Raw genomic sequence first — 57243 nt, forward strand, 5'->3', positions numbered from 1 at the left:
AAGTCGTAACAAGGTAACTGTACCGGAAGGTGCGGTTGGATCACCTCCTTTCTAAGGATCGTCCTCTAGAGCTTCTTCTTCTCGTTAACCATACAGATTCATCCCCTGGAGGCAACTCCGGGGGATTTTTCTTTGTGTTGTGCTTTGTGTTGTGCTTTGTATTTGTTGTTTGGAAGACAAGCAAAAGGAGCCCCTGTGTTAAAGCGGGCTCCTTTTTTGTTGCTTTTTTTGGACCAGATCAAGCTTGCAAAGCTTTCAGCACGTCCTGCATCAGCTGGTCTTCGGTGATGTCCAGAGGCAAACCTGCCGTGCTGGGCAGTTTTTCCCGGTAGCGTTGTTCGGTGCCAGGGTGTTCTTGCAAATACACGGTGACGCTGTCCCTGAGCGTGCTGTTGAGGAGGGACAGGCTGCTGAACAGGCCCTGGGTGACCAGCAAGGAAGCCCTGAGCTGGTGGGCCAGGGTCAGGCAGCACTGCAGATGGTATTTGGCCACCTCCTGCTCCTGCAATTCCAGGTGGCGGTTGCCCAGGTTGAGGTGGGCCAGGGTTTCGCCCCAGGTGTAGTGGCTGATCTGGCTGGTTTGCAGGGCTTTTTGCAGGGTCTGGGTGGCCTCCAGGGGCGTTTGCAGTTCGCTGAGGGCAATCAGGGTGCGGGCAATGCCTGATTGGTCCCCCACCTGTTGAAAAGTGGACAGACCGGCCTGCAAAGCTTCCTGGGCGGCCTGCAGTTGCCCCTGCAACTGGTAGACCCTGCCCAGGTTGAGCAAAGAGCCTGCTCTGGCAAAAAGATCCCCCAGGTTTTCGGCCTGTTCCAGGGCTTCTTGCAAGCGTTTCTGGGCACTGACGTAATGTCCGAGGTGCAGGCTGATCTGGCCCAGACCAGACAGCGAGAGGCTCATGCCCCGGGTGTCCTGCAGGCTCTGGTACAGCTCCAGGGCTTTCTGGTAATCTTCTCCGGCCTGGGGGTAATTGCCCAGGACCTGGTGGGTCAGGCCGGTGTTGTAATGGGTGTTGGCTTCATGCCAGGTTTGCTGGTGCTGCGCGGCCTGTTCTCGGCTGAGCATGAACTGGGAGAGGGCACCGTAAAGGTCTCCCAGGGCCAGAGAAACCAGCCCCAGGTTGTTCAGAATGAAGGTGGTCTCTCTGGGGGAGTGTTCTTCATTGAGGCTTTGCTGCAAACAGGTGCGGGCCTCCTGAAAACGCCCCAGGCGGTAATGGAAGCGGCCTGTGCGGGTGAGCATGGCACTGTGCAGCGGTCCAGATGTGGTGGCTGCGGCCTGCTCAAAAACCTGCACCCCCTCCAGAAACCAGCCCTTGATTTCGTGCAGCAGGAACATGCCCTGCATCATTTGCTCCAGCACTTCATGGTGCTGGGTTTTGACGGCCCAGTCCCAGGCGGTGTGAAAGTTGCTCTTGTGGGGGGTCAGCAGTTGCAGGGCTTCCTGTTGTTTGCCTCCACGCAAATTGCTGGTGTGTTCGGCCAGCAACCTGGCGTAGTATTCGGCGTGGTGCTGGTAGGCTGCCTGAGGCACTTCCGGGCGCAGATGCTGCCGGAGCACTTCCAGCATGCGGAATTCACCCATGCGGGGTTGTTGCAGCAGGCTGTGGTCGGCCAGCAAAGCCAGGGTGCCTGCACCGGTTCTGGAGATGTGCAGTGCGGCTTTGAAGTCAAACCCGCCCCAGCAGGGCACCAGGGCCACCAGGGCATTGCGGGCCTCTGCAGGGATGGTGACCAGGGTGGAATCCAGAATGCTGCGCAAACTGCGCTGGCGTTCAGGCCGGTCTGTGAGTGGCACATCCAGAAAGTCCAGGCTTTCTTTCAGATGGGAGAGGATGTCCCGGCATCCCATGAAACGGATCCAGGTGGCAGCAATTTCAATGGCCAGCGGGAAACCCGAGAGCAGTTTGCAGATTTCGGCAATCTCTTCCCTTTCCTGAATGGAAGGCAGGAACTGGGGCCGGATCCGCTGGGCAGCATAGAGGAAAAGCCTGGTGGAAGCGGCATCCCAGCCGATTTCGGGGAGCAGCAGACCGCTGAGTTCGTAAATCCATTCGCTGCGCAGCTTCAGGCGTTCGCGGGAGGTGAGCAGCAGACGCACCGGGGTGTGCTCCAGCAACCAGCCCACTTCGCGGTGGCTGGAGAGCAGTTCGGCTTCATCCAGCACCAGCAGGGGGCGGGTGTCGGTCAGGTGGTAGCGAATGGCTTCTGCCAGGTCCCCACGGCCCAGGGCGGGAATGCTCAGGCTGTCTGCCACAGCCGAAAAGAGGGTGCTGGTGGTGACCTGCACCCAGTGCACCTTCAGGCCCTGGTTTTGCAGGTGGTGGGCGGCTTCCAGGGCCAGTCGGGTTTTGCCAATGCCTCCGGTGCCGATGATGTTGAGCAGCCTGCAGTCCGGGCGGTTCAGCAAGGCCAGCACTTCTTTGAATTCGGTGTCGCGTCCCAAAAAAATGCCCAGTTTCTGGGGCAGGGGAGAGCGTTCCGGTTTTTGCAGGGAAGCATAAACCTGCTGGGCTTGCTGGCTGGGTTCTTCTCCCAGCTCGTGGTGCAACACCTGGACCAGTGCCTGATAGATTCTGTGGATGGCAGCGTCTTCCCCTTGCTGGCGGTGCAGCTCCATGCTGCGCAGGTAGGCATCTTCCTGGATGGGGTTGTGTTGCATGGCTTCCTGCAAGACCTCCAGGGCTTCTTTGATCTGCTGGTTCTGGGCCAGCTGGCTGGCATGTTCCAGCAGCACCTCGCTGTACTGGTGGTGCAGTTGTTCCTGCAGGGTGTATTGCCAGTCTTCAAAACTGCTGCTGTCCCTCAGGTAAAAACCATGCAGAAATCGCCCATGGTAGGCGGCTCTGGCTGCACTCCAGTCTTTGTTTTGCAGGGCCTGCTGAAAAGCCCAGACATCCACCTGAAAGGCATTTCTTTGCAGGGAAATCCACTGCCCATCCAGCTGCAGCACCTCTCCCAGGGTCTGGGAGAGCCGGGAAAGTTCCTGCCTGAGGCTGCCCCTGGCTTTTTCCTCGGGTTGTTCGGGCCACAGCAATTCGGCCAATTCCAGACGGCCCACCCGCTCTGGGCTGAGGGCCAGAATGACCAGAATGGCCAGGGCTTTGCGGGTGCCCAGACGCACGGGTTGCCCTTGCTGTTCCAGCAGGGTGTGACCCAGCAACCGGAGTTGGTAGATGGTGCTCACGCGTACAATTGTACCCTGTTTCATTCAACAGGTTCTGGCTGCACTGCTTGATTTCTGGGGGGTGCTGGGATCAGAAACGAAAGCGGGACGGTGAATTCTCTCCAGCCTGCTTGCTTTTGGCATGCCTGCGCAGGACATTCACTGCACCTTCCAGCTGCGAGAAATTGATTTTGCCATTGCGGTCTCTGGACCCGGCTCCAAACTGGATGCCCTGCACTCCACTGCGTTCCAGAAAGGGTTTCAGGTTGTCTGAAGTCAGGCCTGTGCTGTCTGCCACCACAGGAAGGCTGGGTTTGTCCAGCTGCACCAGCTGTTGAATCTGACTTTCTCCGGCCACTGCAGTTTCGGCCTGGCCCCGGGTGACCACCTGCCGCACCATGGGGTACAGGGCCAGTTGCAGGTAATTTTTGACCAGATCCTGGGTCTGGTCAAAGGCCTGGTTGATGTTGACGCTGAACCCATGGGTGATGGCATCTTCCAGCAAATCCCAGTCCATTACGGTGTTGTGCAGGGCCCCAAAGGTGATGTTGCGGATGCCGTGGTTCCAGTACAGCTCCAGAATTTTCAGGGTCCTGCGCCTGCGCCCTTCTTCATAAAAGTAATTGTCGATGTCCGGGCGAACCAGAATGGACATGGGAATCCGGGCAGCGTCTGTGCACAGGCCAATGGTTTTCAGGTCCGGGCTGATGCCCCCCTCTTTGAGGTTGCGCACCAGCAACAGTGAGGTGATGCCGGCATGCTGGGTCTCCCTCACCTCCATGGCATTTTCAACGACGACCTCGGCAATCATGCCTTCAGCATATCAGGTGTGGGCGGCAGACGATGGAATTTTGATGGGAGGGTTGTTGAGGGTTTTGCCATCAAACAGCTTTTCTGTTGCAAGAAGCAACAATAGCTGACCCCTGAAACAGCTCTGAAAGGTACGTAAGCAGAGTGTAAAAAATTCAGCAACTGCTCAGCAAGGCCGTCACAGACGCTTTGCAAAAAACAACAGTTGACACTTTTTCTGAAACTCAGCTAAGCTCGAAAGAGAAGTGGCATCAAGCCCACTCATGAGACCTGGAAGCACATTCCGTATGCGGGCACCTGGAATGTGTGGAGTCAATGGTGCGACCGGCATGAGGAGAAATTCTGTGATCCCCTCGGACAACATGCTGGCATGCCCCTGCAGGAAGGACGCTGCCATGACCGTTTCTTATCCCACACAACAGCAGGTGGCTTTTTCTGCAACAGAAGATTCAGGTCTGGAGATCAGCTGTTCAGGCGTGCATTTCATCCAGAGGTCTGAACCCAGCCAGAACATCCAGGAGCCAACCCTGTCTTCTGGGGCTTCAGAATTGTTGGAGGCGGCTTTCTGGTTGAATCCCCTCCCCATGTGGGTGTACGAACAGCACACCCTGCGGTTTCTGGAGGTCAACCAGGCAGCCCTGAACCAATACGGTTACACCCGTGAAGAATTCCTGCGCCTGACCCTGCTGGACATCCGCCCTGCAACAGAAAAACCTGTGCTGGTCCAGTATTTCAGGACCCTGCAGGCAGCAGAGACGGAGGAAGATCAGGTCTGGCTGCACCAGAAAAAGAACGGCCAGTGCATGGAGGTGCAGGTGCAGGGACAGGACCTGCACTTTCAGGGCAAGCAGGCCAGACTGGTGGTGGTCTCGGATGTCACCGAGAAAAACCGCATGCGGCAGGCCCTGCAGGAAAACCAGGCCCAGTTCCAGCTGATTGCAGAGAACACCGTCAACCTGATTTTGCGGTTTGACCAGAACTTTCATGCCACCTACGTTTCACCGTCCATCACGGCCATTCTGGGGTACAGCACCGAGGCGTTTCTCAGCATTCCAGATTATGGGTACATCCACCCGGAGGATCTGGAAAGGGTCAAGCAGTCGGTCCATGAAGCGGTGGAGGGTCACTTAGACCAGCACATTCTGGAATACCGCATTCAGCACAAAGAAGGCCACCATCTGTGGTGCGAAACCGCTTTCCGGCTGATCTGGGAAGGGGACAGCTTTCAGGGGTTCATCTCCTCCAGCCTGGACATCACAGAACGGGTGGTGGCCCGCCAGCAACTGCTGGCTTCGCTGGACACTTCCGCACAACTGGTGATGCTGGCCGAAGAACTGGAAGAGGCCAGCGACCCTGCCGATGTGATCCGTCTGGCCCTCAAGCACTGCACCCGGGTGATTCCTTTCGATTACGGCATGTTTGTGACGGTGCGGGACCACCAGTATCAGGTGGGATCCTGCCTGAACCTGCTCCCAGAGGAAGGAGAGCATTTGTTGCAGCAGTACCTCAGGGTTTCGGGACCCCGTTTGCTGCATGCGTTCCTCAGTGAAACCCCGGCGTTCTTTGGGGCTGGGGAAGCCATCTGTGAGCCTGCCGAAGCGTTGCCCCGCGCTGGTGCCCACCAACTGGCCGTGCTTCCTGTGACTGCCGATGGTCGGATTCAGGGGTTTCTGGCGCTGGGCACCCGCAAAGACCAGGTGCATTTCAGCGAAGATGCCCGGCGAATCCTGCGTGCCGTGCGGGACCGCATTTCCCACGCTTTTGAACGCAACACCTACATCGAGAAACTCTCTTCCAGCCGCGAAGAAACCCTGAAGGCCATCGGGATGGTGCTGGAATACCGCGATTACGAAACCAAGGGCCACACCGACAGGGTGGTTCAGCTTTCGGATTTGCTGGGCCGGGCCATGGGCCTCAGTGGAGATGCCCTTGATGCCCTCAGGTGGGGGGCCTACCTGCACGACACCGGAAAAATTGCCATTTCAGACCACATCCTGCTCAAGCCGGGTCGCCTGACTCCAGAGGAGTTTGAAGCGGTGAAAAAACACAGCGAAATTGGTTTTGAGATGCTGAAACACATCCCCAGTCTGCCAACCTCCACTTTAGAGGTGATCCTGCACCACCACGAAAAATGGGATGGAGGAGGGTATCCCAGAGGTTTGCGTGGGCATTCCATTCCGCTGGCTGCAAGGATTTTCACGGTGGTGGATGTGTATGATGCCCTGATCTCCAGACGGCCCTACAAGGAACCCTTCAGCCATGAAGCTGCCATGCAGGAAATCCAGCGCTGTGCAGGCAGCATGTTTGATCCGCAGGTGGTGCAGGTGTTCAGCGAAATGATGGAGCAGCACGCAGCACCAGAACAACCAGAAGCAGACCTTCAAGAAGCAGACCTTCAACAAAGCGAGCAGCTTCCCCGGGAAGCCTGCTGAAGCCAGCAAACACCGGAGAAGCTGCCAGAAACCCTGTTCAGGGCAAGAAGGCCAGACCCACCGGAGAGGGGCAGGGGAACAGGTCGCCTGCCTGCAGGATGCCAGTCTCTTCATTCCGTTTGAAGACCAGAATGCTGTTGCTGTTCTGGTTGGCAGCCAGCAAAAAGTGGGCATCTGGAGAGAGCACCAGGCCACGGGGAACCTCTCCCTGGGTGGACACGTTTTCCAGCAGGGTCAATTCTGCCGTGTCCGGGTGGACGCTGAACACAGCAATGCTGTCATGGCCCCGGTTGCCCACATAAATGAATTTTCCATCCGGGCTGACCAGCACCTCAGAGGGGGTGTTTTTCTGGTCCTGGGCCTCTGCAGGCAGGGTGGAGGCGATGTTCAGCAGCGTCATGGTGCCTGTGGCAGGTTCCACCATCAGACTGGCCACCTGGGAAGAAAGTTCCAGCGCAACGAAAGCACGGGTGCCCGAGGCATCAAACTGGATGTGTCTGGGACCGGAGCAGGATGGGAAAGCCACAATCTGGGTGCGGCTCAGGGGACCGTCAGGCCCTTGCAGGTCATAGACGTACACCTCGTCTGTGCCGAGGTTGGTGGCGGCCATGTACCTGCCGCCGGGATGGGGGCGGATGCAGTGGGCATGGGGGTCTTCGTGGGGTTCTCTGACCACATGGTGCTCGTGGCAGTCTACAGCCACATGGGGCAGCAAAGCACCATCTGCGTTGATGGGGTAGGCCAGCACAGAGGTTTTGCCAATGTAGTTGGCTGCAAATGCAAATTGACCCGACAGATCTGTGCTGACAAAAGCCGTGGCCCATTCCAGCGCAGACTGGGCGCTGCGGATGCGCAGACCCCAGTCGTGGATTTCATAACTGAAGATGGCTCCATGTTCGGTTTCACTGACGGCCAGCAGGGTTTTGCCGTCTGGACGCACTGCCACAAAGGTGGGATTGGGCAACTCTGCCACCAGTTTCGCCCCGGAAAGCTGTCCGCTCTCGGGGTCGAGTTCCATCTGGTAAATGCCTTTTCCAGAGGCGCTGGGAACATGGGGAAGGTTCTGGGTGTAGGTGGCAACATAAAAACGTTGTGTGGTCATGGGACTCCTGATGGGCACCAAAAAGGTGCGAGAGGTCAAATCAAGGCTGCAGATGGGAGCAATCCAGCAAGCTGTGGACGCGCATCTTCAATGCTATACGATGCTACGCTGCTGCCCGGCCAGAGAAAGTGAAGTTTCAGGGAATGCTTTCTGAAAAGCCCGTGGGAATTGTCATGGTGTTTGCTGGCAAGAAGCGCATGCTGGAGAAAACATTTCTTGCAAAGAAGGTGAACCATGAACAAAACCACCAGCAAATCCGTGGCCAGAAAAGCCTCCAGCCTGATGCGCAACAAGAGCACCAGCAAGAAGGTCAAAAGTGTGGCAGCCAGTGCACTGTCTCAGGTGGAAAAGAAGAAAACCAAAGGCTCATGAAAGCACCCACAGCCAGACAAAAGATCCCCGGAAAACCGGGGATCTGGTTTTGATGAAGTGGGCGGTTCAGTCGGTGGGGTTGTTGAAGGCGGAAGAAGCGGTGGAAGGTCCGGTGGTGTTGCTGGGTTTTTCCAGCTGCTGGCGCCAGCGTTCGGTGATCTTGCCTGCAGTGTCTCTGGAGCCCAGTCCGAAAGCCAGGGCGAAAGCCACTGCAATGGCTCCCAGGGTCAGTCCGAAAGCCAGGTTGACGATCTCGTTGGCGATGCCCATCTGGCGCAGGGCCATGGCTCCAAAGAGGGCGATGGTGGCCCAGCGTGCAACCCCTGAGAGCAGGCGTCCGTTGGCTCCGCTGGCCCGACTTGCCACGCCTGCCAGCAGGTTGGCCACCAGCAGACCCACGGTGAAGATCACCATGCCCAGAGCGATCTGTCCGATCAACTGGATGAAGTTGCGGGTCAGGTTGGCCAGGGACTCTGCGTGCAGCAGTTCAAAAGCCGAGACCAGGGCAAACAGCACGATGGCAGCGTGCACCACATGGCCCACAATGGCACTGGGGGTGGCATTGCCCGTGGCGGTGGCAGGGCTGCCTGTCTGCTGGAAACCGATCATCTGGGGCAGGCGGTCAAAATCCAGGCTGGTGAGCAGGCCGCGCACCAGATCACTCACAAAGCGCCCGACAAAGAAGGCCAGGGCCACCACGGCCACTGCAGCGAAGATGTTGGGGAGGGCCGCCAGAATGCGGTTCAGCATGTCGCTGATGGGCTGGGTGATCGAGGTCAGGTTCAGGGCATCCAGAGCGGCGGTGAGGAAAGGAATGATCACCAGTCCGTACACCACGATGCCCAGCAGGTTGGAAACCTGTGTTCCGGCAGGCATGCCAGCGCGCATGGTCAGGCGATCCACTCCAGCGGTGGCGGCCACATTGGTGACCAGGGAGCGCAGCAGTTTGGCCACAAAAGCCCCGATCACCATGATCACCACGGCTCCAAAAATTCTGGGAATGAAAGTCAGGAAGTTGTTGAGGAAACTGGTGGCCGGAGCCAGCAGGCTGTTGAGGCCCAGGGCCCCCAGAATGCCGGGCAGAAAGAACAGCAGCACCAGACCGTAGACAATGTCTCCGATGGTCTTGCTGATCTTGACGGGTTGCCCCTGTTGTTGCCGGGCCAGACGTTCATCCACACGGGTGGCCTGCAGGCCCTTGGTGGTGAGTGTGCGGGCCACAGTGGCCACCACAAAAGCCACCACGGCCAGCAAAATGGCCGTCAGCAAATGCGGCAGATAATCCAGAAACTGTTGGGTGTACACCTGCATGGTATCCATGGTTCCTCCCCGAAACCCTGCTGTGCAGGGTTCCTGTCCTTCAATAAGAAGCCTCAAATGGTCTGTCAACACGGTCGTGTTTGAGTCAATGATAGGGAGCACCCTTGCTGAAAATGAGATCATTTCTTACAGAAAATGAGACAATGTGGGAAAAATAAAAGATTGATAAAATCCTTTGCTGCTGCAAAAAAAACCCTTATTGAAAAACCAAATTTTTCTGAACTGTGAATCTTCTTGAGGAAAAACTTATTTTTGAGGATGTACCATGAAAGCACCCAGCAGCCCAGCGAGGAGACCCATGACGGACGCACAGGTCATCGCGGTGAAAAGCGTGGTGCTCCGGCACCTCTCCAGCCGCACAGCCAAACGGCCCCTCACCCTGTTTTCCGAAGTGTCCAGAGAACTCAGGGAGGAAAAGCGCATCCCACTGCACGAAGACGACGTGCGGGCGGTGGTGTGGATGCTGGTTTCTGAAGGTGCTCTCAGGGTCCTGCCGGACCGCACCCTTCAGAAGAAACGCGGGGCATGTGTTAAGTTGGAGTGAATGCTGGAAGCCAGACGCCAGGAGCGCAAATTTCTAGACACCCCGGACCAGCGCAACGCTTATGCCAGGGACCGCGACCGGGTGTTTTACACCGATGAATTCCGCAGGCTTGCCGAGATCACCCAGGTGATCACCCCCACCGGGTATGCCTTTCACAACCGCCTGACCCACACGCTGGAAGTGTCGCAGATCTCCAGACGCATTGCCGAAAAGCTGCTCAAAGACCGCAAAACGCACCGGCAAAAATTCCATTCGGAGCTGGATCCAGATGTGGTGGAGACGGCTGCCCTGATCCATGACCTGGGGCACCCACCGTTTGGTCACATCGGGGAGGCGGTGCTGGATGAACTGGTCAGCGTGTACGACTCAGATGGCTTTGAAGGGAACGCCCAGTCTTTCAGGATTGTGACCCGTCTGGCCGTGCAATCCCAGAGCTATGTGGGCCTCAACCTCACCCGCGCATCCTTGCTGGCCGCCATGAAATACCCTTACCTGCGTGGTCCTGTCCCGCTGGACCCCAGCGACGAAGCGCAACTCAAACGGCACCGCAAGTATGGGGCCTACCGGGATGACCTGGAGTACTTCCAGTTTGTGCGGCAAGGCCAGGACACCGAGGAGCCCACCATCGAGGCGCAGATCATGGATTACGCCGATGACATCGCCTACTCCATTCACGACCTGGTGGATTTCTACCGGGCGGGCATTCTTCCGGCAGAGAACATGAAGCAGGACAGTTTCTTCCAGAGGTTTTTTGAACGGGAAAAACACCTGGTGCTCAAGGACATCGAGATGTCTGAAAAAGAAGCCAGGGACTGCATCCGCAATGCCATTGATTTGATGGTGGGGGATTTTTACTCGGGCCGCCGCATTGAACACGCTTCTTTGAAATCTGCAGCTTCCAACTTCATTGCCAACTACGTTAGCAACATCCGGCTGGATGTCGCAGGCCAGACCCTCCTGATCGATCCCACCTACAAGGTGGAACTGGCGTTTTTCAGGCGCATGATCTGGGCTTATGTGATCCACCGGCCACAACTCAGCACCCAGCAGCGGGGATACCGCAACATCATTGAAAACCTGTTCCGCATTTACTGGAGCAGCATCGAAGACGATTACCAGCGCAACATTGTGCCCCCCCGTTTTCTGGAGGAGATCGAAGCCCTGCTGGAAGCCGATCCTGCCCGGTATCAGGTCAAGAAAGCCCGTCTGGTGGCAGACATCATTTCTTCTTTCTCAGACCGGCAGGCCATCATGATGTACCGCAGGCTCAATGGCATTGATCCTGGACAGGTGACGGATTACATCTGAAACATTTTCAGAAAAACTTTAATTTGCCCACTTTGTTACAAATTAAAGACCTGTTTAGTCGAGTTTGACCTTTTTTAAAATTTTTTTTGCCACAATGGATTCAAAGGCAAACATCAAGACTTTGAATCCACTCCTGAAGGTGTTTGCCAGAGGAGGTACAGAATGCAATTGCTATTGATTTTGTTGATTGTTTTGGTGTTGTGGGGGGTATCCGCTTTGATTTCCAGCATGGAAACCCAGGAACTCGAGCAGGATCCCGACATGCCCCACCATGCCCATTGAGGTTTTTGACAGCTCTTGCTCTTTTTTCTCCCGGCCAGTCCGGGATTTTTTGTTTTTTCAGTAAGATTGTTGTCTTTCTGACTGAATTCCAGCTTAGGAAAAAATCAAGTGTCGCAGCACACAAAGTTCAGGCTGAGCTAAGCCCGCTCTTGCCTGCGCTTCAACCACATCCACCACAATGAACTCACCCTTTCAGAGCTGGCTTTCAAACAGAGCGGCCAGGGCAGGGCATGCCCCAGAAATGCGGCACATTGGTGGAAACGTTGGGTGAAGTCGCGTTGCAGCAGTCTGGAGACTGCCATTTGAGAAGTCAGGAGGACCGCACATGGAAGCCCTCGTCATGCTTGGATTTTTTGGTTGCCTCACCCTCGTGTCGTTCGTCCTGAGTGCACGGGAAGACTCTGATCCCGATGCAGAAACCCCGGTTTTGACCGCAAACGCCCAGTAAGCCCCAGCACACCTCTGTTTTCCTTTCCCTTCCCAGTCGGCCCAGGCCGGCTTTCTTTTTGGGCGTTTTGAAGTGCTGCAGGTTGCTTCACGCAAGTTCACAGTCCAAAAACCTTTTCCAAAGGTCATCAAGCCTGTCTGCACAAGACCCACCTCTTTTGTGCAACTGCATTAAGTCAGGTGGCCGATGAATCACACGGTGCAGGGCTGCTACCCTGAAACCAGAGCCTCAACTGCTGCTGTGAGGCGTGGCTTTCCTTTCCGGCCCCAATGACCTCGGACCCCTTTGCTGTGCAGAAAACAGCAGGGTGCGGGCTGTCATGCCCACAGCACACCAAGAGGCAACATGTTTTCCAGAATTGATCCTTACCGTTTGACATTTTCGAGCCCTCTTTTTTCTGACATCACCCTGTTTGCCAGTGCACAGGTTCCTTTTGATGCTGCAGCCACCCGGGAACTGCGGCAGATGCTGGAACTGCAGAACACCCTGCAACGCTGGCAGCAAGTTTTGCCGGACAGCACCCGCGAACAGATGGCCCTGCTGAAAGTGGTGCTGACCCCGGATTTCCACAAAGCCAGGGGCATCCCCGTGGGCACGGTGCTGCAGACCCGAGATGTGCTGCTGCCCCAGGCCATTGGCAACGACATCGGGTGTGGCATGCGCCTGCACACCACCTCCCTGACAGCAGAACAGGTGCTGGGCCAGCAAAAAGAACTCGTGCCCATCTTCAGACGCATGTTTTTCGAGGCGGGCCGCAACATCCCCATGAACCGCCTGCAACGGGAAGCCCTGCTCAGGGAGGGTTTGCTGGGTTTGCTGGAAGCCACCCCCTCCAGCCTGCAAGCAGGACTCTGGCAGGAAGTTCAGGACCAGAACCTCCTGCAGGACATCGAACACACCGAAAGGCTGGGCAGCCTGCCTGCCAGCAGCACCCCGGGACTCGAGGACTTTCTGGGTTCTGACACCCTGACCCGCGATGGTCAGGTGGGCAGCCTGGGAGGAGGCAATCACTTTGTGGAAATCCAGCGGGTGGCCCGCATCCTGGACCCACAGCGGGCGCACCAGTGGAACCTCAGGGAAAATCAGGTGGTGGTGATGGTGCACTCAGGTTCGGTGTCGGTGGGGCATTCCAGTGCCAGCGTGATCCGGGAGGAGGTGTCCAGCCTTTATCCGGCCTGTCTGGGCAAGCCTGCCAATGGCATTTTCCCGGTGCCTTTTTCTGAAGCGCATGTGCAGCAAACGGCACAGATCTGGGACGCGCTGCACAATGCAGCCAACTTTGCCACCGCCAACCGCATGATGCTGGCCCTGATGGTGCAGAAAGTGTTTCGCCAGCAGGGTCTAGAGACCGATTTTCCCCTGCTCTATGATGCGCCCCACAACATGATCTGGCAGGAAGATCAAACCATCCTGCACCGCAAGGGGGCCACCCCTGCAAGGGGATGGATGGACCTGCAGCACACGCCTTTTGCAGGCACCGGGGAACCTGTGCTGGTGCCCGGGTCCATGGGGTCCAGCAGTTTCGTGCTGGCAGGTCTGGGCCTGCAGGATGCCCTGAACAGTGCCAGCCATGGTGCAGGACGGGTGCTTTCCCGGGGGCAGGCCATGCAGCAACCCGAAGGAAGACTTTCTGAATTGCTGGACCAGCAGCGCATTGTCACCCCGCTGGATCTGGTGCGGGCCAGACCGGACATTGCCCGTGAGAAGCGCCGTGAGCTGTTGCAGGAAGCCCCCCAGGCCTACAAGAACATCCAGGCCATCATGGACACCTTGCAGGGCGCACAGATGGCTTTGGTGGTGGCTGAACTGGAACCCCTGATCACCATCAAGGGCTGAAGCGGCAAACCCCAGGAAGCAAACCCTTTTCAGGACTGTGAGCTGGGTCTCAGCGTGGCCCGGTTTGCAGTCCTATTTTGGAGAGCAACACGGGAGGAGCAACCATGTCTGATTTGCAGATCACCATCAAGAACAACACAGAAGTGCAGCATTACGAGGCCCTGGTCAATGGAGAAGTGGTCGGTTTTGCCGAATACCGCCCGCTGGAACATGCGGTGATGTTCACGCACACCGAGGTGAATTCCAGCATGGAAGGCAAGGGTGTGGGAAGCACCCTGGTCCGTCAGGCCCTGGAAGAGACCCGCGCATCTGGCAAATGGGTGATTCCCATGTGTCCTTTCGTGGTGGCTTTCATTCGCAGGCACCCGGAGTACCTGGATGCGGTCAAGCCACAGGACCGTGGGATTTTTGGGATCTGATCTGCGGCACTGCTGATCCGGCACACCTCTGGCAAAAACTCCCGCTACAATGGTTGCATGCAATTTGTCCGTTTGCTGGTGGGCTGGGTGGTGATTGCCTTTTCTGCCCTGATGATGGTGGCTGCTTTCGGAGACCTTTTCGGAGGTCAACCTGCAGGGCGGGAAACCTCGGTGGGGGTGCTCTGGGGCATGGTGGTGTTCTTTGCCCTCACCCTGTATGGGGGCATCTGGCTGATCCGCTCCGGGAAACCCAACCTTGAGGTGCTGTCCCGCAAGGTGCTGGCTTTTGTGGAACAGGAAAAAGGCCGGGTCACCATTGCAGAGGTGGTGCTGCACTGCAACCTCAGTGTGGAGGTGGCCAAACGCATCATGGACCAGTTCATCCGGGAAGGCATGGCCCGTCTGGAGGTCTCTGACCTGCTGCAGGAGGTCTACGTGTTCGAAGGCCTCTTGCCTGAGCCCGTGAAACTTTAACCTGTAAACCCTCAGATGTGTTGCTTCAGGGCCTGGGCCAGACTCCATTCAAACCCTGCCAGGTCACTGAGGCCCTGCGGAGGATACCCCACTTTTTCGGCAATGTGGTCTCCGTACATGCAGGTGAACAGGGTGGGGAAGTGGGTGCTTTGCAGGTGGGGACGCAGCACCTCTGAGGTGTATTCCAGTTCTTCTGCAGAGAAGGTCAGGGGGATTTCGGCAAAACGCTGGGCCTGTCCTTCCTGATCCAGCATCTGTTGCAGGGTTTCTGGAGCGCCATGCTGCAGCATGTAAAAATGCCGGAAAGCATTTGAAAAGGCAGAACGCCGCAGGTTTTCCTGTTTGATATCTTCGCTGACCCACAGCATCACCGGAATCCAGTCCAGGTGGTATTTGGCCTGATTGAACCTTGCGGAAGCATCGTTGAGGTAACGGTGGGTCCAGCCGCCTTTCACATCGTCCACCATCACCCAGCAGATCTTGCGGTCTGGGCGGTCTGGCAGCCGCGCATTCAGTTCTGCTGCGAAGTCCTGCAACCACCCATCTGCTCCAGCGGCAATCAGTTCATCCAGGCGTTCTGCCACATGCTCACGGGCCATGGGGTTGAGGGCCTGCAGGGGCAGGGTGGGCAGGCGCTCCGGGTGTCCGTCTATCATCAAATCCAGGTAGGCCTGGAAACGCTCCATCCCTCTGGGCACCTCGTAGAGGGCACGCTGTTTTTTCAGAAGGGGCACGGCTTCAATCATGTTCCCAGTGTGACGGGAGAAACCCTGGTTTTGCATGGGCCGGGTGGCGGATGCTGGATGTGGTTTTGCATATTGTTCTGCATATTCTTGACATGGGCTGCATAACGTGCTATATTAATCAACATAAGCGGCGAAAAGACCGCGATTTTTTTTGCCCCAAAAACCCCGGAACCCTTATGGCCGACACCCCTGCAAACCCCGACACCACCTACCTGGCTTTGGATGCCAGTCCAAAACGCATTGGTTTTGCGGTCAGCTATGGACGGCTGGCTTTTGGCCGGGGCTACCTGCACCGCCAGAAACTGCAAAACGATGTGGCTGCCGTTCAGGCCAAAATGCAGCAGGAGGAGGCCACCGAAGTGGTGATGGGGTTGCCCCTGCGCACCGATGGTCTGCCCAGCAAGCAGGCCCAGAGGGTTCGCGCGCTGGGACACGCCCTGCGTCAGGCTGGCGTGACGGTGCACTACCAGGACGAGCGCTTCACCACCATCAGCGCAGACGAGGACCTGAAAGGCCGTTTCCGGGCCAAGGGTGAACTTGATGAGGCCAGTGCTGTGCGCATCCTGCAACTCTTTCTGGAAGATTGACACCCACCATTTGCAGCCCTGAGCATCCAGCAGGTTAGAATACCTGACACATGCTTAGACAGGACTTCATTTACCCCACCGGAATCTATCTGGACGGCAATTCTCTGGGCCTCGCCTCCCATGCCAGCCTGAAGGCCATTGAGCGCCGTTTGCAGGAGTGGCAACAGCAGGCGGTGAACGGCTGGGAATCCTGGTTTGGTCTGGCCGAAACCCTCAGTCCCACCCTGGCGAACCTGATGGGGGCTTTGCCAGAAGAGGTGATTGCCACGGGCAGCATCACCATGAATTTGCATGCTTTGCTGGCCACTTTTTACAAACCCACAGGGCAGCGCAGGCATCTGATGGCCACCAGCCTGGATTTTCCCAGTGACCTTTACGCCTTGCAATCCTGGGCAGAGCGGGAAGGGGCAGAACTGCGCCTGATTCCCTCCAGGGATGGCTACACCCTGGAAGAGGAAGACATCAGAGCTGCTTTTCAGGACGATGTGGCGCTGGTGCTGCTCCCCACGGTGCTGTACGCCAGTGGTCAGTTGCTGGACATCGGGCAGTACGCCAGCCTTGCCCGGGAGAAAGGCATTGTGCTGGGGGTGGATGCTGCGCACTCTGCAGGATCTGTGCCCCACCAGTTGCACGACTGGGGTGTGGATTTTGCGGTGTGGTGCAGCTACAAGTACCTGAATGCAGGTCCGGGGGCTCCTGGCGGTCTTTTTGTGCACCAGAAGCACTTTGCAAAGCTGCCCGGACTGCGGGGGTGGTGGGGACACCAGAAATCCAGCACCTTCGAGATGCACCAGCATTTTACCCCGGAGCATGGAGCAGGGGCGTACCAGATCAGCACCCCCAGCATTCTGGCGCTGGCTGGCCTGGAAGGGGCACTTGAGGCGTTCCAGAAAGTGGGCATGCAGGACATCCGGGCACGTTCGCTGGAGCTCACCGAACATTTCATGGCCCTGCTGGACCAGCACACCCCCGAATTGAAAGTGGTGACCCCCAGAAAAGCAGAGCACCGGGGGGGGCATGTCAGCGTGCAGCACCCTGATGCCAGGCTGCTCAGTCTGGCGCTCAGAAGCAGGGGAATTGTGCCGGATTTCAGGACCCCGGATTTGTTGCGCATGGCTCCGGTGGCTTTTTACAACACCGAGGAGGAGCTGGAAAAGACCGTACTGGTGCTGAGGGAACTGCTGGACAGTGGCTCTTACCAGCAGTTCAGGCAGCAGGAAACCCGGGTGGTGTGAGCGATTTTCTGAAGCCAAACTGAGCATGTTTGAGCAAGCTGTACAGAAAATCTAAAGGGTCAGGAATTTCCCGTATTGGAGGGCATTTTTGGTATTCGGGAAAAAGCGTTTTTGACGTGTGGATTGACGTTAAAGGGCTTTTTTTGTCATACTTAGGGCAGATCAGCACAGAGCCAAACCCTCTGCCTGATAGAGACGTTGAAACCTTTCCTGTATGCGGGCACCTGGGAAGGGTGGAGTCAGTGGTGCGACCGGCTATTGGCCGCCGCAGTGATGTTTGAAAACATCACCGTGGCTTGCATGCATCTGCTTTGCGGATGCCCTCTCTCGAATCTCGGGAGCCTAGGAGGGACGTGACCATGTCACACACTTCTGTTCTGAAACGCCTGACCCTTTTCACCACCTTGCTGCTGACCCTGGCCTCTTGCAGTCAGACCCCTGCTCCTGTGGCTGCCCCTGAAACCCACACTGAAATTCAGAGCCCTGACATCAGCAAACTCGGGGCTGCCGACGTGTTTGATGTCACCCTGGCCGACAAAAGCACCTATCAAACCAATGGAGTGACCTGGTGGAACCAGGGCGTGGTCTGGTGGAACCAGGGTCTGGGCTGGTGGATCAGTGCCGTCAAATGGTGGATTGGAGGCATCGGCTGGTGGATCGAAGGGGTTTTCCAGCCTGCTCCTGAGAATTCCAATGCTTTCAAAATGATCAAACTGGACAAAGCCCAGGCGCTGGCCCCCAATCTGGGTCTGAATGTGAATGTGGCCCTGATTGACACAGGTGTGGACTTCAACCACCCCATGCTGCAAGGTGGAGTGAAATCTGCCTGGGATTACCTGGACTGGGACAACAACGCCAGTGAAGAAGGCTCTGACAGTGATGTTGCCTACGGCCACGGCACTGCAGTGGCAGGTCTGATCCGGCAAATTGCCCCCAGAGCCAACATCCAGGTGTACCGCGTGATCAATGAAGACGGCTCGGGCCGCTCCAGAGATGTGGCCAAAGCCATCTATGATGCCACCAACAACGGGGCGCAGGTCATCAACCTGAGTGTTGGCACCGATCAGCTCACCTCCAGTGTGTACACCGCCATGCTCTACGCTGCCAGCAAGAAAGTACTGATGGTGGCCTCTGGAGGCAACGATGGCGCCAGCAAACCCCTGGCTCCAGCCCTGCAATTTGGCAGCGATCCGCTGCTGGACCTCTCCGGCCTCAGCGTGGGCAGTGTGAACCAGGATGGCAGCAGTGTCAGCTGGAACAACCAGGGCAATGAAATCCTGGCCCCCGGTGTCAACATGTTCAGCGCCTATCCTGGAGGGCGTGTGGTGCTTGCCACGGGCAGCAGCTTCAGTGCTCCGGTGGTCACAGGTGCCCTGGCCCTGGCCCTCGGCGAAAAAGCCAACAGCTGGAAACTCACCACCCTGATGGAATCCACCAGCACCAATCGCCTGCTGAACATGGAAGCTTTCCTGAAGCAGGCCCTCAGGTAAAACCCACCTTTCCCACGGGGAGCAGAGGTCTTCCCGTGGGAAATCCATTTCAGCATTCCGTTCAGCATTCCGTTTGCAGGTCAGACCACAGCATCCACCCCCAGCACAGGGAAGCCCTCCCCCAAAAGTGGTTAAATAGAACAAAGCCAACACAAAAGGGTGCCCATGCCTGACCTCAACCCCTCCAATGTCAGAACCCCCAAACGCCTGCTGGAAGAAGCCCGGCTTTTTGCAGATGAGGACGACGAAAAGGCTGCAGCCCTGTTTGAACAGGCCGCTGTGCGGGCCAGGCTGTACCGCGATCAGGAGACCCTGGCAGATGCCCTCAATGGCATGGCCAAACTGGAACACAAACGCGGAGACAGCCATTCTGCGCTTTTTCATTTGCAGGAGGCCCGCGAAATCCGTCACATGCTGGGAGATTTGCGTGGAGAGGCTGGACTGCTCTGCAACATTGGCTCCCTGTACACCGACCTGGGAAACTTCAACACAGCCCTGGATTACCTGTTGCAAGCAGAAACCATTGCAGGAGGAAATGGAGATGTGCTTTCGGCCAGCATCTCCACCAACCTGGCCCGGGTTTACGATGACCTGAATGACCTGACCAGTGCAGAGCAGAATTACCAGAAGGCCCTGCAGATTGTGCGCAGCATCGGACACCCCATGGGAGAGGCCATCCTCAGCACCAACTATGGAGAGTTTCAGCTCAGGCGGGGCAGGCTTGATCAGGCCGAACAGCTGCTGTGTGCCGCACTGGACCTCACGGCCAGAAAGAGCTTCATTGCTGCCGAAGCCCTGAGGCACCTGGGGGTGCTGTACCGCCAGCGTGGAGCCGTGCAGGAGGCCCTGGTGGCTTTTCATGATGCCATCAATCTGGCCCGCACCAGCGAGGACCTGGACATCCTGGTGGAGGTGCTGATCAATGAAGCCGAAACCCACCTGCAGGAACAGCACCTCACCCTGGCCGCCGATGTGCTCTTTGAAGCCGAAGAACTGGCACGGGGCAGCAGCAGAAAGCGGGCCCTCGCCAGGATTCTGGCCCTGTCCTCACAGGTGCAGGAGCAAGAAGGGCGCATTGCCCAGGCCCTGCAAACGGCCCGGGAATCCCACCAGCTGGAATCCCAGGTCCTGAAAGCCGAAGCAGAGCAGCGCACCCGTCAGCTTGCCACCCAGCATGAACTGGAACGGGCCAGAACCGAACTGGACCAGCAGCGCAGCCGTTACGAAACCGAACGCCTCGCCAAGGAAAAGATGGAACGGGAATCTTCAGAGCGCCTGAAGGAACTGGAACGCAAAGCGCTTTACGATGCCCTGACCGGACTGCCCAACCGCCTGCTGCTGGCCGACCGTTTCCGGGTGGCCCTGGAACACGCCTCCCGCACCGGAACGCGTCTGGCCCTGGGGGTGCTGGACCTCAACAAATTCAAGACCATCAACGACACCCTGGGGCACCATGTCGGGGATGAACTGCTGATCGAGGTGGCGAGGCGTCTGGAACCCATCTTGCGGGCAGAAGACACCGTGGCCCGCACCGGGGGAGACGAATTTGTCTTCCTGATCCGTTCCATCACCGACACCGAAGCCGTGCTGGCGGTGGCCCGGCGCATCATGCAGGCCTTTGAGCCGATGTTCCACCTGTACCAGCACCACCTGCATGTGGGACCCAGCATTGGGTTTGCGGAGTTTCCAGAAGACGCCCTGACCTACCAGGACCTCTTTGAAAAAGCCGACAAAGCCATGTACGAGGCCAAGGCCAAGGGCAGCGGGTTTGAATTGCACGGCATGCAATCCTCGGACCGCATGGCCCCCATCACCCTGGAAGCGGCCCTGCACCAGGCCCTCAGAAACGCAGAAATGGACGTGGTGTACCAGCCTTACTGCACTGCAGAAGGCCAGCCCAGAGGCGCAGAAGCGCTGCTCAGGTGGCACCATCCGGTGTTCGGGAATGTCTCCCCGCTGGAATTCCTGCCCATTGCGGAAAGCACAGGCCTGAGTGTGCCCATCGGAACCTGGGTGCTGCACAAAGCCTGCCAGGAAGCCGCCCATTGGCCTGGACGCACCCTCAGTGTGAATGTCTCCTCCCGGCAGTTCTCGCACCCGGAACTGTCTGTGGTGGTGCAGCAGGCCCTGGAAGCCAGTGGCCTCTCGCCGTCCCTCCTGCAACTGGAAATCAAGGAAGAACTGCTGGCCCGCCAGCTGGAACGCTCCCAGAGCCGCCTGACCGTGCTGGAAGACCTGGGGGTGCGCCTGTTCATCGATGACTTTGGGGAAGGGTTCACCAGCTTTACGGCCCTCAAAAACCATCCCATTCATGGGGTCAAGCTCCACCGTGCCCTGATTCAGAACCTGAACCCGGAGCGCAAGGGCAGCAAAGACGAAGCCTTGCTGGCCTCCGTGGTCCAGATGGCGCAGGCCCTGGAGCTGGAAGTGATCGCCAAGGGTGTGGAAACCCAGTACCAGTGGGAATTCCTGACCCGACTTGGGGTCACTGCACTGCAGGGTTTTCTGTTCTCCAGACCTCTGGGGGCAGCAGAGATGGCGGGGCAGTTTTAAAGGCAGTTTTAAAGTCAGTGACCTGCAAGAGAAAGGGAACGGCTTTTCAACCCCGTTCCCCTTTTCATTCCTGAACTTTACGGCTGCAGGGTCAGCCCCTGCCCGCCCTCAAAAGACTTCATGGGCAGGTATTCCCCGCTGCGCCACAACGGTGAGAGGTCGGCGTAATGGGCACTGAAGACGTTGCCGCTCTGGCCCAGCGAGAACACAAAGAGGCTGTTGTCCATGTTGGAGAGGTCCACAATCTGGCGGTAACTGGCCCCGTGGTCCTGCAGGTAGGTCTTCTGGTTGTAGCTGCCCACATTGACGGTATAAAGCCCACCAGGGGTGGAGGTTTCCCGGTTGAAGATCCAGCCCACCTGTTTGTTGTCCTTAAACACGTGGGCACTGAGGGCCTTGTGCAGTTTGCCCCACTGCCAGTTGTTCTGGTTGTCTCCCAGGCGTTCTGAGATGTCCTTCAGGGCGTTTTCCAGACTGACACTGAGGTATTCGGCGCAGTTCTGGCTCTGGGGGCCTTTGCAGTACATGCCCTCGTTTTGCAGCTGGCCCAGAATGAAGTAAGGGTGCCTGCGTTCGGTCACGAAAGGCAGTTCGTCTGTGACCATGTAGGAGAGCTGCTTGTACCATGCAGCAAAGATGGTGGAGGCGGTGCTGTCCTGGGTCTGGAAACCATCCCAGTTCTTGAGGGTCTCCAGGGCTTGTTTTGCAGCTTCACTGCGGGTCTGGGTTTGCAGCAGGAGAGGCTTGAGGTCCTGAAACACCAGGCTGTAGGTGTCGTTCTGGATCTGCTTGAAGGACTCCACGGTGTGTCTGGGGGTTTCCTGCAGCAGTTGCTCAATGCGGGCTTTGCGGTAACGGGTGGCAAACATCTCATCTGAGCCCAGAGGATAAAGGTAGCCATCTGGAACAGGTCTCTCGTTGGCTGTGGCGATGTAGCCCTTCTCGGGGTTGTACACGTGGGGAAGCTGCTCGAAGGGGATGTAGCCCGTCCAGTCTTTGTCCCCAGAAACGGGTTCACTGCCATCCCAGCCGTCCCGGAGGGGAATTTTTCCGGGGGCGTAGTATCCGATGTTGCCGTCCACATCGGCATACAGGAAGTTCTGGGTGGGCGTGACGTACAGCTTCAAAGCCCCGGTGAAGTCCTGCCAGTTCTGGGCGTAATTCAGCCCGATGAAAGCATCCATTGTGGTGTCTGCGGGTTGCAGGGCAGTCCATTTCAGGCTGACCACCTGACCCAGGCTTTTTGCATCTTCATTGATGTCGCTGATGATGGGGCCGTGTTTGCTTTCCCGCACTTTCAAAGTGACATCGGGCTGGCCTTTGACCTTGATGGTCTCCGTGCGTTCGGTGAGGGGGGTGCCTGCAGGTTCCACAAAAAGGTCCTGCACATCTGGTGCGGTGTTGGTCACGGCCCAGCTGATGCGGTCGTTGCGTCCAATCACCACGGCAGGAAGTCCAGGAATGGTGCCTCCAATGGCATGCAGGGTGGGTCCCTGAATTTCAGCCATGTACCAGAGGGCCGGAGCACTTAAGGAAAGGTGGGGATCGTCTGCCAGCAAGGGTTTCCCAGAAGCAGTACGGGTGCCAGAGACCACCCAGTTGTTGGAACCCTTGTCTGGCACCTTCTCCATGCCCAGGCTTTTTTGCACATCCAGCAGGGCTGTCAGGGTGTTCAGGGTTCTTGGGGTGAGGGCAACCGGGGCATCTGTTGCCACAGGTTCCTTGTAAATCTGCTCTTTTTTCAATTCATCTGCACTCAGGATGGTGGGGTCTGAGTCGGGGATGGGGGCAAAGAACTGCTTCAGGCCCTCCTCGCCCAGTTTGGCCCGCACCTGAGCAGCCAGGATTTCATCGTCCCAGTTGCCCCCCAGATCGAAAGCCATCATTTTGGCCCAGCTTAAGGTGTCGATGGCGGTCCAGGGTTCGGGTTTGTAGCCCAGCAGCGTGAATTCCAGGGGCAGCTTTCTGGTGGCGAGGTAGGCATTCACTCCTCCGGTGTAGGCCAGCACAATCTGCTTGGAGCGCTCAGAGAGGGCAGGGTACGCTTCCTGGGTGGCTTTGTAGAAACCCCAGGTGCGCAGAAATTTGTCCTGGGGCAGCACGCTCTCTCCAATCACTTCAGAGAGGCGACCTGCTGCCACCCGACGCTGGAAATCCATCTGCCAGATGCGGTCCTGGGCATGCACGTAACCCAGTGCAAAAATGGCATCCAGATCGCTGTTTCTGGCTTTGATGTGTGGGACACCGTAACTGTCCCAGCTGATTCTGACTTCCCCACTGAGGCCCTGCAGTTTCAGGTCCCCGGTTTTGGGCGTGTAGGTCTGGTAATACAGGTACCCGATGGCGGCTGCCACCAGGATGAGCAGCAGCAGAAAAATCCAGCCAATGCCGCGAAGTAGACGCATGTTCCTCCTCTGGTCCTGCATGGATGAAAGGCAAGCGGACCACCTTCAAAGGTCCATTGTGCACATTCACCAGTTCGATGGGCCCATCATACGAAATCTGGCAAGGCTGTTGCACCGGGTCCAAATCGGAGGGCTTCTGGCGGGCATCCAGCAGGATGAGCAGTTTGCTGGTTTTCAAGCGTCCCGTGCCCTCAAGCGTGACCAGAGAAATGGAAACCAGCTGAACCCTGGGTGTACCATGACAGGCCGTTGACCCTCCTCTGGGTTCAGCTGACTTGAGGATGATTTTCTGCTGAAAAACTAATGGTCTCTATTTTTCTGCGCCAGCACTGGGTTTTTTGACCCTTACACTTACACCAACCCAATTGCCATAAAGCATCATATATAGACTGTCAAGACTTGCGCAGTACCGTATTTAGTATTAAAGTATCAGCAACACAGATGAAAACCCAGAGGCTTGCAGAGATGCGGCCTTTTGGGTTTTTAATTTGTCAAAATTCAGACTTTGCATAAAACGTAACAAAGTCTTGTTGTCCGTCAGCGACCATTCACCAAGGAGCACTCCATGACCCAACTTGAGAACCGCACCCTCAGCCAATTCGACGACAACGCCCAGCACATCGCAAAACGCCAGTACATGCAGCCCGGAGACCAGAACATCGCCGGGATGTTCGAGCGGATTGCCAGGTGGGTGGCCAGTGCAGAGCCTGTCGAGGCCCGGGAAAAGTGGACTCAGGTGTATTTTGACCTCATGGCAGAGAAAAAATTCTGCCCCGGAGGAAGGGTGCTGGCCGGAGCAGGCACCCAGCACGGCAACGTGCTGAACTGCTTCGTGCAGGGAGCCACCGAGCACGACCCCTCCAGCTTTGAAGGCGTGATGGAAGTCGCCAGAAAACTCGCCCTGGTGACCAAGGTGGGCGGCGGCAACGGGGTGAACCTGGACGTGTACACCCCCAGAGGCGTGAACACCCGCTCTGATCAGGGCGTGCGGGGCTGGACCTACATGAGCGCCACCCACGCAGATGTGCAGGACTTCATTGAAGGCATGATGCGTCCGCCCACCCAGCCAGACGGTGAAAAACAACCCATGGCGATCCGCAACTGGACCCGCGTGATTTACGGGACCAGCATCCCCATGGACCTGATCACCCTGGCCCGCCAGAACGGGGTCGCTGTGGTGCGCAGCCTGCCCGAAGGCGTGCTGCCAGTTCAAGACGACATGGGAAGCATTGTGGACGCTGCCAGGGCCGTTGCAGAGACCGCCAAGGTGGGCATCGAACCCCGCATTGACCTGACCCCCTTGCGTGCAGAAGGCAGTCCCATCAAAGGCTCCGGGGGCACCTCCTCCGGTCCGGTGAGCTTCCTGGTGGAACTGTTTGACAACTTCCTGGAGTGGGCCAATCTTGGTGCAGAGAACTCTGGACCCATCAACACCCTGCGTTACTGCTATGCGCCTGTTTTGCGTGTGGTGCGACAAGGAGGAACGAGAAGGGGCGCTGGGATGGCCACCATTTCCATTGAGCACCCCGATGTGCTGGACTTCCTGACCGCCAAGGACCTGGACCGGGAAGCTGCAGAAGGCGACATCAGCACCTTCAACATCTCCATTCTGGTCAGCAACCGCTTCTGGGACGTGCTGCAGGCTGGAGGCCTCTGGGAGATTGCGGCCCAGGAGGTGCCCGGAAAATACTACATCCAGCCCCTCCACGAGAAATACGAAGGCAAATACGCCGAGCTTCCCGTGCGGGACATCGATGGGGCCAAAGGCGTGCCCTATTACGATGGCGGCATCCCTGCCCAGTGGATCTGGGACCAGATTGCCGAGCATGCCTGGAGCACCGGTGAACCCGGCCTGATCTTCGTGGACCGCATCAACGAATTCAGCGCCCTGAAAGACCTCGGGGACCGCTACCAGATCAAGAGCACCAACCCCTGCGGAGAGATCCCCCTGACCGTGGGTGAACCCTGCGACCTCGGGGCCATCAACCTTGCAGCCTACGTGAAAAACAGCAGCTTTGACTTCGCTGAATTCCGTCAGGATGTGCGCAAGTGCGTGCGTTTCCTGGATGATGTGCTTGACGTGAACGTATTCGCCCTGGAAGACAACCGCGTTGCAAGCCAGACCCTGCGCCGCCTCGGTCTGGGTGTGATGGGCCTGGCAGATGCCCTGATCAAGATGGGCCTGCGCTACGACAACGAAGCCGGACGCGAAGCCATTTACGAGATCATGAGCGTCCTGCGCGAAGAATCCATTGCTGAAAGCGAGCGCCTTGGGGCAGATCGCGGCTACTATGCCATCAGCCAGGACCCCCAGCACAAAGGCAAGATTCCCCACGCTCCCCGTCGCAATGTGGCCGTGCTGACCGTGGCCCCCACCGGAACCACCAGCATGCTGATGGGCGTGTCCAGCGGCATCGAGCCTGTGTTCTCTCCCTTCATCTGGAGAAAGATCGGCAGCGAGTACAAGGCCCTGCTGCACCCCCTCTTTGTGGAACTGCTGGAAACCTACCCCGCTGCACCCGCCTTCGAGAAGAACGGCAAATGGGACTGGGACCGCATCACCGACGCTGTGAGCAACAACCACGGCAGCCTGCAGGGTCTGGACTTCATTCCTGAAGCCCTCCGTCAGGTCTTCGTGTGTGCCCACGACATCAAACCTGTGGAGCACGTTCGCATGCAGGGCACCGTTCAGCGGGCCTTTGATGCAGAGGGTTACGCTGGAAACTCCCTGAGCAAGACCATCAACCTGCCCAACGAAGCCACCGTGCAGGATGTGCAGGATGCCTACAATGAGGCCTTTGTGACGGGTTGCAAAGGGATCACCGTGTATCGCGATGGGTCCCGCCAGTTCCAGGTGCTGAGCACAAGTAAAACGACCAAGAAGAAGGAAACTGAGAGCACTGAAACGCCAGTGGCAGCTGCCGAGGGCCGAGAGCCGAGAGCCGAGGGCGAAAAGACCCAGGCTCCAGCAGCCCCTGTCTTCGTTCCTGGCAAGCCTGTGTTTGACCGCCCCAGCCGTCTGGAAGGCATCACCGACATGGTGAAACTGACCGATCCCTCCACCGGGCACCGCCGCAGTTTCCTGGTGACCATCAACCACACCCAGGGGAAACCTGTGGAAGTGATTGTGACCTCTGGACGGGCCGGAGATGAAGCCAACGCCGACAGTGAAGCCCTCGGGCGTGTGGTGTCCATTGCCCTGCAATACGGGGTGCCTGCCGGTGCACTGGTGAAGACCCTGAGGGGCATCAACGGTGGGCTGTATGGCAGTTACAACGGCAGGCTGGTCGGGTCCAAGGCCGATCTGGTGGCCGTGGCCCTGGAGACCTTCAACAAGCCCACCCAGAAGATTGAGGTGGCACAGATCCAGGGCGCAAGCACCGATGCTGACGTGTCAACAGGAGAAACCCTTATTGCTCACTCGGGGGACGCGGTTCAGACTGGAACCAGTGTTTGCCCGGTGTGTGACAGCAAAGCTCTGGTCCGTGAGGAAGGGTGCGTTAAGTGCCAGGCCTGCGGATATTCTAAGTGCGGGTGATTGCTTCGAGATTAGGATGCAGATTAAAATCTGCATCCTAATCTTATTAGTCGCTCTTAAAATATAAATTCTTATTGGATGCTATTTATTTAGTGAGTAGTTAATTTAAATTGGCCAAGAGAACCGATAATCTTTCTATGCCTTTGGAGGATGAGATGGAACTGTTAAAATTGTTACTTGAGCATTTGACGGGTTTATCGCTTTTCATATTTTCCATAAGTGTTCTTCTTATAGTTATTTTTAATAAAAAGTCATTGTCAAAACTTCTTGATAGACTAAGTAGAGTTGGAATTAAGGGAGGAAATACAGAATTTTCTATGGAAACTACTGGGCTAACAACTGCAGAGTCGATAGAGGAGAAGTCAGATAAAAATAAGGATTCAAAAAAAGTTCCCGAGATGGAGCCTGAAACTAAAAGAGAGATTGAATCAAATGAGCATAATAAAATGGTCCCTCAAGATGACGGGATAAAAACTGAGAATCTCAGCGAGATTGATTATTTAATGGATGTAAGAATGAGAATATACCAAAAACTAGAAGATAAAAAAACTAATGAAGCTGAAGATATATATAAATCTGCAAGACAGAACCTTAAAGATCGTAATGAACTAGATTACAGAAAGCTTGAGGTATTCTTTATTTATCTAAAGTATATTTTTGGTCATGTTACAAGAGACAAATTAATGGAATTTAGAAATGATCCTTTGCTGGAAAAATATGCTTTGGAACTTAGTGTTTATGCTGCTAGATATCTAAAAGATGAAATTTCTGCCAGAGATTGCTCTAATGAGATACTATCTAAGTATACCGATAATGATTCAAAAATAGTAGCCTATGAAGGCTTAATATTCTTCTATTTGTCTGTAGGAAAAAAAGAAACGGAGGATTATATTGTAAAAATATATCAACAGAATGAAGGAAATACTGAAATACAATTAATGCTTTTGGAAAAACTAATAGATATTAATAGAGACAATCATGCCCTTCGTTCATTGTTGAGTGAGAAATATATTAGCTTAAGTGCTTCAAATAGTGACCAAATATTTAATGCCGCATACTCTTATTCGAGTCTGGGGCTTAATCTGCTCTCACTGGCACACTATAAGAATCTTATCCTTATTGACGAAAATAATTCTGGCGCTTTGAACAATCTAGGAGTAGCTTATGAAAGACTTGGTATGAGATACATGAGCAGTATATATTATAAAAAGGCCTCCGAAAATAATAATACTTTGGGAGCGGCAAATTATGCAAATGGCTTATATTCAATTAGATATCTTGATGAAGCAGAAGAATACTTGAAAGAGCACGTTAAGATTGATAGTTCTCATGAGAACGCGTTCAATCTTTTAAAAAATATCAAGACAGAGAAAGATAAAGAAAAAGAAGAGTCGGCAAAATATGACGAAAAAGCTTTAAGATTGAGAAATAGAATTAAAGTAATTGCTGATCGTAATATAAGCGTTCCATACACAGAAGAAATTTTTGGTAATTGGATTCTGGGTAATACTGAAATAAAGTTCACAAAGTTTGACGATAAAATTACTAAATACTCTATAATCACTGATGGTGAAGTTTATAAAGGAGACGTTACAGTTTTATATTCGGTGTTTTACTTGACTATTGGAAATAAAGCAGGAAATTTTTCTTTACCGGATACTAACATATCAAGTGGAAATATAGTATTTTGTTATGTAGAAAGTATAAATGAGCTTAAAGTGGTGATTATTGATGGTATTGAGTTTATTGAAAGATATTTTGTAAGGATCTAATTTATGTAAAAATTGTTGATGCTAGTAGATCATTTAGCAATTGTCTATAAAGAGCGTATAATTAGATCACCTAGTTTAAAAGAGTGAGTTTTATTTGTGTCATTCGATACTGTATTTCATCAAACTCTCCTAAGCTAAAACCACTCTGAATAGAGCCTTGCTGCCAACGTCGAACTCGGCGAGACCCTTGCACCAGCTTTTGCAAAATCTGAAACGACAGAAGATCCAGTGTCACTTCACCGTATTTCTGGACCTGATCCCTGAAGTGCAGGACCAGAACAGTGCCAGCTTCCTGCCCCACCCTCATAACCTCCTTAGTCTGATCCTTGATGTGGTTCAGGCATGTGATGAAACTCCAGGCCAGTGCATTTGCCTGCTGGGAGGGGAGAACAAGACGGATGTGCTGTTTTTCGGGAAGGATGTGCATGAAGGTGGTTATGGGGATCTGGCCTCCTGGGTGATTTTCTGTACCCTGCTCTGCAAGAGATTTAGAAGGCTCTGATGTTTGCTGTAACTGAGTGCCAGATTTTCAGAAAGCAGGCTGGCTTCGGAGGAGGACAGCAGAGCATGATCTAAGGTGTGCTCGATCCAATGGTCAAATGCTTCAGATTGAAGGGCATGTTTCAGAACCAGATCGAACCAGAAACCTCTGGTTCTGGTGTGCAGCAAAACATCCATCACAGCAGCAAACATCTCAGGCTGATCAATGTGAAACTCCACGAAACCCAGCAGGCGATCATTCAATTCTGGATGGGTGTCAGTTTGAAGCACTGGCTGCAGTAAGAGCTCCAGATCTTCTGGGGTCAGATCATCCAGATGGTGGCACAATTCTTCGTAGGTTTCCCAGAGCAAGGGATACTGGCTTTCGTCGTTGTAAAGGTTCAACTGGGTGAGAATCTGGATCAATTCAGGTCTGTCCATGCGCTCTTTTCACCTTACCGTACAGGATGGCTGTGGTTATGCTTGACGAATAATGCATAACGGTATACACTGTTTATATCAGTCGCCCATAGAGGCGAATTTTTTGTTTTGGCCCTTAGCGTGTGCTGGGGGTTCTTTTTATGGATTGGAGCCCCAGAGGTCACAAATCAAACCTGAGATCAGGACTCAAAATCAATCTTGACCAGTGCCCCCAGCGCCTCAACAGGAGCTTGCAAGGGATTCTCTGGGTTCAGAATCCAGTGTTCCCCATTGATCAGATACACCAGCAATCCCTCTTTTTTCTCCGGGTCAATCCAGAGCGTGGGCCTGGAAGCAGGGGAGAGCTGAAGATCTCCTCGTGTCGTTTTTTTGATCTTGATTTGCTGGAGTTTTCGCTCTGGCCCTTCAGAAGTCCCCTGAGGCTCTGCCCGAACCACCTGCACAAACAGGTCAGGATTAATCTGCTCAATCTCTTCTGGAGACAGCCCCAGATATTGGGCCAGCGACATAAAGTGTTTGCTGCGCCCAGGATTCACCTTGCCATTCTCAATGCTGCTCAGATAGGGCGCATGGGGAATGGTGGTGTTGTCCAGAACTTTTTCTGCGGTCAGGCCCAGGCTCTGGCGTTTTTTCTTGAGAAAGGCTCCAGCTTCTTTTGGGGTCAGTGTTGTCATGGGGTCTCAGATGGTTGGAGATACAGGTTTACCATATCCCTTAGTTATCATTTATCCTAACTAGTGATTTTCCTGACCGAAATCCTAGATAATATTCTTATTATTAAAGATAATATATATGGTAAATTTTACTTATGAAGGGGATAGGCCATGCAATCCGCTCTCGCAGACAGCATTTGAACATCTCTCAGGAAGAACTGGCAGAGCTTTCAGGAATCCAGAAATCAGACATCAGCACCATCGAAAATGGACGCAGGGAAAACATCACCCTCAAGACCCTGGAAGCTTTTTCTGTTGCTCTTCAGTGCCGTCCTTCAGAGTTACTGGAAATGATAAGTTCTGATCTTCAAACCTCTGGTACAGAAGAAACCCCATGAAAGGCATCCTGCTAAACCTGGGACCCTTTTCTCCCGAATTCCACCTTCACCACAGACCCCAGGGCTTCCTGCTCAGGACGTATGGGGTTGTCCGGGCTGATGGTCCAGTGTTCTCCGTTGATCTGGTACACCAGCATCCCTGTGGTGCTCCCTGGCTCAATCCAGATTTCTGCCTGCATGGCAGCGGTGAGCACCAGATCCCCCCTCAGGCTCTGCACCCCTTCCAGCCGTTGCAGGCTGCGCGTTTCAGCCCCCTGGTCCAGCAAGGGCACCTGCCCGATGGACACCCCAATGCGTTCTTCAAACGCCTTCCCGTTCAGTTTCAGCAGGTAGGCCAGCGTGCGAAGTTTGGGCCGCACAGAGCGGTCAATCTCTGTTCCAGTGCGGTCTTTTTCCAGCCGGGACAGCCACTGCTGGCTGAACGCTTCAAAGTGCTCTGGAAGGTCCTTTGCCAGTTTTGCAGAGGCCCTGGCGGCTGCGGTCTGTTTGGGGTACCCGGCCATTTCACGGCATTCGGTGAGGGCAACTCCGTATTTCGTGTGCATGAGGCATCCTGAGGGGGTACTGATATGTCAGTAGGATTCTACTTTGCACCCATCACATAAGGGATATCACCATTACGTTGGTAAATCTGGGAGGTTAAGCTGTGACCATGAACAGAGAAGATCTGGCAGGTGTGCTGCGTGATGCCCTGGTTCAGAAGGGCTGGAGCATTGCAGATCTCGCCAAAAATTCAGGCGTATCGTATGAATCTGCGCGTCGGGCTTTGAAAGGCATCGGGTCCATAGAACTTGAAACAGTTACCAAACTGTTGGTAGCCATCAACAAGAATCTGGAAATCTCTGAAGGAGACTCAAATGGCTTTTGAAATCACGATCACTGTGCTGGTGCTTCTGGGGTCCTTCGTTGCTGCATGTGTCTTCTGGCTTTGCACCCTCCATCCTGAAGAACTGGTTGGCGTTCAGACCATTTATCAGGACCAGGAATGGAGGGTCTATGGATTGCAACGGGATGGAGAGCGGCTCCTGATCGATGCCTTCCCCACAGAAACCCAGGCACTGGCATGTGCCCTCAAAATCGCCTCCAGACACCACGCCATAGAGCACATGCAGCAGGTGTCTTTTGACAGGCTTGGGGTGCAACTGGATTTGCCAGAGGTCAAGCGTTAAGAATCAGGCAGGACATGCTGTGGTTATCCTTGACGAATAATGCATATTGGTATACACTATTTATATCAGTCGCCCACAGAGGCGAATTTTTTGTTTTGGCCCCTGGCATGTGCCGGGGGTTTCGTCTTGTGTAAACCTGCCTGTCTCTGAGGGGTTATGACCTGTCACACTTTGCAATTTTGCTCTAAACTGTGACAGAAGGAAAATCATATTCTGGAAGGAGAAATGCAAGAACCACTGAAAAAGCACTGTGACAAAATCCAGAGCCTCAAAGACAGGTTGGAAACCCTGGGAGGGGTGCCCAACACTGTTGTACACAACAACGAGTGGCTTTACATGCTCCATGAGGAGACCCGTCACAGCCTTTCCATAGAAGGGTACTTCGCGACAGAACAGGAACTGAAATTGATTCTTTCAGGCAGAAAGACCCAGCCTGAAATCCTCAATTACTTTCGCATTGCCCAGAGCATGTATGACCTTGGGCTGCAATACCACCAGGAACAAGGCTTGCACATCGATCTGGCGACCATCCGCCACATCCACAGTGAGCTTTTTCGAGAGATCACCCAGGACCGGGGACAGTTCCGTCAGGGAAAGATCAGCATTCTGGGAGCCAGGGTGCGTCCTCCAGAGTTTGATGTCGAGGAGTACGTCAGGGTGTTTGTACAGGTGACAAAACAGCTTCTGGAACAGGAACCCCTGGTTCTGGCGCTTGCCAAATCCCATGCCCTCTTTGAGAGCATCCATCCGTTCAGAGATGGCAATGGCAGAACAGGACGCATTGTGCTGAATTATCTGGCGGTGTCAAAGGGTTTGCCGCCTTTGATCATCAAAGGAACAGAACAGATCCAGAGAGACACGTACTACCATGCTCTGGAAGCAGCAGATGCAGGTTTGCATGCTGGATTTCCAGCACCTTCCAGACAGAACCTCCTGCAGGCTCTGAACCAGGGCAACTGGGAACCTCTGGTGGCCCTGTTCACAGCGTCCCTGACCCCACAGATGCACACTTTGCTGGCTCTGGCTGTGGAAACAAAAGAGCCACTGCTGCCCTTTTCAGAGCTGAGCAAGGTGCTGGAGGTCAAAGAAAGCACCCTGCGCAAATGGGTGGAACGGGACCAGCTGGTTGCGATCAAACGCGGAAAGCGCTGGTACAGCCATCCACTGTTGATGGGTATGGGTGATAAGACTTGACGAATAATGCATACTGGTATACAATATTTATATCAATCGGCGAAAAGCCGAATTTTTTGTTTTGGTCCCAGAGCAGGCTGCCCGTGCGTGGTCTGCTTTTTGTTTTTCCTGCTAGACTGGTCTCACATGCAGAAACGAATACCTGCAACCCACTGAACACCAACCCGAAATCTCGGGTGGTTCAGTGTTGCTCCCTTTGGCTACCGAACTGTAGCTCAATGGTGAGAGCGTCCGTCTTATAAGCGGATGGTTGCGGGTTCAAGTCCCGCCAGTTCGACCAGATCTCATGCATCCCGGAGCCAAACTCTGGGATGTTTTGTTTCTGGTGGGCATGCCCTGGTTATGGTTGACGAATAATGCATACCGGTATACAATGTATTTATCAGTCGCCCACAGAGGCGAATTTTTTGTTTTGGCCTCCTGCCCTCAGAGCAGGAGGTTTTTTCTGCACAAAAACACCCGGCCAGAAGCCGGGGCAGGTTGGTACACCCAGGCAGATTCGAACTGCCGTACACCAGGAGAAAGCTGGTGGTCCTGACCGCTGTCTTGGTCAGAACGGCACCCAGAATGGGGCCTGACCGCTAGACGATGGGTGCATGCTGCATGTGCAATGAAAAAATGGTGATCCGGGAGGGATTCGAACCCCCGACCCCACGGTTCGTAGCCGTGTGCTCTGTCCAACTGAGCCACCAGATCAAACAAAATGTGGTTTTTGGCGGAAGGCAGAGGACTCGAACCCCACACCTTTTGGGTGACCCTGTTTTCAAGACAGGTCGCGGACCACTCCGCTGCTTTACCTTCCACACAGATTTTGCTTTGAAGGAAATAAAGGACTTCGGACCTTATCCGAAAGTGAACTGCAGAAAGATCAATACAGTCAGGACAGGCTACAAACCGTTCTACTGCCTTTAGCTCTCGGCCCTCGGCTCTGGGCTCTCAGCCTTTTACCTTTTACCTTCTGCCTTCTGCCTTCAGCTTTGATGCACTCGGCCCTCGGCTCTGTGCCCTCGGCCTTCATGGTGCGAGAAGGGGGACTTGAACCCCCACACCTCTCGGCTCTGGCTTCTGAGACCAGCGTGTCTACCGGATTCCACCATCCTCGCAAACGTCCCCTTGCAGGGACAGGAGAAAGCATAACAGACCTGCCAGAACAGCAGATCTGTCGAATGGCACAGGGGTTTTTAGGCCCTATTGCCGGGAGGTCTGGAGGCAGAATCGGCCAGATGGCTTTCAGCAGGGGTGCAGGATTCAGCCCTGTTTTTTGCGCAGGGTGGGCTGGGGCTCAGAGGCAGTCCGGTTTCTGAAAAGGCGCTGCCCGAGGCGTTGCAATGCACTGGGTTTGTGGGGTGCAGGAGGGGCATCGTGCTGGGGAACCTCGGGTTCCCTCATTTCCAGTATGCCTTTGAAGAAACACATGGCTTGCAGAATGTCATTTGCGTTCATGGTTCACGCTCCTTTGAAAAGAAGTGTAGGGCTGGCCTTTGGGGCCAGGTCAAGCCCTTTCATGCCTGCCACAAAAGGGGAGGTTCCTGCTGTCTCAGAAGAGATGCAGCAGGTCTTGCATGGAAAGGAGTTTAGGGCTTCACCCAGCGGGAAGGTCAAGCCCTTTTGGCAGCATGAGGGGCAGTGTTTTTGAAGGTGCCAACCGAAGTTTTTGCGGGATTTTGAAATTTTGACTGGATATCCTTGACGAATTTTGCATATCGGGATATACTTGTTTTATCAATCGCCGTTAAAGGCGAATTTTTTGTTTTGATCCCCTGCTGGAATTCCCCCATGGAGTCCGACAGGGGTTTTGTTTTGCAGCATGTAAAATGAAGCCCATGCCAGAGATTGAAAATTCACTTTTGCAAGATGCTCCCATCGCCTGGGGAAATTACCAATCCCGTTACCAGCACCTCATTGACGGTGTGGTGAATCCAGAAGACATCACGCAGTTTCTGCTGGACTGGTCTGACCTGGAAACCGAACTGGATCAGGTGCAGGCCGTGCGAACCCTAAGGGCGCACCTGGACACCCGGGATGAAGCAGCCCAGACGGCCTACCGTGAATTCATGACAGACATTCATCCTGAGCGGGAAAGGGTGAACGGAGCGCTCAAGCAGAAACTGCTGTCTCTGGACCTCAGCCACCTGCCTGCAGATGCGGTGCGTCTGGTGCGGCGCTTTCAGGCCGATGCCCGTCTGTTCAGAGAGGAGAACATCAAGGTGCAGATGCAGCTCTCTGAACTGGAACAGGAATACACCCAGATCAATGCCGCCCTGAAAGTGGATTTTCGAGGAGAAAAACTGGGCTTGCCGCAGCTTGCCCCTTTTTTGCTGTCTCCTGACCGCCAGGATCGTGAAGAAGCCTGGAAAGCCAGCCGTCAGACTTTCCGTGAGGCTGCTCCGGTGCTGGATGATCTGTTTTTGCGGATGTTGAAATTGCGTCGCCTGCTGGCCTGCAATGCCGGATATGCCAGCTTCCGGGATTACATGTGGGACAAATACCACCGTTTTGATTACAACCCTCAGGACTGCCTGAATTTCCACCAGACCATCGAGACAGAAGTGGTGCCTTTCGCACTGGAATTGCTGGAGCAGCATCGGGAACGCCTGGGTCTGGAGGTGCTGCGTCCCTGGGATGCTTACTGGTATGACCGGGTGGACCCACCAGACTGTGCTCCTCTGCAGCCTTTCAAAACTGCAGCAGAGCTGGTGGCCAGAAGCGCAGAGGTGTTTTCCAGGCTCAACCCCAGACTTGCCGAGATGTTCCAGTTGTTCCGGGACCACAAGGCCATGGATCTGGAGGTCAGGGAAAACAAACTGAGTCAGGCGTATTGCACCAGTCTGCCTGTCAGCAAGTTGCCTTTTGTGTTTCAGCAGGTGGTGGGTACGGCTGGAGATGTTTCAGTGTTCCTGCATGAGTCCGGGCATGCTTTCCATGATTTTCTGAGCATGCACAGCCAGCGTTTTTACTGGAACCACATGTCTTCCAGTGAGTTCATTGAGGTGCCCTCCACCGCCATGGAGTTGATCACCCTTGATGCACTGGACCCGTTTTTTGATCCACAGGAAATGGAGCGCGTAAAAGGGGCGGCCATCTGGCAGATGGTGCACAACCTGCCCCATTGCTGTTTTCTGGATGCCTTCCAGCACTGGGTGTACAGCGAGGCCCCTGAAGATGTGACCATTGAAATGCTGGACCAGAAAGCCCTGGAACTTCTGCAGCGTTTCCGTCCAGTGCCAGCCTGGGATGGTTTCGAGGCAGACCGCAAGAAGTTGTGGCACTTCTTCCATGTGTTTTACGTGCCCTTTTACTACATCGAGTATGCCTTCTGTGGTCTTGGGGCGTTGCAACTCTGGAAAAACCAGCAGCAAGACCCGGAAAAAACCCTGCAGCAGTACCTGGAGGCCCTGGAAGCTGGAAACAGCCTCTCTGTGCCAGAACTCTATGAAAAGTGTGGTCTGAACTTCAAATTTGACCGCCAGACCGTGCATGACCTGATGGATTTTGTGCGCAGCCAGGGATGATCCAGCGGGAAGGGAACACCATTCAGGATTTTGTGTTGTTGAGGCAGTTGCAATCACCATGCTTTCCTGCACGGGTCATCTGCCCTCAGCCGTGCCTGTCTGGGGGCTTAAAATCAGGGTACCTCATGCCAGAAGGAGCGTGTGATCATGACCGAATCGCCCTCCGCCCCGCCCCTGATTCAGATGCTGGAACACCTCTCAGAAGGGGCCTGTCTGATTGACACCCACTTGAAACTGCAGTACTGGAACCATGCTGCCCAGCGCATCACCGGGCATGCCTCCAGCGATGTGCTGGGGGGGTACTGCTACGACCACCTGCCCCACACCGACGATGTGGGCCGCAGCGTCTGGACCCACAATGGCTCGGTGATGCAGGCCATGCAGGGGAAAATTGTGGATTCCACAGTGTTTTCCCGCCATGCCGATGGGCACCGGATGCACCTGGACGTGCATGCCATTCCCATCCGGGATGCCAGTGGCAATGTGGTCAGCGTGATTGAGCTCTTCCACGAGCACCCCGGTCCCACCCGTGAACTGGAAGTGATTCATGATCCCACCCTCAAAGACCCCCTCACCCAGTTGGGCACCCGCAAGTATTTGCTGCAGGTGCTGCAAAGCGCCCTTGCGGATCTGGTGCAGCATGAACGGCCTTTCGGGGTGCTGTTCATGGACCTGAACGATTTTCAGGAGTTCAACGGGCAGCACGGCACCGGGGTGGGAGACCAGATGCTGAAACTCATCGGGCAGATTTTGCTGGGCAGCCTGCGTCCGCTGGACACGGTGGGACGCTGGGATGGTGAGGAGTTCGTGGTGGTGATCCGGCATGCCCATGAAGCCCAGTTGCGTGGACTGCAGGCCCGTTTGCACACCCTGTTTTCCAGCGCTGCCCTCACCGTGAAAGAGCAGGAACTCCACCCGCAGGTCAGCATGGGCACCACCCTGGCGCTTCCCTCTGACACCATTGAAGGCCTGATCACACGTGCCAGACACATGGCGTTGCAGCGCACCCGTCCCGGAATGGAACACCTGCCTCTGGGCTGGGGATGATGGGATTCAGGGTGAGGGCAAGCTGTTCCAATGGGAGCATCTGAAACAGCACCATGGGTGGAGGGTCTGCTTTGAAAGCCATCCACCCTTTTTTCAGCATCCTTCGGCTTAAAATGAAGGCATGAATACGGGTCGCATATTGAAAGTTGCCGGAGGTGCCCTGCTGGCCGTGGTGGGTTTGCAGCAGAAGGGTGCCCGCAGAATTGCCCTCACCGGACTGGGTGGAGCATTGATTTACAGCGGGCTGAAGCCGCAGGATGAACTTTCTGCCCTGACCTCCAGCGGAGACATCTACCTGGAGGACAGCGTGGTGCTGCACAAGCCCCTCTCCGAGGTGTACATCCAGCTTCGCAATTTTCCCAATTTGCCGCAGGTTTTCTCCCACCTGGAGAAAGTGGAGTTCCGGGGGGACCAGGTGAACTTCAAGGGACAGGTGCCGCTGGGCATGCTGGCAGACTGGGACATCGAAATGGTCTTTGATGACCACCAGGAGCGGTTTGGCTGGCGCTCCAAGCCCGGCAGCATGCTGGACACGGCAGGCAGCCTGACCTTCCAGAAGATCGATGCCGAAAACACCCGTGTGCATGTGGCCCTCTCCTACAAATTGCCCAGAGAGCTGCAAAGCGTCTGGAAGGACCAGCTCACCCCTGAGCGTTTGAGGGCAGATCTGGAAGCCTACAAACGCAAGGTGGAACGTGTTTGAAGGCCTGTCGTTCCTGCAGGAACTGCTGAAAACCCGCTCCTACACCGGTTCTGAAGGCCCCATCGGGCAGCGGGTGGTGCAGGAGATGAAGCTTCTCGGTTTTGACCACGCTTACCTGGATGAAAGCGGAAACGCCATCGGGGTGGTGCGGGGCAAAGCGTGTGGAGAGGCCCTGCTGCTGATTTCCCACCTGGACCATGTGCATGAAGGGGATGTGGACCTCTGGGAGCACCCCCCATATGCGGCTGTGCTGGAAAAAAACGTGTTGCATGGCCGGGGAACTGTAGACATCAAAGGCCCCCTCAGTGCCCAGATTTACGCGCTGGGAGGTTTGCTGCAGCGGGGAGAGCGCCCTGCAAAAGACGTGGTGCTGGCCGCTTTTGTGGAGGAGGAAACCGGAGGGAAGGGCATTGCTGAATTTCTGTCCCGAATGCCTTTCACCCTCCCTGACGGTGAGGTGCTGAAACTCACCGGAGCGGTGGTGGGAGAACCCAGCAGCAATCAGGTGATGCTGGGACACCGTGGCGTGGCCCACGTGACCCTGGTGTTCAAGGGGGCTGCGCACCATGCTTCTTTTGGACTGCATGACCAGAACCCCATGTTTGAACTGGCTGAATTTCTGGGGCGGCTCAGACAGTATGACCTTCCAGTGCATCCCATTGTGGGAGAGCACACCCTGACGCCCACCCAGATCAGCTGTGACAGCGGCTCGGAGAACGTCACCTCGAATACCGTCAGCCTGGTGCTGGACTGGCGCAGTACCAGCACCCCCGAAGAGATGCGCCAGATTTTGAAAACCCTCACAGCAGGCCTGAAAGTAGAGTACCAGGTGTTTGAACTGTGGACGCTCAAGAACACCCCTGGATTTCACATCGAGGCAGACCACCCGCTGGTGCAAAACCTGCAGCAGCACGTCAAAAGCATCCACGATGGATTTGGCATCTGGAACTTCGCCACCGATGGCCGCTACACCCACGCCCACAACATCCCCACGGTGGGCTTCGGACCGGGCAACCCCAGGCTGGCCCACACCGTCCATGAACACATCCACCTGGAAGAATTGCAGCAGCATGTGGAGGTGCTGCAAAAGTTCCTGCTGGACCTGCAGTAAATTCTCCCTGGGGAGAAGTGGGCTTCTTGCTCGTCAAAGTCAGAAGTTCAGTGAAACCCCCCGTGGGCCTGGGCAATCTGGCCTTCTGCTTTCTGCTTTCTGCTTTCTGCAAGTACAATGAAATCAGTTTTAACCCCTGGACTGACCTATATATGCTGAAAGAACTGCTTGTCATTCGAAATCCCCGATCAGGACAGGGCATGCTCCCCCTGGACGGCTTTTTGCACCTGCTTCACGAAGAAGATTACGGCATCACCGTGCGCTATTTGCATCGCAATTTGCTGGTGCAGGATTTGCTTTACGATGCCAGCAAATACCATGCGGTGATTGCCGCCGGAGGAGACGGGACGGTCAGCAGCGTTGCCCATGCCATGATCGGACTGGATACACCCATGCTGGCTTACCCTGCTGGAACCGCCAACCTGATTTCCCAGAACCTGGGTTTGCTGCCCAGCGTGCGGGAGCTGGCCCAGGTGGTTAAAGACGGTGAAATCCTCACGTGTGATCTGGCAGAGTTCCATGTGCAGGACATGACTTTTGGTTTCACCATGGTGGCTGGCGCGGGCCTGGATGCAGACATGATCCGGGAAAGCGAATCCCTGAAACCCAACTTTGGGGCGCTGGCCTACTTCATGGGGGTGTTCAAGAACCTGCGGGCCACCGAGGCCGATCTGCTGCTGGAACTGGACGGTGTGGCGGTCAGAACCCGTGGCATGAGCGTGCTGCTGGCCAACTTCGGAATGGTCAATTTTGGCATTCCCATCGCTCCGGGCATTGACCCTTCAGACGGTCTGCTCAGCGTGGTGGTGGTGAAGGGGAACACCCCTCTGGCCATCGTGCCCAAAATCATGGATTCCTTTGTGAGCCGCATGGGCCTGAGAACCATACCTGCTCCAGAAGGGGTGGAAATCTACACCTGCAAAACCGTGCGCATCCAGTCGGACCCGCCCCTGCCTGTGCAGTACGACGGAGAATTGCTGGATGCCACCACCCCCCTGACCGCCAGGGTGATTCCCCACGCCGTCAAATTTCTGGTGCCTTCCCGTTTGCAGGGCCGCACCAGCTCCTGAAATCTGGACAGCCTGAATTTTGCCAGCGTGATCAGCTTCTGGAAAGCAGTTGCTGGGCCAGTTCCAGGTCTCCATCTTTGTCCACATCGGTCCCGATGCTGGCGTACCCGGTGGGCATGGCACTGACCGAGACCCCCAGGATGCTGCCAATTTTGTGTTCCAGCCTTTCCAGGCTGAGCTGACCGGTCAGCAGCCTGATCAGCGTGCCCATCCCAATCAAGCCTGCCAGTTTCAGTGGGTTTTTGCGGTGGGCCAGCATCTCTTTCAACCTGGGCAAAAAGGTGCTGACGATTTCAGGCTTGAGGATGAAGATGTTGCCCCCGGTGAAAGTGCCATCTTTCAGGCGAGCATAGGTGCGTTTGACCCCAGGATAGGCTTTCTCGCAGTCCTCTTTGCGCACGATGGGGTAGACCAGACCGCTGTCTGGAGCACTGGCCAGCACCTCCCGCAGTTCGGATGCAGTCATCATGGGGATGTCTGCCGTCACCACCAGCACCCGGTTCCCTGCAGGCATGTTTTGCACCCCATACTCCAGGTTGCCAATCAGGCTTCCCTGGTCCGGCAAGGTCTGGTGAATCAGGGTCTGAATTTCTGGCGGGGTGGGTCCAATGTATGCGATGTGGGCAATCACACCTGAATCCCTCAGGGCTTCCAGCACATACACACCCATGGCTTTCCCATGAATGGGAATCAGGGGCTTGACCGGGACATGGTGGGCGGCAGCAAAAGGATCGCTGGGATCTCCTCCGCCAAGGACAAGGGCGTTCCAGTGGGTCATGACGCTTCATGGTACCCGAAAACAATGCCGAGGGCGAAAAGCACAATTCAGAGATGATGGATCCATACTGTAGGGGCGAGGCGTGCCTCGCCCTCCTGGTAGAAATTTCAAACCAGACCTGTAGGGGCGCAGCACGCTGCGCCCAACGGCAACCACCTCAAAACGCCTTGCCGGGTTGCTGCTGGTCCTGGCTTTTTACACCCGCTCTTTTAAAAACCCCGCAATTTTCTGGGCCGCTTCTTGCAGCATAGCGGGTTCACGGACCAGCGCAAAACGCACGAAGCCTTCTCCTCTGGTCCCGAAGGCCCGTCCTGGAGCCACGGTCACACCCGTTTCACGGGCAAGGTCCAGGGCAAAATCAAAAGAGGAGATGGGTGCAGGAATCCTGGCCCACACGTACATGCTGGCCTGGGGCACAGAGATGTCCCATCCGGTTCCCCTGAGGGCCTGACAGAGCGCGTCCCGGCGTTCCATCAGGCGCCGGGCATCCTGCCGGGTGTGGGATCTGGGGAGGCCCAGAGCGGCAATGCCTGCCCGCTGGATGCCCACGTACTGGTTGAAGTCCACAGCACTTTTCAGCTGTTCCAGGGCTGCAATGGCGTCTTTGTTGCCTGCGGCCCAGCCCAGCCTGAACCCTCCCAGGTGGAAGCTTTTGGAGATGCTGTACAGCTCCACTGCGCAGCCCATGGCCCCTTTTGCATCCAGCACACTCGGGGCCTCGTAATCTCCGAAGACCATGTCCACATAGGGAAAATCGTGGATCAGCAGGATGTCATGCTGCAAACAGAAATCCACAGCCTGCTGCATGAATTCAGGGGTGGCGACCCCTGAGGTGGGATTGTTGGGGTAAGACAGCACCAGCACGCTGGCCCGCGCAGCCACGTCTGCAGGAATGGCTTGCAGGTCTGGCAGGAAGTTCTGGTCTTCCTGCAAGGGGACCAGATGGGTCTGCAGGCCTGCAATGGCCACGGCGCCCAGGTAACTGGGGTAACCCGGATCAGGCAGCAGGATCAGGTCTCCGGGGTTGGTGGTGGCCAGCAGCAGGTTGGAGAAGCCTTCCTGGGAGCCAATCAGGGGCAGCAGTTCTCTGGCAGGGTCCAGCTTTTGCCCGAAGCGCTGCTGGTGCCAGTCTGCCACCGCTTCCAGCAGGGGGGTGAATCCGCTGCGCAGGCAGTAACCGTAGGTGCTGGGATCCCACACGGCATCGGAAAGGGCCTGCAGCGCCACCTGGGGAGGGGGCAAATCTGAGGCCCCAATGCTCAGGTCAATCAGGGAAAGGCCACGGGCCAGGGCCGCTTTTTTGGCGGCGTCCATCTGCAGGAACACACTCTCGGGCATCTGGGACACCCTGCTGGAGGTAAAACGCTTCACGACTCCAGCTTACCTTGCAGGCAGGGGGGTGTGTCAGCCCTGTGCCAGTCAGACCTGCTCTACAGGCACCACTTCCAGGGTGCTGTTGTGCGCGGCCACAATGCGCACTTTGCTGCCCACCGGGGCATCTGGACCGCTGGCTTTCCACACCGAATCTCCAACCTTGATCTTGCCCTGACCCATCTGGATGGGCACGGTCACCGTGCAAATTTTGCCGATCAGGGCATCGGTGCGGTCATTGAGGTTTTCGCTGGTTTTGGGGTTCAGTTGCTTCAGGTACACCCCCCTCAAGGTGCCCACCAGCACCACCGAGAGCACAGCGAAGATGAGCACCTGCACCTGACCCGAAAGGGCTGGAACCAGCCAGGACAGCAACCCTGTGGCCATGGCCCCCAGCCCCAGCCACAGCAGGAACACCCCTGGCAGCATGATTTCCAGCACCATCAGGATGCCGCCCAGAATCCACCAGTGCCACGGATTCAGCCAGTCCATGCCATCACTCCTTGAAGGTTTCCTGGGCCAGTTTGGCGATTCCGCCCAGCGCACCAATCACATTGGAGGCCTCCAGGGGCATCATGATGATCTTGTGGTTGCCTGCAGAGGCCATTTTCTCCAGGGCCTCGGTGTAACGGGTGGCCACAAAGTAATTGATGGCCTGCACACCACCTTTGGCAATGGCATCGGAGACCAGATTGGTGGCACGGGCTTCTGCTTCTGCCTGGCGTTCGCGGGCTTCTGCGGCCAGGAAAGCGGCCTGTTTGCTGGCTTCGGCCTCCAGGATCTGGGCCTGTCTTTTGCCCTCGGCTTCCAGAATGGCAGCCTGTCTGGCCCCTTCAGCCCGCAGCACTGCAGATTGTTTGGCACCTTCGGCTTCCAGCACCAGGGCACGCTTGTCGCGCTCGGCTTTCATCTGGCGACCCATGCTTTCCACCAGATCTGCAGGCGGGGTGATGTCCTTGATTTCAATGCGGGTGACTTTCACACCCCAGGGTTCGGTGGCTTCATCCACCACGGCCAGCAGTCGGGCGTTGATTTCATCGCGTTTGCTGAGCAGTTCGTCCAGGTCCAGCGAACCCATCACGGTGCGGATGTTGGTCTGGGTGAGGGCCATGATGGCGTTTTTGAGGCCGCTCACCTCGTAAGACGCCTTGGCGGCGTTCAGCACCTGATAGAACACCACCCCGTCCACTTTGACCAGGGCGTTGTCTTTGGTGATCACTTCCTGGCTGGGCACGTCCAGCACCTGTTCCATCATGTTGACCCGGCGGCCCACCTGCTCCATCACAGGAACCAGCACGCTGAAGCCAGGCTCCAGGCTCTTGACGTATTTTCCGAACCGTTCCACGGTGTACTGGTACCCCTGCGGAACAATCACCACACCCCTCATCAGGATGATCACGGCCAGCACAACAATCACAATGGTAAAAATGGTGATTTCCATCTTGCCTCCTGGAATTGTCCATGTGGATTTGCTTGATCCTGGACAGCCCTGATGTGATTATGCGCTTTTTGACAGGGGGTTTTGACTTTGCTGTCACTGCAGCCCTCACAATGGTTCAGGTGTCCATACAGGAAAAACCCTACAGACACTGCATAAGGAATTTGTGAGACTGGACGTGTTTGAATCAAGTTGAGTTCCAGACAGCCGATGTGCTGCCAGATGCGTTTCAGGTTCCATTCTCCAGGAGACATCCATGCCAGATTCCTACATGCTCACCTTGAATGGTCAGGTGGCCCTGACCGCCGTTGCAGACAAGAAAATCAAGAACCTGCTGCACACCCCCAGCATTCAGGCCTTCAACCTGGGCGAGGGGGCAGTGATGCTGGTGCAACTGGGCCTCACCAATGAAAGCGGAACCCGACTGGACATGGTGAACGTGCCTTCACAGGTGATCCCTCCGATGCAAAGTGCCGCCATTTATGACTTTGAAAGACACACCCAGCTGGAGCGGGACGATGCAGATTTCGAGGACCTGGTGACCACCATCGAAAAAGCCCGGGAGAGCCACATTCTGGTGGCAAAATTTGCCACCCCTCAGGGCATGGTGGATTTGCAGCTTCCCTTGCAGATCCAGTTCACCCCCAATGGTTTTGTGCTGAATGTTCGCTTGCTTCCCACCCCCAAACCCATCAAGGCCACTCCAGCTGCAACCCCAGCTGCAAATTCAGAATCCGCAGCCCTCAAACAACCCTGAACGTTCAGGGTTTCAGAAAGCCAAAACAGAAGAGGCTGGCCTGAACGCCAGCCTTATTCCTATGGGGTGTGGATGTGTAAACGTTGGGGTAAGGTCATTCACCACGCAATGCACGCTGGTGGTGTTTGGGGAAGCGCAGGGCCACAATCAGCAGCAGGGCCAGCAAAGCACCCAGCAGGGCACCTGACAGCACCGCCAGCACGGTGGGTTTGAGGATCCAGGCCAGCAAAACACCCACGGCTGCCCCTCCAGGCAACATGGAAAATCTCCTCTGCACACTGATCCAGGTGCGCCTGAGGGCCTCTTTGAGGGGAGATGAAGAATCCAGCAAACCTGCCTCCAATCAAAGACATTTTAGCAAAAAAACGGTCAGCTGCAAATCAACAGCATTCCAGAATGGACATTGCGTTTTTTGCAGTCATGGGCACCTGAAAAACGACAAGGCCCTCTGAAACAGGTCAGAGGGCTTCATGGAATTAATCTTCGGCAATTCAGAGAAGTCTGATTGCGGCTGCACCCAGTTGACCATCATGGGCGTAGGAGATTCAGGATCACCCCCCTAGCGTCTGGAGCGCCACTTGTGGTGAGGTCTGGTGTGTCGCCAAAGCCAAAGCATCTGTTTGCGCATTGAGCCTCCCTGGGGGTCCTTGAATTGTGGGGTGGTCTGCAGGGCCAGTTTGAAATGGACCACCTGATGGCATTGTGGCACAGGCTTTCTCACAGAACTCTTGTCTGTCAGAAACCTGTTTTTGTTTTGGTGAAAAAAAGGCAGCCATGAAACCCTCAAAACAAATAGACCCGAGTGTCGCCCTCGGGTCAATTCGTCCCTGCTTCATAGGACTTGTTCTATTAAACACATCCAGATCTGACGGATTTCTTTTCTGTGTAAGGACTTGCGTTACCTTTTCAGCACCCCATAAATGCGGTTTCTGGCAACCCAGCCATTGACATGTCCCTGGTTGTTGCTGATCTGGTAACGGTCTTTTGAAATGGCAGTGATCAGGTGCAAGCACACACTGCCTTTCACCTGCACATAAACAATGGTGCGTTCGGTCAGCACATGCTGATCTGTGAGGGGGGTCAGGGTGACCTCCTCACCCGAATGGATCAGGGGAACCATGCTGCTGCCTCTGGGCTTGAAGGTGACCTCCTGACCGGATTTCAATTTTTCAATGATGGGATTCATTCGCATGCTTCAGGGTAGACATGGGGGTGGGGCAGAACATCAGAAAAATGGCGGATGGCCAGCAAGCAAAAAACCTTACACCGGGACCCCTGACAGAGCACTGCCTGGCGCACCTGCGGACCTGCTGGAGTTATCCCCAGGCTGTGGACAAGGGTGTGGATAACTTCTGTTTTGATCAGATAAGAAGGTAAAATTTTCATTTTTATCAGAATGTTTGAGCCAAGAAACTTCTGAACTTCCAGGGGTGACCTGCAGAGTGCATCCAGAAAAAGAAAAAATCCCAGACGGCTGTTCTGCTGTCTGAGACGAATTGGCGCGCTCTGTAGGACTCGAACCTACGACCGACCGCTTAGAAGGCGGTTGCTCTATCCAGCTGAGCTAAGAGCGCGTGCTTAAGAAGATTCGCGCCGTTTCCGGCGCGATTTCTTTTTGGAGCGGGATACCAGATTCGAACTGGTGCCAGAAGCTTGGAAGGCTGCTGTGCTACCACTACACCAATCCCGCATTCCTGAGCGCAAGGCAACTTTTGCCGACTCACGCTCTTTCGTTGGTCGAGGCGACTGGATTCGAACCAGCGACCCCTTGGTCCCAAACCAAGTGCGCTACCGGCCTGCGCTACGCCTCGAGGCGCATTAGGGATTCTATATCAAGAAGCAGCACAGGTCAAGGGTTTTGGGATAAGAAAAATGGCCTAAAAGCACGGAAAGATCGCAAAAAGGGTGGGAGACATAAGGATGCAGAACACTGATCGAGAGAAAACAAGAGGGCGCAGCACGCTGCGCCCCTACATCAGTTGGGGTTTTTACTGTTCCCGGATGCCCAGTCCAGCGTTCTTGAGGCTCTGGATCAGGCTTTGCAGGTCTGCATTGACTTCGGTGTCCTGCAGGGTGCGGCTTCCCCGGTAGGTCAGGCGCACGGCAATGCTGCGTTGACCTTCAGGAATGGGCGCTCCAGCGTACACATCGAAGACCTCCGCTTTTTCCAGCAGCTTGCCTCCGTGCGCGTGGATCAGGTCCTCGATCTCGCCATAGCTCACCGTCTTGGAAGCAATGATGGCCAGATCGCGCAGGGCAGCAGGGTTGCGGTTCACATCGCTGAAGGACCATTCCCGCTCGGGGAGGGGAAGCTGGATGTCCAGCAGGTACAGGTCGGCTTTGAGGCCCAGGTTGAAGGCCACTGCAGGATGCACCTGCCCGATGTGCCCGATGCTTTGCCCGTTCCAGACCACTTCGCCAACAATGCCGGGGTGCAGGTATTCGGGGGCATTGTCCTTAACGGCTTTCAGGCGCACGTCTGCTCCCAGGGCATGACCGGCACTTTCCAGCAGGGCTTTGAAGGTGTAGAAGTCGCTGGCAATGCCTTTCTGCCAGTTTCCGGTGGCCAGAGGACCGCGCATCAGGGCACCCAGACGCTCGGTTTCGCCTTCTTTCGGGAAGATGTGACCCACCTCGAAGATCAGCAGTCGGGCCTCGTCCTTGTTGGTCTGCGCGACTTTCAGCAGGCTGGGGTACAGGGCGGTGCGCATGTGGGTGCGGTCCGAGGTCAGGGGGTTGCGGAGTTCCACCACAGGCTCAGGCGCTTTTGCTGCTCTGGCTTCTTCTGCGTTGGTGAAGGTGTAGGTCACCACCTCCTGGAAACCCAGTCCAGAGAACACCTGCTTCACTTCCCGGCGCAGGCGGCTTTCCCGGTCTGCCCCAATGTTGTCCTCATTCACCTGGATGCTGGGGAGGGTTTCGTTCAGCTTGTCGTAGCCATAAATGCGGGCAATTTCCTCGATGGCGTCTTCTGGAATCAGCATGTCGATGCGCCAGGAGGGTGGGGTGATGCGCAGGGTGTCCCCATCCACGGCCACTTTTGCCCCCAGTTTTTCCAGCACCTGCTGCATGGTCTGGATGTCGATGTCCAGTCCCAGCAGCCTTCTGGCGTAACCTGCGTCCAGCAGGATGTCCTGCACGGGCTGTCGGTGGTCCACGATGGTGGCCCCATCATGCACGGTGGCTCCCGTGACAGACTGCAGCAGCTCAGCAATGCGGTTTGCAGCCCACAGGGGAAGGCTGGGGTCAACGCCCCGCTCGTAGCGGTACACGGCGTCGGTTTTCAGGCCCAGACGGGTGGAGGTGCGGCGCAGGCGCACGGGGTCGAAGTGGGCGGCTTCAATGACCACATCGGTGGTGTCTTCCTGCACGCGGCCCAGATGGCCTCCCATGATCCCGGCAATCCCAATGACCTGACCCTCGCCGTTGCGGATCACAGCGTCCTGACCTTCGATCAGCTCGTGGTCTGCATTGTCCAGGGCTTTGGCGCTTTCATTGCCAGCGTAGTTCACCACGATTTCTTTTCCAGGAAGGTCACGGGCATCATAGAAGGCGGTGGGCTGACCCAGTTCCAGCATCACGTAATTGCTGATGTCCACAATGGCGTTGATGGGGCGCATTCCAGCCAGCATCAGGCGTCGCTGCAGCCAGATGGGACTGGGGCCGTTCCGGGCACCACTGACCGTGCGGGCCACGAAGTGGTCACAGCCCAGACGGGGTTTGTTCTCGGGATCTTTGTGCAGGATGGTTTTTTCCTGGCTGATGGTCAGTTTGACTTCGCCTTCACCGCTGGCTTCCAGACCCTTGCTGGGCAGAACAAGCTCCAGGTTCAGGTAGGCAGCAAGGTCGCGGGCCACACCCAGCACGCTGAGGGCATCGGCACGGTTGGGGGTGACCTCCACATCCAGCACCTCATCTGCAGCCCACAGGTCTTTCAGTTCCACGCCAGGACGGGCGGTGCCCATAGGCAAGAGCAAGAGACCGCTGGCCCCTTCACCGATGCCCAGCTCTTTTGCACTGGCGCACATGCCCCAGGAATCGATGCCCTGCATTTTGCGGATGCCGTAGGTCACCTCACCCAGGGTGGTTCCAGGGGTCACCACGGCCACACCCACACCAGCACGGGCATTGGGGGCACCGGTCACGATGGTCTGGAATTCTTGATGTTCAATAGGTAATTTTTGATTGAAGGTGTAGCCTAAAGTGCGCTGCATAGAACTTCCCACATTCACGGTGAGTTTGTGCAGCTGGGTGCCTTCCACGGGTTCACAGGTCAGGACCTCGCCGTACACCACTCCGGCAGGAGGGGCAGACACATCTACAATTTCTTCCACGGGCAGGCCAAGCTGGGCCAGCAAAGGTTCAAGTTCATGGGCGGTGGGAACGGCGGGGAGCAGTTCTTTCAGCCAGCTGTAGGGGATTTTCATGGTCAGAGCCTTTCAGGGCACGCTCACCAGAGCGCGGAGAATTTGAGTTTGACGGTGGTCTGGAAATCGCTGGAGAGCTTTAACTTGAAGCTGCCAAAGTAAGCACTTCCTCCAGCCAGCCATTTCTGCTGGTCGTAATCGAGGTTCAGGCGGTAAGGACGGCCTTCTTCCTGCACCAGGGGCAGGGCGTATTCCATGCCTGCTGCAAAGCCATCTTTGTTGCCGTAACTGCTCTTGACCCTCAGGTAGGGGAGGGGGATGAGTTCAGTCCCGAAGCCGTACTGGGCGGTCATGGGCTGGTAGTAGCCGTAAGCCTCACCGTAGTTCAGCAGGTTGGCACTGGCCCCCAGGATCACGCCACCGTTGCCATACCCCACCCCCAGAGAGATGGGCTCAAGGTGGTAAGCCACGCTCAGTTCGTTGTAACTGTGCCGTCCCCGTTCCAGATACACCTGGGCACTGAAGTCATTCTTGCGGTACTTCAGGGCATGCTGGCGCTGACCCCAGGAGAGGTCCAGATCGTATTCCATGTCGCCCAGCAGGGTGTAAGGAAATGGGTTGAGGCCAGAATCACGGGTGTCTGTAGGGACTCCCAGTTGCCAGTCTGCCAGGGGCAGGAGGCCAATCAGCAGGGTGTGGTCAATGCCCGAATGGGCCTTGAAATTCAGGAAATCCGAGTTGTCCCAGGGGCTGATGAACGGGCGGTGGAGGGCCATCGGGTCGGTGGTGTCTCCGTTCAGGCCCATCCACATGCCAAAACCACAGTCGTAGTGTTCTGCAGTGAGGTTGCGCACCCGTGCATCATGCACCCCGAAAGGGTAAGCCACACAGGGCGCTTCGGTTCCGAGGTGGTCCCGGATGGCCTGCTGGCTTTTCTCCAGTTCGGCCTGCAGTGCATAAGGAGGCAGGTCAATCAGGCGGGCATGGTTGGCGGTGTGGGAGTCAATTTCCCATCCGGCCTGCTGCATTTCCTTCAGTTCTTCCCAGGTGACAAAGCCCTCTGTCCCCACTTTTTCGGTGATCACAAAGAAGGTGGCAGGCACCCCCAGCTCTTTCAGGACTGGAAAAGCCTCCTCGTACACGTCCCGGTAGCCATCATCAAAGGTGATGACCACGCAGGTTTCATTGCAGTTCTGGGCTTTTGAAGCCACCTCGAAGGTGTGCCCGCTGTTTTTCAGGCGAACCACCTGATCCTTCAGGGACCCTGCGGCCACCCCCAGCGTCATGCCACTGGAGACCCCCACCCGATGGTACACCAGCACGAAACTGAACGCCTGTGCTGGAACACTTCCCAGAGCGAGCGAGACCAGCATTGTCATGACGGCTTTCTTCAAGTTACTGCAACTCCCCTTTGAACTGGGCCAGCACCCTCAAATCGTTGGCATAGAAGTAACGGATGTCGGGCATGCCATATTTCAGCATGGCAATGCGCTCTGGACCGAGGCCGAAAGCAAATCCAGTCTTGCCTTCGTAAATGCGGGGCAGGCCACGCTGTTCACGCAGGTCATCCACGGCTTTGAAGACGTTGGGATGCACCATCCCGCAGCCCCCGAGTTCCAGCCATTTGCTTTCCCCTCTGGGGTTCTCCCACCACACAGCGAAATCTGCTCCGGGCTCCACGAAAGGATAGAAGCTGGGCTGGAAGCGGACCTTTGCTTTTGGACCAAAGAGGCCCCTGGCCAGTTCTGCGATGGTGCCTTTCAGGTCGGCCATGGAGATGTTGTCTCCCACCACCAGACCTTCAAGCTGGTGGAACATGCTCTCGTGGGTGGCATCGGTGGCCTCGTAACGGTACACCTTGCCGGGAACCACAATTTTGAGGGGTGCAGTGTGTTCCAGCATGTAGCGGATCTGCATGGGACTGGTGTGGGTGCGCAGCAGGCGACCGTCTTTCAGCCAGAAGGTGTCCCACAGATCACGGGCAGGGTGGTACCAGGGGATGTTGAGGTGCTGGAAGTTGTAAGCATCGTCTTCCACCTCGTTGCCTTCCACCACGTTGTAGCCCATGCGGGTGAAGATGTCCGACAAATCATCCAGAATGCGGGTGATGACGTGCAGACCGCCAGCGGGCATGGACAGGGCAGGCAGCGTGATGTCAATGGCTTCGCTGGCCAGTTTGGCCTGCAGGGCAGCTTCTTTGAGGGCCACCTCACGCTCAGAAATCAGGCCATCGATTTCCTGCTTCAGGGCATTGATCTCCTGGCCTTTGACCTTGCGTTCCTCAGGGCTGAGGGCACCCAGGCTTTTGAGTTGCTTGGTGACTTCACCGTTTTTGCCCAGGTAATGGGTCTTCACGGTTTGCAGGGCCTCCAGGCTTCCTGCGGTTTCGATCTGTGCTCGGGCTTCTTGCAGCATTGGACTCCTCTGTCTCCTCACATGAAAAAACCGCTCGCACCATGAACATGCGAGCGGCAGTAGCTTTGGGTTTGGGCTACAGACCGCTCAGATCAGCAAAAAACTGCGAAAGTCTTTGCCTGCCTTGAAGGTGTAGAGCGGTCAACATCATGTTTCACTCTAGGGGGTCAGCAGGGCAGAGTCAACCGAATTGGGCACAACAATCCTCTACGCCATCTGGACAGGGTGCACAAAAACCCTCCCTGGCTGGTTCAGGGAGGGTTTGAAGGGGTTTGAATTTAAGGGTTCAGGGGGCCACTTTGAAATCCAGAATGCCCACGCCATACCCACTGACCCAGCCAGAGGGAACACGGGCTTTGGCTTTCATGTCCTTGACGATCTCAGCAGGGCTCCACTGGGGGTTCTTCTTGCGCCACAGGGCCATGCCTCCGGCCACCATGGGGCTGGAGAAAGAGGTGCCCTGGTAGCTGACCACCGTGCCATTGATGTTGGGCAGCCGGAAAGAGAAGGGCGCAGCAATGCTGTTGTAATTGGCACGGGTGCTGTCGGCATTGGGGTTGTTGCCGTTCACTCCTGCCACAGACATCATGCCAGAGACCACAGGTGCGAAGCCCGCAGGGAACTGGGGAATGCTGCCTTCCAGCCCCTGGTTGCCTCCAGAAACTGCGATCAGGGTGCCGTAAGAGTTGGCTTCCTTGAACAGGCTGGCAAAGATGGGTTCAGGGGTTTCGCTGCCCAGGCTGAGGTTCAGCACCAGCTTCCTGCGGTCCACGGCGTTCTTGAGGGCCCAGCAGGTGCCAATGAAGACTTTTTCCATGCTGCAGGTTCCATCTGTGTCACACACCCGCACCGGGCGGATGCTGGCCCCACGGGCCACCCCACTGCTCTTGCCTGCAGCCACTTTTGCCACAATGGTGCCGTGACCGGTGGGGGCGAAGAATTCATCTTTGGGTGAACTGTCAAAAGAAACAAAGTCATACCCAGGCAGCAGGGAAAGTTCGCCCTGAGGGGTTACACCAGTGTCCAGAACAGCAATTTCGATGCCAGATCCATCCAGTCCACGGTCAAAAGCCGCAGGTGCATTGACATCAATCAGATGCTGGGGATAGGTGGCTGCCAGATCCGGGACGGTCTTGGGATCCACATGTCCTTCGGATTCTGGGAAATTTTGGCGCAGGTGATTGACGGTGATGCCTGCGGGTCGGCCAGATTTGACCACCACAATGTTTCCTGTGCACAGGCTTCCTTTGCCCAGATCGGCGTTGTATTTGGTCATGTCCAGAATCTGGTTGACTCCGTATCCCAGTTGCCTGAGGCGTTCACTGATGCGGGCCATGTCGGTTCCGGGAGGAAACAGCATCATGTATTCGTTGTTGGTGTCTCTTCCGGTGATGTTCAGTTCAGAAAGGTAATAGTTGCCTCCGTAATAGAGGTAAGCGGTCCAATTGCCCCCAAAAATGTCCTGAGGAACCGGGAAAACAATTTTTCCAGAACCTGCCCAGCGGCCTGTGCTGCGGTAGGTGAATTTGTTGTTTTGCCTGTTCATGAATTGCACAGTGTAATTGCCCTCTGTGGGGGTGGTGGCATCAATGGAACCCATCAGGTTTTCTCCGGGTTCAGCCCAGTCCGAAGAGAGCTTGAAAGGCAAAGATGCCTGAGCACTGATCTGGGAGATGTCCTGAACAGGTTGCATCGCCAGGGTTTGGTTTGTGGAGGTCTGGGCTGTGGGGGTGTGGGTTGCACACCCAACAAACAGCAAACTGAAAACGAGCCACCAGTGTTTCATATGTCATGCACCATCCTTATATGTCACTTATTTTCGCTGACGCTGGTTGAACGCTCCATGAACGTTTGCAGGGTTGCTCGATAGTCATCTGCGAAATCTTGATGTCCAGCCTGCTCAAGCAGCAAGATGGCTTCTTCGAGCGCTTCCGGGCTTTGCTCAAGTTCTGAGATGTTGGCAAGAACTGTTGCAGCCATGAGCACCTCTCCTGCCCTTCGTGCAAATCGAAGGGCACTGTCATAGGCGTTTTTGGCCTGTTCTTTTTCATGGCGTTCATGGTAGATCTTTCCGATGTTGTTCCATGCCCTGATGGCTGTGCTGAGGGCATCAATTTCTGAGGCCAGACGTGCAGCTTCCTGAAAGGTATGGATGGCCTCAGAGGTGAAACCGTTGCGTTCTTTGGCCCAGCCATAATTCAACAGCACACGGGCATATTGAGCTGCATTGCCTTCTGCTGCTGCCAGAACTTCAGAGAAGCTGTCTTCAGGATTGTGACCCAGACAGATTCGTGCATATGCCAGGTTGTTGAGCGCACCAATCCAGTAATCGCGTGCTGGCAGAGTGGACCATAAAGCAGCTGCCCTGCGGTAATAGCCTTCAGCCAGGGTGTAATCACCAGCAGAATTCGAGAGGTTGCCCAGGGTGATCAGCGCTTCTGCCCGGGCTTCGGAACCAGACATCAGGGCTTCAGTGGCTGCGCTTTTGGCTTTTTCAGGTTGCCCCAGACGCCACAGCAATGCACTTTTCACCCCCAGGTACTCTGGATTGTCTGGCAGAAAGTTGAACATCCGCATGGCTTCCCGGTAGTTGCCGCTGCGTTCCAGGGCCCGTGTGCGCAGCAAATGAACCTCTTCATCTGCAGGCAGGTCTTTGAGCACCTCCAGGGCTTTCTGAGGCAATCCCTGCTCCAGGAAGCTCAAGGCTTGCTGGATGCAGGTTTCCCGCATGCCTCCCACAGTTTGCAGCTGCACGCCATAATCGGAGGCTTCTTCTGCCACTTTGGCGGCCAGTGGATTTTGCCCCCCCAGCAACAGGCGGTGCAGGCGCATCAAATCCTGCACTTCTGGCGGAGGGGCACCCGCAGGTTTGTAAGCCAGTTCGGCCCATTTTGCGGCCTCTTTCAGGCTGCCTTTGGTGCTTTCCTGCTCTGCACAGTCCAGATAGGCACTGCGAATGGCCACGGCAACACGTTCACGGGTGGCAAAGACCCACTCTTCAAGTTCCTCTCCCAGGTCGGTGAGGGTGGCGGTGTCCATGAACGCCCCCTGGTACAGGGCACGGGCGGCTGCAAAGTCATGCTGACTCAGGAACTTCAGGATTTCCTGCACATCACATTGCACTTCTGTTCCTGCTTCATGCTCATTGGCGAAGATCACGCCAAGCTTGCGGAGTTTGGTGAGGGCCACCGCCAGGGAATTCATGGGGTCACTGGCCTCGGGCCAGAACAACTCTGCCAGATGACGCCTGGGTTTCTTCCCCTCTATGGCGAGGTAAGCCACCAGGAGGAGGGGTTTTTCACGGTGAAATTTGACGCCCGTGACTTGAAGTTTCCCTAGTGTCCGCAAGTGCATTTCTTCCAGAATAGTGCATCCATGAACGCTTTTGGGTGATGGTGAACAGCCCGCACAAAGCCCACCAGAAAACCGATTTGTTTTTTTGCTATCCAGAACGTCAAATGAACGTTTTAGCTTGCAGATCATTGCCGTTCATGGTTCGTTCAGGGCTGCTTCATGGTGTGTCCACTATTCTCTATTCATCAGACGGGACGAACCTCCAAGAGGAACATCCAGAACAGAATTCAACTTCCCTCCAGGGTTTCCGTTAGATCAAACCCAGCAGTTTTAAAAGGAGCTCACCATGAACAGCAAAAAAACCACCACCAGCCTTTTCGCAGCAGCAATCCTCGGCAGCCTCCTCCTCGCCTCCTGCGGCACCAGCCTTCCCCAGACCGAAGAGCAGGCCGTCAAGACCCTCACCTTCAGCAACGGCGAAACCTTCTCCTACACCGAGTACGACGGCATCGTGAAAACCGATGATGACGTGATTGTGGCCAACAGCAACGAACTTTCTGATCTGGTTCAGAAGTACGAAGCCTACCTGAAAACCCCCGAAGTCGACAAGAACGGTGTGGGCATCACCAAATACTGTTCCTTTGAGTTCATCACCTGCTGGAGCTACACCGACAACCGCTGGCCCGCTGGCAAGATCTACTACTCCTACGATGCCAGCATCACTGCCACCCAGCACAACGACATCCTGACCGCCATCACCGACTGGAACAGCCGCGTGACCGATGTGAAATGGTACTACTCTCCTGCCGCCAGTGACCGTGTGGTCTTCACCAAGGAAACCGATCCCAACGCCTGCGGAAGCAGCAGCATCGGCAAGAAGGGTGGGGCACAGCAACTGCGTCTGAGCTGCTTCAGCAAAGGTGTGGTTCAGCACGAGATGGGCCACACTGCAGGCCTGCTGCACGAACAGAGCCGCTGTGACCGCGACAGCTACGTGACCATCGTATGGGCCAACATCAAGAGCGGTTACTCGGGCAACTTTGACAAGGCTTGCGGCAAAGAATACAAAGACTACGGCAGCTACAACTACAACAGCGTGATGCACTACGGCGCAACTGCCTTCAGCAAGAACGGCCTGAACACCATCGTCCCAAAAAATGGAGTTCCCACCAGCGCCATCGGTCAGCGCGTGGCCCTGCACACCGGAGACATTTCTGCCCTGAACCAGATGTACTGAGCCCTTCAGGAGTTCACAGCCGCCCGGCGTTCCCAGGTCCGTCTCTCCACAGCTACCCACCTGTTCCACCGCTTCACCACCCAGAACCACAGACCATCTTCGCTCAAGGAGTGTGCGACCCCCCGAGACAATGCTCGGGGGGAATTTCTTGTGGGCCTCAGGGAATGTGAATGAAAAGCTGAACCACAAAAGAAACGATTCTGGAAAAGAAGTCAAAGATGCGGCCCAGGATGCCTCTGGGTTTTTTGGGCTTGTGTTTTGCACGTTCTGGGTTGTTGGACATGCCGTCAGGTTAGCAGGCGGATGAATGGGGTGCTGTGATTTTGACTTGTGTACTTCTGGAAGCTTGTTTAGACAACCTAAACCGAGTACAAAAAGAATGCCCTGGATCGAATTTTCTGGCGGACAGAAAAGACTTTTTGTTGCTGCAAGGGGTGGTTTACCTCTCTGAATATATGTCTGTCAGACAATAACCCTCCCTGTAAACCGTGTGATGAAAAAGTTTCTCTCTGGCAGAGGCTTGAAGGCCCATAAAAACGGTTTACCCATGTGTAACGTACCGCATGAAGAAATAAAACCATAAAGTAAACACATCTTAATCCGCTACACAAAACCCTCTGGGAGGTGCAAAACCATGAAGTTTGTATACGCTTTTTCAGAAGCCCACACCCTGGGCAAAGAACAACTGGGAGGCAAAGGGGCAGGGCTCTCTGCCATGACCGCGCTGGGACTGCCAGTTCCTCCAGGATTCACCGTCACCACCGAAGCCTGCCGTTCCTACCACATGCAGCGCCAGACCCCGGCCAGCCTGTGGCAGGAGGTGCAAACGGCTTTGCAACAGCTGGAACACCAGACTGGAAAGGCTTTCGGAGATCCCAAAAATCCTTTGCTGCTCAGTGTGCGCTCCGGGGCCAGATTCAGCATGCCCGGCATGATGGACACCATCCTCAACCTGGGCCTCACCGACGACGT

Annotated in this window: 49 protein-coding genes, 8 tRNA genes, 1 rRNA gene and 2 riboswitches (1 of these 60 only partly in view); of the genes, 28 read left to right on the forward strand and 30 right to left on the reverse strand. The window is 55.7% G+C overall.

What is annotated here, in order from left to right; translation table 11 throughout:
* Positions 1-51 (forward strand): 16S ribosomal RNA (locus IEY52_RS27200); the annotation flags it as partial.
* A 187-nt stretch (positions 52-238) separates the two neighbouring features.
* Here the strand turns inward: IEY52_RS27200 and IEY52_RS21825 are convergent.
* Together IEY52_RS21825 and IEY52_RS21830 are read right to left on the reverse strand one after the other, a co-directional pair.
* Entirely contained in the window at positions 239-3184 is a 2946-nt protein-coding gene (locus IEY52_RS21825) for an ATP-binding protein (RefSeq protein ID WP_189006993.1), read from the reverse strand.
* 70 nt (positions 3185-3254) lie between these two features.
* Positions 3255-3974, reverse strand: coding sequence for a copper homeostasis protein CutC (locus tag IEY52_RS21830; RefSeq protein WP_189006996.1), 720 nt, complete (start codon positions 3972-3974; stop codon positions 3255-3257).
* A 254-nt stretch (positions 3975-4228) separates the two neighbouring features.
* Positions 4229-4312: riboswitch (cyclic di-GMP riboswitch) on the forward strand.
* 56 nt (positions 4313-4368) lie between these two features.
* Here IEY52_RS21830 and IEY52_RS21835 point away from each other — a divergent pair.
* Positions 4369-6405, forward strand: a complete 2037-nt coding sequence (locus tag IEY52_RS21835; protein WP_189006999.1) for an HD domain-containing phosphohydrolase — start codon at positions 4369-4371, stop codon at positions 6403-6405.
* Between the two features lie 37 nt (positions 6406-6442).
* Here the strand turns inward: IEY52_RS21835 and IEY52_RS21840 are convergent, their stop codons facing one another.
* On the reverse strand, positions 6443-7507 hold the full coding sequence (locus tag IEY52_RS21840) for a lactonase family protein (protein WP_189007002.1): 1065 nt from the start codon (positions 7505-7507) through the stop codon (positions 6443-6445).
* Positions 7508-7741: 234 nt separating this feature from the next.
* Here IEY52_RS21840 and IEY52_RS21845 point away from each other — a divergent pair, with 234 nt between their 5' ends.
* The gene (locus tag IEY52_RS21845) at positions 7742-7879 is read left to right on the forward strand and encodes a hypothetical protein (protein WP_189007005.1); all 138 of its coding nucleotides are present in this window, start codon (positions 7742-7744) and stop codon (positions 7877-7879) included.
* A 66-nt stretch (positions 7880-7945) separates the two neighbouring features.
* Here the strand turns inward: IEY52_RS21845 and IEY52_RS21850 are convergent, their stop codons facing one another.
* The gene (locus IEY52_RS21850; RefSeq protein WP_189007008.1) at positions 7946-9199 is read right to left on the reverse strand and encodes a mechanosensitive ion channel; all 1254 of its coding nucleotides are present in this window, start codon (positions 9197-9199) and stop codon (positions 7946-7948) included.
* A gap of 298 nt (positions 9200-9497) precedes the next feature.
* Here IEY52_RS21850 and IEY52_RS21855 point away from each other — a divergent pair, with 298 nt between their 5' ends.
* The 6 genes from IEY52_RS21855 to IEY52_RS21875 all read left to right on the forward strand — a co-directional run bounded on the left by IEY52_RS21855 (position 9498) and on the right by IEY52_RS21875 (position 14510).
* A complete protein-coding gene (locus tag IEY52_RS21855) occupies positions 9498-9743 on the forward strand; it encodes a hypothetical protein (protein ID WP_189007011.1) in 246 nt (81 codons plus the stop codon).
* Complete coding sequence (locus tag IEY52_RS21860; protein WP_189007014.1) at positions 9744-11051, forward strand: deoxyguanosinetriphosphate triphosphohydrolase family protein; 1308 nt, start codon at positions 9744-9746, stop codon at positions 11049-11051.
* Positions 11052-11658: 607 nt separating this feature from the next.
* The gene (locus tag IEY52_RS27000; protein ID WP_268239754.1) at positions 11659-11781 is read left to right on the forward strand and encodes a hypothetical protein; all 123 of its coding nucleotides are present in this window, start codon (positions 11659-11661) and stop codon (positions 11779-11781) included.
* A 345-nt stretch (positions 11782-12126) separates the two neighbouring features.
* The gene (locus tag IEY52_RS21865; RefSeq protein ID WP_189007017.1) at positions 12127-13617 is read left to right on the forward strand and encodes an RtcB family protein; all 1491 of its coding nucleotides are present in this window, start codon (positions 12127-12129) and stop codon (positions 13615-13617) included.
* Between the two features lie 104 nt (positions 13618-13721).
* A complete protein-coding gene (locus IEY52_RS21870) occupies positions 13722-14036 on the forward strand; it encodes a GNAT family N-acetyltransferase (RefSeq protein WP_189007020.1) in 315 nt (104 codons plus the stop codon).
* 57 nt (positions 14037-14093) lie between these two features.
* Positions 14094-14510, forward strand: coding sequence for a hypothetical protein (locus tag IEY52_RS21875; RefSeq protein ID WP_189007023.1), 417 nt, complete (start codon positions 14094-14096; stop codon positions 14508-14510).
* Between the two features lie 11 nt (positions 14511-14521).
* Here the strand turns inward: IEY52_RS21875 and IEY52_RS21880 are convergent, their stop codons facing one another.
* Positions 14522-15256 carry a hypothetical protein gene (locus IEY52_RS21880; protein ID WP_189007026.1) on the reverse strand — a complete coding sequence of 245 codons (735 nt, stop codon included), beginning with the start codon at positions 15254-15256 and terminating at the stop codon, positions 14522-14524.
* Positions 15257-15432: 176 nt separating this feature from the next.
* Here IEY52_RS21880 and ruvX point away from each other — a divergent pair, with 176 nt between their 5' ends.
* The 4 genes from ruvX (at position 15433) to IEY52_RS21900 (ending at position 21121) form a co-directional block, all read left to right on the forward strand.
* Positions 15433-15843, forward strand: a complete 411-nt coding sequence (gene ruvX, locus IEY52_RS21885) for a Holliday junction resolvase RuvX (RefSeq protein WP_189007029.1) — start codon at positions 15433-15435, stop codon at positions 15841-15843.
* A gap of 50 nt (positions 15844-15893) precedes the next feature.
* Positions 15894-17078 carry a kynureninase gene (gene kynU, locus IEY52_RS21890; protein ID WP_189007032.1) on the forward strand — a complete coding sequence of 395 codons (1185 nt, stop codon included), beginning with the start codon at positions 15894-15896 and terminating at the stop codon, positions 17076-17078.
* Between the two features lie 182 nt (positions 17079-17260).
* Positions 17261-17344, forward strand: a riboswitch (cyclic di-GMP riboswitch).
* Between the two features lie 93 nt (positions 17345-17437).
* The gene (locus IEY52_RS21895) at positions 17438-18568 is read left to right on the forward strand and encodes a S8 family peptidase (RefSeq protein ID WP_189007035.1); all 1131 of its coding nucleotides are present in this window, start codon (positions 17438-17440) and stop codon (positions 18566-18568) included.
* 165 nt (positions 18569-18733) lie between these two features.
* A complete protein-coding gene (locus IEY52_RS21900; RefSeq protein ID WP_189007038.1) occupies positions 18734-21121 on the forward strand; it encodes an EAL domain-containing protein in 2388 nt (795 codons plus the stop codon).
* Between the two features lie 77 nt (positions 21122-21198).
* Here IEY52_RS21900 and IEY52_RS21905 read toward each other — a convergent pair whose 3' ends face one another.
* Entirely contained in the window at positions 21199-23526 is a 2328-nt protein-coding gene (locus tag IEY52_RS21905) for a penicillin acylase family protein (RefSeq protein ID WP_189007041.1), read from the reverse strand.
* 565 nt (positions 23527-24091) lie between these two features.
* Here IEY52_RS21905 and IEY52_RS21910 point away from each other — a divergent pair.
* The gene (locus IEY52_RS21910) at positions 24092-27064 is read left to right on the forward strand and encodes an adenosylcobalamin-dependent ribonucleoside-diphosphate reductase (RefSeq protein WP_189007058.1); all 2973 of its coding nucleotides are present in this window, start codon (positions 24092-24094) and stop codon (positions 27062-27064) included.
* Between the two features lie 155 nt (positions 27065-27219).
* The gene (locus IEY52_RS21915) at positions 27220-28836 is read left to right on the forward strand and encodes a tetratricopeptide repeat protein (RefSeq protein ID WP_189007061.1); all 1617 of its coding nucleotides are present in this window, start codon (positions 27220-27222) and stop codon (positions 28834-28836) included.
* A gap of 70 nt (positions 28837-28906) precedes the next feature.
* On the opposite strand, the gene IEY52_RS21920 is transcribed toward IEY52_RS21915, so the two are convergent.
* From IEY52_RS21920 to IEY52_RS21930, 3 genes are all read right to left on the reverse strand, one after another.
* On the reverse strand, positions 28907-29263 hold the full coding sequence (locus IEY52_RS21920) for a hypothetical protein (protein ID WP_189007063.1): 357 nt from the start codon (positions 29261-29263) through the stop codon (positions 28907-28909).
* Positions 29264-29271: 8 nt separating this feature from the next.
* Positions 29272-29757 carry a hypothetical protein gene (locus IEY52_RS21925; protein WP_189007065.1) on the reverse strand — a complete coding sequence of 162 codons (486 nt, stop codon included), beginning with the start codon at positions 29755-29757 and terminating at the stop codon, positions 29272-29274.
* Between the two features lie 179 nt (positions 29758-29936).
* On the reverse strand, positions 29937-30431 hold the full coding sequence (locus tag IEY52_RS21930; RefSeq protein ID WP_189007067.1) for a helix-turn-helix domain-containing protein: 495 nt from the start codon (positions 30429-30431) through the stop codon (positions 29937-29939).
* Positions 30432-30565: 134 nt separating this feature from the next.
* On the opposite strand from IEY52_RS21930, the gene IEY52_RS27130 reads away from it, so the two are divergent.
* Positions 30566-30808 carry a helix-turn-helix domain-containing protein gene (locus tag IEY52_RS27130; RefSeq protein WP_189007069.1) on the forward strand — a complete coding sequence of 81 codons (243 nt, stop codon included), beginning with the start codon at positions 30566-30568 and terminating at the stop codon, positions 30806-30808.
* 11 nt (positions 30809-30819) lie between these two features.
* Here the strand turns inward: IEY52_RS27130 and IEY52_RS21940 are convergent, their stop codons facing one another.
* Positions 30820-31353: a hypothetical protein gene (locus tag IEY52_RS21940; RefSeq protein WP_189007071.1), complete on the reverse strand. Its 534-nt coding sequence runs from the start codon at positions 31351-31353 to the stop codon at positions 30820-30822.
* A 107-nt stretch (positions 31354-31460) separates the two neighbouring features.
* On the opposite strand from IEY52_RS21940, the gene IEY52_RS21945 reads away from it, so the two are divergent.
* From IEY52_RS21945 to IEY52_RS21960, 4 genes are all read left to right on the forward strand, one after another.
* On the forward strand, positions 31461-31676 hold the full coding sequence (locus IEY52_RS21945; protein WP_189007073.1) for a helix-turn-helix domain-containing protein: 216 nt from the start codon (positions 31461-31463) through the stop codon (positions 31674-31676).
* Entirely contained in the window at positions 31666-31977 is a 312-nt protein-coding gene (locus IEY52_RS21950) for a hypothetical protein (protein ID WP_189007076.1), read from the forward strand. Before IEY52_RS21945 ends, IEY52_RS21950 begins: the two co-directional genes overlap by 11 nt.
* A gap of 225 nt (positions 31978-32202) precedes the next feature.
* Positions 32203-33171, forward strand: coding sequence for a Fic family protein (locus IEY52_RS21955; RefSeq protein ID WP_189007078.1), 969 nt, complete (start codon positions 32203-32205; stop codon positions 33169-33171).
* 204 nt (positions 33172-33375) lie between these two features.
* A tRNA-Ile gene (locus tag IEY52_RS21960) sits at positions 33376-33451 on the forward strand.
* Between the two features lie 201 nt (positions 33452-33652).
* On the opposite strand, the gene IEY52_RS21965 is transcribed toward IEY52_RS21960, so the two are convergent.
* The 5 genes from IEY52_RS21965 to IEY52_RS21985 all read right to left on the reverse strand — a co-directional run bounded on the left by IEY52_RS21965 (position 33653) and on the right by IEY52_RS21985 (position 34614).
* Positions 33653-33767: transfer RNA gene (locus IEY52_RS21965), tRNA-Glu, on the reverse strand.
* Between the two features lie 23 nt (positions 33768-33790).
* Positions 33791-33867 (reverse strand) — tRNA-Arg (locus IEY52_RS21970).
* A gap of 17 nt (positions 33868-33884) precedes the next feature.
* Positions 33885-33973: transfer RNA gene (locus tag IEY52_RS21975), tRNA-OTHER, on the reverse strand.
* Positions 33974-34188: 215 nt separating this feature from the next.
* A tRNA-Leu gene (locus tag IEY52_RS21980) sits at positions 34189-34274 on the reverse strand.
* Positions 34275-34419: 145 nt separating this feature from the next.
* Complete coding sequence (locus tag IEY52_RS21985) at positions 34420-34614, reverse strand: hypothetical protein (RefSeq protein ID WP_189007080.1); 195 nt, start codon at positions 34612-34614, stop codon at positions 34420-34422.
* A 380-nt stretch (positions 34615-34994) separates the two neighbouring features.
* On the opposite strand from IEY52_RS21985, the gene IEY52_RS21990 reads away from it, so the two are divergent.
* From IEY52_RS21990 to IEY52_RS22010, 5 genes are all read left to right on the forward strand, one after another.
* Positions 34995-36683 carry a M3 family oligoendopeptidase gene (locus IEY52_RS21990; protein WP_189007081.1) on the forward strand — a complete coding sequence of 563 codons (1689 nt, stop codon included), beginning with the start codon at positions 34995-34997 and terminating at the stop codon, positions 36681-36683.
* Positions 36684-36830: 147 nt separating this feature from the next.
* Positions 36831-37730, forward strand: coding sequence for a sensor domain-containing diguanylate cyclase (locus IEY52_RS21995; RefSeq protein ID WP_189007083.1), 900 nt, complete (start codon positions 36831-36833; stop codon positions 37728-37730).
* A 121-nt stretch (positions 37731-37851) separates the two neighbouring features.
* Complete coding sequence (locus tag IEY52_RS22000) at positions 37852-38433, forward strand: SRPBCC family protein (protein WP_189007085.1); 582 nt, start codon at positions 37852-37854, stop codon at positions 38431-38433.
* Complete coding sequence (locus IEY52_RS22005) at positions 38426-39544, forward strand: M20 family metallopeptidase (RefSeq protein WP_229684914.1); 1119 nt, start codon at positions 38426-38428, stop codon at positions 39542-39544. Before IEY52_RS22000 ends, IEY52_RS22005 begins: the two co-directional genes overlap by 8 nt.
* Before the next feature lie 152 nt (positions 39545-39696).
* Positions 39697-40614 carry a diacylglycerol/lipid kinase family protein gene (locus IEY52_RS22010; RefSeq protein ID WP_268239755.1) on the forward strand — a complete coding sequence of 306 codons (918 nt, stop codon included), beginning with the start codon at positions 39697-39699 and terminating at the stop codon, positions 40612-40614.
* A 31-nt stretch (positions 40615-40645) separates the two neighbouring features.
* Here the strand turns inward: IEY52_RS22010 and IEY52_RS22015 are convergent, their stop codons facing one another.
* The 4 genes from IEY52_RS22015 to IEY52_RS22030 all read right to left on the reverse strand — a co-directional run bounded on the left by IEY52_RS22015 (position 40646) and on the right by IEY52_RS22030 (position 44204).
* The gene (locus IEY52_RS22015) at positions 40646-41392 is read right to left on the reverse strand and encodes an NTP transferase domain-containing protein (RefSeq protein ID WP_189007090.1); all 747 of its coding nucleotides are present in this window, start codon (positions 41390-41392) and stop codon (positions 40646-40648) included.
* Between the two features lie 195 nt (positions 41393-41587).
* Positions 41588-42763 carry an aminotransferase class I/II-fold pyridoxal phosphate-dependent enzyme gene (locus tag IEY52_RS22020; RefSeq protein WP_229684915.1) on the reverse strand — a complete coding sequence of 392 codons (1176 nt, stop codon included), beginning with the start codon at positions 42761-42763 and terminating at the stop codon, positions 41588-41590.
* A 48-nt stretch (positions 42764-42811) separates the two neighbouring features.
* Entirely contained in the window at positions 42812-43255 is a 444-nt protein-coding gene (locus tag IEY52_RS22025; RefSeq protein ID WP_189007093.1) for an NfeD family protein, read from the reverse strand.
* Positions 43256-43259: 4 nt separating this feature from the next.
* Positions 43260-44204 (reverse strand): SPFH domain-containing protein, encoded by a 945-nt coding sequence (locus IEY52_RS22030; RefSeq protein WP_189007095.1) that lies wholly within the window; start codon positions 44202-44204, stop codon positions 43260-43262.
* 253 nt (positions 44205-44457) lie between these two features.
* Between IEY52_RS22030 and IEY52_RS22035 the strand changes: the two genes are divergently transcribed.
* On the forward strand, positions 44458-44958 hold the full coding sequence (locus IEY52_RS22035) for a hypothetical protein (RefSeq protein WP_189007098.1): 501 nt from the start codon (positions 44458-44460) through the stop codon (positions 44956-44958).
* A gap of 94 nt (positions 44959-45052) precedes the next feature.
* Here IEY52_RS22035 and IEY52_RS22040 read toward each other — a convergent pair whose 3' ends face one another.
* The 10 genes from IEY52_RS22040 to IEY52_RS22085 form a co-directional block, all read right to left on the reverse strand.
* Complete coding sequence (locus IEY52_RS22040) at positions 45053-45289, reverse strand: hypothetical protein (RefSeq protein WP_189007103.1); 237 nt, start codon at positions 45287-45289, stop codon at positions 45053-45055.
* A 567-nt stretch (positions 45290-45856) separates the two neighbouring features.
* Complete coding sequence (locus IEY52_RS22045; protein WP_194510053.1) at positions 45857-46144, reverse strand: hypothetical protein; 288 nt, start codon at positions 46142-46144, stop codon at positions 45857-45859.
* Between the two features lie 311 nt (positions 46145-46455).
* Positions 46456-46532 (reverse strand) — tRNA-Arg (locus tag IEY52_RS22050).
* Between the two features lie 42 nt (positions 46533-46574).
* Positions 46575-46648, reverse strand: a tRNA-Gly gene (locus IEY52_RS22055).
* 44 nt (positions 46649-46692) lie between these two features.
* Positions 46693-46769, reverse strand: a tRNA-Pro gene (locus tag IEY52_RS22060).
* Positions 46770-46946: 177 nt separating this feature from the next.
* Complete coding sequence (gene pheT / locus IEY52_RS22065; RefSeq protein ID WP_189007109.1) at positions 46947-49385, reverse strand: phenylalanine--tRNA ligase subunit beta; 2439 nt, start codon at positions 49383-49385, stop codon at positions 46947-46949.
* A gap of 23 nt (positions 49386-49408) precedes the next feature.
* A complete protein-coding gene (locus IEY52_RS22070) occupies positions 49409-50704 on the reverse strand; it encodes a polysaccharide deacetylase family protein (protein ID WP_189007112.1) in 1296 nt (431 codons plus the stop codon).
* Between the two features lie 16 nt (positions 50705-50720).
* Entirely contained in the window at positions 50721-51740 is a 1020-nt protein-coding gene (gene pheS, locus IEY52_RS22075) for a phenylalanine--tRNA ligase subunit alpha (RefSeq protein ID WP_189007115.1), read from the reverse strand.
* 286 nt (positions 51741-52026) lie between these two features.
* The gene (locus IEY52_RS22080) at positions 52027-53526 is read right to left on the reverse strand and encodes a S8 family peptidase (RefSeq protein ID WP_189007119.1); all 1500 of its coding nucleotides are present in this window, start codon (positions 53524-53526) and stop codon (positions 52027-52029) included.
* A 23-nt stretch (positions 53527-53549) separates the two neighbouring features.
* Entirely contained in the window at positions 53550-55094 is a 1545-nt protein-coding gene (locus tag IEY52_RS22085; protein ID WP_189007123.1) for an AfsR/SARP family transcriptional regulator, read from the reverse strand.
* 286 nt (positions 55095-55380) lie between these two features.
* On the opposite strand from IEY52_RS22085, the gene IEY52_RS22090 reads away from it, so the two are divergent.
* Positions 55381-56271, forward strand: coding sequence for a M12 family metallopeptidase (locus IEY52_RS22090; protein ID WP_189007126.1), 891 nt, complete (start codon positions 55381-55383; stop codon positions 56269-56271).
* Between the two features lie 157 nt (positions 56272-56428).
* Here the strand turns inward: IEY52_RS22090 and IEY52_RS27005 are convergent, their stop codons facing one another.
* Positions 56429-56554: a hypothetical protein gene (locus IEY52_RS27005; protein ID WP_268239756.1), complete on the reverse strand. Its 126-nt coding sequence runs from the start codon at positions 56552-56554 to the stop codon at positions 56429-56431.
* Between the two features lie 351 nt (positions 56555-56905).
* On the opposite strand from IEY52_RS27005, the gene ppdK reads away from it, so the two are divergent.
* Positions 56906-57243 carry the start of a pyruvate, phosphate dikinase gene (ppdK, locus tag IEY52_RS22095; RefSeq protein ID WP_189007129.1) on the forward strand. Its footprint extends 2299 nt past the window's final position, so the window shows 338 of its 2637 coding nt (coding positions 1-338); the start codon lies at positions 56906-56908; its stop codon lies off the right edge, out of view.

The sequence above is a fragment of the Deinococcus roseus genome, from assembly GCF_014646895.1.
Lineage (GTDB): Bacteria > Deinococcota > Deinococci > Deinococcales > Deinococcaceae > Deinococcus_C > Deinococcus_C roseus.

Coding starts and splice junctions, on each gene's coding strand:
- IEY52_RS21830 (WP_189006996.1), bottom strand. CDS start 3,974: ATGATTGCCGAGGTCGTCGTTGAAAATGCCATGGAGGTGAGGGAGACC.
- IEY52_RS21835 (WP_189006999.1), top strand. CDS start 4,369: ATGACCGTTTCTTATCCCACACAACAGCAGGTGGCTTTTTCTGCAACA.
- IEY52_RS21840 (WP_189007002.1), bottom strand. CDS start 7,507: ATGACCACACAACGTTTTTATGTTGCCACCTACACCCAGAACCTTCCC.
- IEY52_RS21845 (WP_189007005.1), top strand. CDS start 7,742: ATGAACAAAACCACCAGCAAATCCGTGGCCAGAAAAGCCTCCAGCCTG.
- IEY52_RS21850 (WP_189007008.1), bottom strand. CDS start 9,199: ATGGATACCATGCAGGTGTACACCCAACAGTTTCTGGATTATCTGCCG.
- IEY52_RS21855 (WP_189007011.1), top strand. CDS start 9,498: ATGACGGACGCACAGGTCATCGCGGTGAAAAGCGTGGTGCTCCGGCAC.
- IEY52_RS21860 (WP_189007014.1), top strand. CDS start 9,744: ATGCTGGAAGCCAGACGCCAGGAGCGCAAATTTCTAGACACCCCGGAC.
- IEY52_RS27000 (WP_268239754.1), top strand. CDS start 11,659: ATGGAAGCCCTCGTCATGCTTGGATTTTTTGGTTGCCTCACCCTCGTG.
- IEY52_RS21865 (WP_189007017.1), top strand. CDS start 12,127: ATGTTTTCCAGAATTGATCCTTACCGTTTGACATTTTCGAGCCCTCTT.
- IEY52_RS21870 (WP_189007020.1), top strand. CDS start 13,722: ATGTCTGATTTGCAGATCACCATCAAGAACAACACAGAAGTGCAGCAT.
- IEY52_RS21875 (WP_189007023.1), top strand. CDS start 14,094: ATGCAATTTGTCCGTTTGCTGGTGGGCTGGGTGGTGATTGCCTTTTCT.
- IEY52_RS21880 (WP_189007026.1), bottom strand. CDS start 15,256: ATGATTGAAGCCGTGCCCCTTCTGAAAAAACAGCGTGCCCTCTACGAG.
- ruvX (WP_189007029.1), top strand. CDS start 15,433: ATGGCCGACACCCCTGCAAACCCCGACACCACCTACCTGGCTTTGGAT.
- kynU (WP_189007032.1), top strand. CDS start 15,894: ATGCTTAGACAGGACTTCATTTACCCCACCGGAATCTATCTGGACGGC.
- IEY52_RS21895 (WP_189007035.1), top strand. CDS start 17,438: ATGTCACACACTTCTGTTCTGAAACGCCTGACCCTTTTCACCACCTTG.
- IEY52_RS21900 (WP_189007038.1), top strand. CDS start 18,734: ATGCCTGACCTCAACCCCTCCAATGTCAGAACCCCCAAACGCCTGCTG.
- IEY52_RS21905 (WP_189007041.1), bottom strand. CDS start 23,526: ATGCGTCTACTTCGCGGCATTGGCTGGATTTTTCTGCTGCTGCTCATC.
- IEY52_RS21910 (WP_189007058.1), top strand. CDS start 24,092: ATGACCCAACTTGAGAACCGCACCCTCAGCCAATTCGACGACAACGCC.
- IEY52_RS21915 (WP_189007061.1), top strand. CDS start 27,220: ATGGAACTGTTAAAATTGTTACTTGAGCATTTGACGGGTTTATCGCTT.
- IEY52_RS21920 (WP_189007063.1), bottom strand. CDS start 29,263: ATGCACATCCTTCCCGAAAAACAGCACATCCGTCTTGTTCTCCCCTCC.
- IEY52_RS21925 (WP_189007065.1), bottom strand. CDS start 29,757: ATGGACAGACCTGAATTGATCCAGATTCTCACCCAGTTGAACCTTTAC.
- IEY52_RS21930 (WP_189007067.1), bottom strand. CDS start 30,431: ATGACAACACTGACCCCAAAAGAAGCTGGAGCCTTTCTCAAGAAAAAA.
- IEY52_RS27130 (WP_189007069.1), top strand. CDS start 30,566: ATGAAGGGGATAGGCCATGCAATCCGCTCTCGCAGACAGCATTTGAAC.
- IEY52_RS21940 (WP_189007071.1), bottom strand. CDS start 31,353: ATGCACACGAAATACGGAGTTGCCCTCACCGAATGCCGTGAAATGGCC.
- IEY52_RS21945 (WP_189007073.1), top strand. CDS start 31,461: ATGAACAGAGAAGATCTGGCAGGTGTGCTGCGTGATGCCCTGGTTCAG.
- IEY52_RS21950 (WP_189007076.1), top strand. CDS start 31,666: ATGGCTTTTGAAATCACGATCACTGTGCTGGTGCTTCTGGGGTCCTTC.
- IEY52_RS21955 (WP_189007078.1), top strand. CDS start 32,203: ATGCAAGAACCACTGAAAAAGCACTGTGACAAAATCCAGAGCCTCAAA.
- IEY52_RS21985 (WP_189007080.1), bottom strand. CDS start 34,614: ATGAACGCAAATGACATTCTGCAAGCCATGTGTTTCTTCAAAGGCATA.
- IEY52_RS21990 (WP_189007081.1), top strand. CDS start 34,995: ATGCCAGAGATTGAAAATTCACTTTTGCAAGATGCTCCCATCGCCTGG.
- IEY52_RS21995 (WP_189007083.1), top strand. CDS start 36,831: ATGACCGAATCGCCCTCCGCCCCGCCCCTGATTCAGATGCTGGAACAC.
- IEY52_RS22000 (WP_189007085.1), top strand. CDS start 37,852: ATGAATACGGGTCGCATATTGAAAGTTGCCGGAGGTGCCCTGCTGGCC.
- IEY52_RS22010 (WP_268239755.1), top strand. CDS start 39,697: ATGCTGAAAGAACTGCTTGTCATTCGAAATCCCCGATCAGGACAGGGC.
- IEY52_RS22015 (WP_189007090.1), bottom strand. CDS start 41,392: ATGACCCACTGGAACGCCCTTGTCCTTGGCGGAGGAGATCCCAGCGAT.
- IEY52_RS22025 (WP_189007093.1), bottom strand. CDS start 43,255: ATGGACTGGCTGAATCCGTGGCACTGGTGGATTCTGGGCGGCATCCTG.
- IEY52_RS22030 (WP_189007095.1), bottom strand. CDS start 44,204: ATGGAAATCACCATTTTTACCATTGTGATTGTTGTGCTGGCCGTGATC.
- IEY52_RS22035 (WP_189007098.1), top strand. CDS start 44,458: ATGCCAGATTCCTACATGCTCACCTTGAATGGTCAGGTGGCCCTGACC.
- IEY52_RS22045 (WP_194510053.1), bottom strand. CDS start 46,144: ATGAATCCCATCATTGAAAAATTGAAATCCGGTCAGGAGGTCACCTTC.
- pheT (WP_189007109.1), bottom strand. CDS start 49,385: ATGAAAATCCCCTACAGCTGGCTGAAAGAACTGCTCCCCGCCGTTCCC.
- IEY52_RS22070 (WP_189007112.1), bottom strand. CDS start 50,704: ATGACAATGCTGGTCTCGCTCGCTCTGGGAAGTGTTCCAGCACAGGCG.
- pheS (WP_189007115.1), bottom strand. CDS start 51,740: ATGCTGCAAGAAGCCCGAGCACAGATCGAAACCGCAGGAAGCCTGGAG.
- IEY52_RS22080 (WP_189007119.1), bottom strand. CDS start 53,526: ATGAAACACTGGTGGCTCGTTTTCAGTTTGCTGTTTGTTGGGTGTGCA.
- IEY52_RS22085 (WP_189007123.1), bottom strand. CDS start 55,094: ATGCACTTGCGGACACTAGGGAAACTTCAAGTCACGGGCGTCAAATTT.
- IEY52_RS22090 (WP_189007126.1), top strand. CDS start 55,381: ATGAACAGCAAAAAAACCACCACCAGCCTTTTCGCAGCAGCAATCCTC.
- IEY52_RS27005 (WP_268239756.1), bottom strand. CDS start 56,554: ATGTCCAACAACCCAGAACGTGCAAAACACAAGCCCAAAAAACCCAGA.